Origin of the sequence: Flagellimonas lutimaris, assembly GCF_003581615.1 — a bacterium.
Taxonomy (GTDB): domain Bacteria; phylum Bacteroidota; class Bacteroidia; order Flavobacteriales; family Flavobacteriaceae; genus Flagellimonas; species Flagellimonas lutimaris.
In genome coordinates this window covers 346,030-403,700 of the sequence record NZ_QXFH01000070.1, presented here as the reverse complement: position 1 = coordinate 403,700, position 57,671 = coordinate 346,030, and the positions used below count along the sequence as shown (strand labels likewise).

At 40.1% G+C, this 57,671-nt stretch carries 42 protein-coding genes and 3 tRNA genes (2 of these 45 only partly in view); 27 read left to right on the top strand and 18 right to left on the bottom strand.

The genetic code is table 11. The features are described from left to right. The 5 genes from D2V08_RS06210 to D2V08_RS06195 form a co-directional block, all read left to right on the top strand. Positions 1-7,133, top strand: the 3' portion of a protein-coding gene (locus tag D2V08_RS06210) for a T9SS type B sorting domain-containing protein (protein ID WP_147374073.1). Its footprint begins 7,072 nt before the window's first position; 7,133 of the gene's 14,205 nt are visible here — the last part of the coding sequence; its start codon lies beyond the left edge, outside the window; its stop codon occupies positions 7,131-7,133. Positions 7,134-7,154: 21 nt separating this feature from the next. After that, positions 7,155-8,114 carry a PorP/SprF family type IX secretion system membrane protein gene (locus D2V08_RS06205; RefSeq protein WP_119607186.1) on the top strand — a complete coding sequence of 320 codons (960 nt, stop codon included), beginning with the start codon at positions 7,155-7,157 and terminating at the stop codon, positions 8,112-8,114. Between the two features lie 138 nt (positions 8,115-8,252). Then, positions 8,253-8,609 (top strand): dihydroneopterin aldolase, encoded by a 357-nt coding sequence (gene folB / locus D2V08_RS06200; protein WP_119607185.1) that lies wholly within the window; start codon positions 8,253-8,255, stop codon positions 8,607-8,609. A 65-nt stretch (positions 8,610-8,674) separates the two neighbouring features. Beyond that, positions 8,675-8,746: transfer RNA gene (locus D2V08_RS17295), tRNA-Cys, on the top strand. A gap of 96 nt (positions 8,747-8,842) precedes the next feature. After that, positions 8,843-8,913 (top strand) — tRNA-Cys (locus D2V08_RS06195). 32 nt (positions 8,914-8,945) lie between these two features. On the opposite strand, the gene D2V08_RS06190 is transcribed toward D2V08_RS06195, so the two are convergent. Genes D2V08_RS06190 through rnr form a run of 3 tightly spaced genes read right to left on the bottom strand, consistent with a single transcriptional unit; the run spans position 8,946 to position 12,527 of the window. Then, positions 8,946-9,608 (bottom strand): LysE family translocator, encoded by a 663-nt coding sequence (locus D2V08_RS06190; protein WP_119607184.1) that lies wholly within the window; start codon positions 9,606-9,608, stop codon positions 8,946-8,948. A 5-nt stretch (positions 9,609-9,613) separates the two neighbouring features. Then, the gene (locus tag D2V08_RS06185) at positions 9,614-10,291 is read right to left on the bottom strand and encodes a head GIN domain-containing protein (protein ID WP_119607183.1); all 678 of its coding nucleotides are present in this window, start codon (positions 10,289-10,291) and stop codon (positions 9,614-9,616) included. A 52-nt stretch (positions 10,292-10,343) separates the two neighbouring features. Then, entirely contained in the window at positions 10,344-12,527 is a 2,184-nt protein-coding gene (rnr, locus tag D2V08_RS06180) for a ribonuclease R (RefSeq protein WP_119607182.1), read from the bottom strand. A gap of 593 nt (positions 12,528-13,120) precedes the next feature. Here rnr and D2V08_RS06175 point away from each other — a divergent pair. From D2V08_RS06175 to D2V08_RS06165, 3 genes are read left to right on the top strand one after another with little or no spacing between them, the layout of a single operon-like run. Next, complete coding sequence (locus tag D2V08_RS06175) at positions 13,121-13,552, top strand: RpiB/LacA/LacB family sugar-phosphate isomerase (protein ID WP_119607181.1); 432 nt, start codon at positions 13,121-13,123, stop codon at positions 13,550-13,552. 5 nt (positions 13,553-13,557) lie between these two features. Next, the gene (locus D2V08_RS06170; protein WP_119607180.1) at positions 13,558-14,475 is read left to right on the top strand and encodes a cation diffusion facilitator family transporter; all 918 of its coding nucleotides are present in this window, start codon (positions 13,558-13,560) and stop codon (positions 14,473-14,475) included. Then, entirely contained in the window at positions 14,475-14,915 is a 441-nt protein-coding gene (locus tag D2V08_RS06165; protein ID WP_119607179.1) for a GNAT family N-acetyltransferase, read from the top strand. The genes D2V08_RS06170 and D2V08_RS06165 overlap by 1 nt, the downstream gene beginning before the upstream one ends. On the opposite strand, the gene D2V08_RS06160 is transcribed toward D2V08_RS06165, so the two are convergent. The 8 genes from D2V08_RS06160 to D2V08_RS06120 form a co-directional block, all read right to left on the bottom strand. Beyond that, entirely contained in the window at positions 14,912-15,520 is a 609-nt protein-coding gene (locus D2V08_RS06160; protein ID WP_119607178.1) for a type III PLP-dependent enzyme domain-containing protein, read from the bottom strand. The two genes, D2V08_RS06165 and D2V08_RS06160, sit on opposite strands and share 4 nt — an antisense overlap. Continuing rightward, on the bottom strand, positions 15,498-16,745 hold the full coding sequence (dcm, locus tag D2V08_RS06155; protein ID WP_119607177.1) for a DNA (cytosine-5-)-methyltransferase: 1,248 nt from the start codon (positions 16,743-16,745) through the stop codon (positions 15,498-15,500). The genes D2V08_RS06160 and dcm overlap by 23 nt, the downstream gene beginning before the upstream one ends. A gap of 40 nt (positions 16,746-16,785) precedes the next feature. Further along, complete coding sequence (locus tag D2V08_RS06150) at positions 16,786-17,310, bottom strand: hypothetical protein (protein WP_147374072.1); 525 nt, start codon at positions 17,308-17,310, stop codon at positions 16,786-16,788. A gap of 542 nt (positions 17,311-17,852) precedes the next feature. Next, positions 17,853-19,478: a S41 family peptidase gene (locus D2V08_RS06140; protein WP_119607174.1), complete on the bottom strand. Its 1,626-nt coding sequence runs from the start codon at positions 19,476-19,478 to the stop codon at positions 17,853-17,855. Next, the gene (rnpA, locus tag D2V08_RS06135) at positions 19,462-19,905 is read right to left on the bottom strand and encodes a ribonuclease P protein component (protein WP_119607173.1); all 444 of its coding nucleotides are present in this window, start codon (positions 19,903-19,905) and stop codon (positions 19,462-19,464) included. The genes D2V08_RS06140 and rnpA overlap by 17 nt, the downstream gene beginning before the upstream one ends. Before the next feature lie 109 nt (positions 19,906-20,014). Continuing rightward, on the bottom strand, positions 20,015-21,859 hold the full coding sequence (locus D2V08_RS06130; RefSeq protein ID WP_119607172.1) for a M1 family metallopeptidase: 1,845 nt from the start codon (positions 21,857-21,859) through the stop codon (positions 20,015-20,017). Positions 21,860-21,862: 3 nt separating this feature from the next. Further along, positions 21,863-23,512, bottom strand: a complete 1,650-nt coding sequence (locus tag D2V08_RS06125; protein WP_119607171.1) for a S8 family peptidase — start codon at positions 23,510-23,512, stop codon at positions 21,863-21,865. 27 nt (positions 23,513-23,539) lie between these two features. Then, positions 23,540-24,406, bottom strand: coding sequence for an MBL fold metallo-hydrolase (locus D2V08_RS06120; RefSeq protein WP_119607170.1), 867 nt, complete (start codon positions 24,404-24,406; stop codon positions 23,540-23,542). A gap of 220 nt (positions 24,407-24,626) precedes the next feature. Here D2V08_RS06120 and D2V08_RS06115 point away from each other — a divergent pair, with 220 nt between their 5' ends. Beyond that, entirely contained in the window at positions 24,627-26,468 is a 1,842-nt protein-coding gene (locus D2V08_RS06115; protein ID WP_119607169.1) for a cation:proton antiporter, read from the top strand. Here the strand turns inward: D2V08_RS06115 and lepA are convergent. Next, positions 26,465-28,261 carry a translation elongation factor 4 gene (gene lepA, locus D2V08_RS06110; RefSeq protein WP_119607728.1) on the bottom strand — a complete coding sequence of 599 codons (1,797 nt, stop codon included), beginning with the start codon at positions 28,259-28,261 and terminating at the stop codon, positions 26,465-26,467. The genes D2V08_RS06115 and lepA overlap by 4 nt on opposite strands. Before the next feature lie 152 nt (positions 28,262-28,413). On the opposite strand from lepA, the gene D2V08_RS06105 reads away from it, so the two are divergent. Together D2V08_RS06105 and dusB are read left to right on the top strand one after the other, a co-directional pair. Then, on the top strand, positions 28,414-30,834 hold the full coding sequence (locus D2V08_RS06105; protein ID WP_119607168.1) for a TonB-dependent receptor: 2,421 nt from the start codon (positions 28,414-28,416) through the stop codon (positions 30,832-30,834). A 52-nt stretch (positions 30,835-30,886) separates the two neighbouring features. Beyond that, positions 30,887-31,879, top strand: a complete 993-nt coding sequence (dusB, locus tag D2V08_RS06100; protein WP_119607167.1) for a tRNA dihydrouridine synthase DusB — start codon at positions 30,887-30,889, stop codon at positions 31,877-31,879. On the opposite strand, the gene D2V08_RS06095 is transcribed toward dusB, so the two are convergent. Then, on the bottom strand, positions 31,876-33,081 hold the full coding sequence (locus D2V08_RS06095; RefSeq protein ID WP_119607166.1) for an ABC transporter permease: 1,206 nt from the start codon (positions 33,079-33,081) through the stop codon (positions 31,876-31,878). The two genes, dusB and D2V08_RS06095, sit on opposite strands and share 4 nt — an antisense overlap. A 2-nt stretch (positions 33,082-33,083) precedes the next feature. Further along, positions 33,084-33,479: a 30S ribosome-binding factor RbfA gene (gene rbfA / locus D2V08_RS06090; RefSeq protein ID WP_119607165.1), complete on the bottom strand. Its 396-nt coding sequence runs from the start codon at positions 33,477-33,479 to the stop codon at positions 33,084-33,086. 102 nt (positions 33,480-33,581) lie between these two features. Here rbfA and mce point away from each other — a divergent pair, with 102 nt between their 5' ends. Next, positions 33,582-33,989 carry a methylmalonyl-CoA epimerase gene (mce, locus tag D2V08_RS06085; RefSeq protein ID WP_119607164.1) on the top strand — a complete coding sequence of 136 codons (408 nt, stop codon included), beginning with the start codon at positions 33,582-33,584 and terminating at the stop codon, positions 33,987-33,989. A gap of 59 nt (positions 33,990-34,048) precedes the next feature. Next, a tRNA-Ile gene (locus tag D2V08_RS06080) sits at positions 34,049-34,122 on the top strand. Positions 34,123-34,440: 318 nt separating this feature from the next. Here D2V08_RS06080 and D2V08_RS06075 read toward each other — a convergent pair. Beyond that, positions 34,441-36,849, bottom strand: coding sequence for a penicillin acylase family protein (locus D2V08_RS06075; RefSeq protein ID WP_119607727.1), 2,409 nt, complete (start codon positions 36,847-36,849; stop codon positions 34,441-34,443). Positions 36,850-37,121: 272 nt separating this feature from the next. On the opposite strand from D2V08_RS06075, the gene D2V08_RS06070 reads away from it, so the two are divergent. The 10 genes from D2V08_RS06070 (at position 37,122) to D2V08_RS06025 (ending at position 50,259) form a co-directional block, all read left to right on the top strand. Beyond that, complete coding sequence (locus D2V08_RS06070; protein WP_119607163.1) at positions 37,122-39,458, top strand: hypothetical protein; 2,337 nt, start codon at positions 37,122-37,124, stop codon at positions 39,456-39,458. Between the two features lie 226 nt (positions 39,459-39,684). Continuing rightward, positions 39,685-40,776, top strand: coding sequence for a sensor histidine kinase (locus tag D2V08_RS06065; protein ID WP_119607162.1), 1,092 nt, complete (start codon positions 39,685-39,687; stop codon positions 40,774-40,776). A gap of 5 nt (positions 40,777-40,781) precedes the next feature. Then, positions 40,782-42,107, top strand: coding sequence for a sigma-54-dependent transcriptional regulator (locus D2V08_RS06060; RefSeq protein ID WP_119607161.1), 1,326 nt, complete (start codon positions 40,782-40,784; stop codon positions 42,105-42,107). Between the two features lie 205 nt (positions 42,108-42,312). Next, positions 42,313-42,729 (top strand): GreA/GreB family elongation factor, encoded by a 417-nt coding sequence (locus tag D2V08_RS06055; protein WP_119607160.1) that lies wholly within the window; start codon positions 42,313-42,315, stop codon positions 42,727-42,729. Positions 42,730-42,771: 42 nt separating this feature from the next. Beyond that, positions 42,772-43,131 (top strand): hypothetical protein, encoded by a 360-nt coding sequence (locus tag D2V08_RS06050; protein ID WP_119607159.1) that lies wholly within the window; start codon positions 42,772-42,774, stop codon positions 43,129-43,131. A gap of 153 nt (positions 43,132-43,284) precedes the next feature. Beyond that, positions 43,285-43,890 (top strand): hypothetical protein, encoded by a 606-nt coding sequence (locus D2V08_RS06045; RefSeq protein ID WP_119607158.1) that lies wholly within the window; start codon positions 43,285-43,287, stop codon positions 43,888-43,890. A gap of 280 nt (positions 43,891-44,170) precedes the next feature. Further along, complete coding sequence (locus D2V08_RS06040; protein ID WP_119607157.1) at positions 44,171-46,663, top strand: response regulator; 2,493 nt, start codon at positions 44,171-44,173, stop codon at positions 46,661-46,663. A gap of 134 nt (positions 46,664-46,797) precedes the next feature. Continuing rightward, on the top strand, positions 46,798-47,283 hold the full coding sequence (locus D2V08_RS06035; protein ID WP_119607156.1) for a hypothetical protein: 486 nt from the start codon (positions 46,798-46,800) through the stop codon (positions 47,281-47,283). Positions 47,284-47,337: 54 nt separating this feature from the next. Next, positions 47,338-48,675 carry an OmpA family protein gene (locus D2V08_RS06030; RefSeq protein ID WP_119607155.1) on the top strand — a complete coding sequence of 446 codons (1,338 nt, stop codon included), beginning with the start codon at positions 47,338-47,340 and terminating at the stop codon, positions 48,673-48,675. 18 nt (positions 48,676-48,693) lie between these two features. After that, positions 48,694-50,259, top strand: a complete 1,566-nt coding sequence (locus D2V08_RS06025; protein ID WP_119607154.1) for a hypothetical protein — start codon at positions 48,694-48,696, stop codon at positions 50,257-50,259. A gap of 17 nt (positions 50,260-50,276) precedes the next feature. On the opposite strand, the gene D2V08_RS06020 is transcribed toward D2V08_RS06025, so the two are convergent. Genes D2V08_RS06020 through D2V08_RS06010 form a run of 3 tightly spaced genes read right to left on the bottom strand, consistent with a single transcriptional unit; the run spans position 50,277 to position 53,444 of the window. Beyond that, positions 50,277-50,720: a 3-oxoacyl-ACP synthase gene (locus D2V08_RS06020; protein ID WP_119607153.1), complete on the bottom strand. Its 444-nt coding sequence runs from the start codon at positions 50,718-50,720 to the stop codon at positions 50,277-50,279. A gap of 7 nt (positions 50,721-50,727) precedes the next feature. Next, positions 50,728-52,080, bottom strand: a complete 1,353-nt coding sequence (locus D2V08_RS06015) for a sensor histidine kinase (RefSeq protein ID WP_119607152.1) — start codon at positions 52,078-52,080, stop codon at positions 50,728-50,730. Continuing rightward, on the bottom strand, positions 52,080-53,444 hold the full coding sequence (locus D2V08_RS06010; RefSeq protein ID WP_119607151.1) for a sigma-54-dependent transcriptional regulator: 1,365 nt from the start codon (positions 53,442-53,444) through the stop codon (positions 52,080-52,082). Before D2V08_RS06010 ends, D2V08_RS06015 begins: the two co-directional genes overlap by 1 nt. 173 nt (positions 53,445-53,617) lie before the next feature. Between D2V08_RS06010 and D2V08_RS06005 the strand changes: the two genes are divergently transcribed. The 4 genes from D2V08_RS06005 to D2V08_RS05990 all read left to right on the top strand — a co-directional run. Continuing rightward, positions 53,618-54,982, top strand: a complete 1,365-nt coding sequence (locus D2V08_RS06005; protein ID WP_245980517.1) for a TolC family protein — start codon at positions 53,618-53,620, stop codon at positions 54,980-54,982. A gap of 8 nt (positions 54,983-54,990) precedes the next feature. Further along, positions 54,991-56,241, top strand: coding sequence for an efflux RND transporter periplasmic adaptor subunit (locus D2V08_RS06000; protein WP_119607150.1), 1,251 nt, complete (start codon positions 54,991-54,993; stop codon positions 56,239-56,241). A 68-nt stretch (positions 56,242-56,309) separates the two neighbouring features. Further along, positions 56,310-57,005, top strand: coding sequence for an ABC transporter ATP-binding protein (locus tag D2V08_RS05995; RefSeq protein WP_119607149.1), 696 nt, complete (start codon positions 56,310-56,312; stop codon positions 57,003-57,005). Between the two features lie 30 nt (positions 57,006-57,035). Then, positions 57,036-57,671: the 5' portion of an ABC transporter permease gene (locus tag D2V08_RS05990; RefSeq protein WP_119607148.1), read on the top strand. The gene runs 1,743 nt beyond the window's last position; 636 of the gene's 2,379 nt are visible here — the first part of the coding sequence; it begins with the start codon at positions 57,036-57,038; its stop codon lies off the right edge, out of view.

Here is a 57,671-nt window from a genome sequence, read left to right as displayed (position 1 = left end):
ACATGGAAACGGTAACTGTAAATCCTGCAGTCCCATTGACCATGACCGCAACACCTACGGACCCAGATTGTCATGATGGCACTGGAAATATTTTAGTGGATATTACATCAGGTGTAGCTCCATATACAATTCAAATTATTGATCTGGACAATGGAGGTGCCTCCGACCAGACCGATACCAATGTATTGACCTCAAACAGAACATATTACAACCTAATGCCCGGGAATTATACAATAAATGTAACGGATGCATCAGGATGTACCATTACCGATACACAAACCATAAACAACCCAGATGAACTAACGGGAGTAGTAAGTGGTATCACTCCTCCAACCTGTACTGGATTGGCAAGTGATTTCGGATTTGGTTTCTCAGGTTACCCAACAACTTTGGGCACTATAGAGTTTAGTGCCGATGGAGGTACTACTTGGATTGGTGACAATTCCAACCCAGGTGTTTCCGATCAGCTTACCGGTTATAACTCTGGTGATACTGTTTATCCTTCCATGAGAACGGTAGATGGTTCAGGAAATACTATCTGTCAAACAGACCTACCCCCTTTTATTATCCCTTATCCTTTGGATGATTTGGATATTACTATTTCTGCATTGATAGTGAACTGTAACGAGCTTCAAGTAACCGTACAAGGATCAGAAGGTGCTCCGGGATATGAATATGCCTATTCCGATGATCCCGCCAATTTTGATCCTGCAACAGCCACTTGGAACCCAGGTGGAAGTTTTGACAATCTTGGCAACCCAGTTACTGCAGGTCATGGTATGTACCAATGGACTGGTTTAGTTCCTGGTAGAACCTATGTTTTCTATGTACGGGACAGCGGTGGATGTGTTAGACAGAGTAATGTCAATGTTAATGATTTGATTACCGTTCCTTTGGAAATCACATCTACGGCCACACCTAGTTGTGCTGGTTTAAACAATGGAAGCATTACCTATACTGTAACCGATAACCAGGCTCCTTTTGAAACTCAGTTTAGATGGAATTTCTATGATATGAGTTCCGGTTCTCCTGTTTTGGTAAACAGTAGTGGAATCGTTCCCTATTCTTCCCCTCAAGATATCACATTAACTGGCCTAGCTGCAGGAAACTATTATATTGAAGTAATCGAAGTTGATGGTTCCAACAATGATAGTTGTGTGGGAGCTACAGAAAACCTGTTGCTGGAAGAACTCGATCCTTTATCTGGAACACCTGTGGTATTACAAGACATTAGTTGTAACGCTCCTGGACTTATCCAGATTCAAAACCCATTGGGTGGTGGTGGAATATACACGTATACGGTTACAGGTCCAGCTGGCTTTACTACGATTACTTCAACTTCCGATAACCCTATCGAGATTCCAGCAAATTCACCTGCTGGTAACTACGATATAACCATGGAAGATCAATACGGTTGTGGTGTGAACTTAGGAACAGTTCCTTTGACCTTAACACCAAATCCGACAATTGACAGTATTCTTATTGATAGTTGTTCCATACCTATTACGGTAACTATTAATGCAACAACAACGGCTGCTCAGGTATTCTATTCTTTGGATGGTGGAGCAACTTATTTGGATAACGGCGGTGTATTTACCAATGTATCGCCAGGAACCTATAATGTAGCAATTATTGATAGTAATGGCTGTACCGATACCGATGTTATCGATGTTCATCCGCCATTGGAGTTCACTGCTATTCAAACTGTTGCTTTGGATTGTGAGCCTGGTGCCGCGGCCAATGCCGAAATTGAAATTGAGGTTATTGCCGGTTCAGGTAACTACGAATATTTAATAGATGGACCAGGTGCTAACGATCAAGTTAGGGCAGTACTTCCTTCCAATCCATTTACTTGGACAGGAGCTGCAGCTGCCGGAAGCTATGATGTAATAGTATTTGATATGGGAACAGCACCACCAAACTGCTCTCAGACCATTACTATTGATGTTCCGGATGCACCGCTACCGAGCTTTACAGAAACCCATACAGACGTAACATGCTTTGGAGCAGATGATGGTACCATTACCCTCACAGAAGTGGATACAGGAGTAAACCCAATAATCTATACACTTACCCCTATGCCTGCTGGAGCTGTGTTAAATGGAAATACGTTCGAAAACCTTCCAGCGGGAACATATAGCGTGCGTGGTGTTGGTTCCAATAGTTGTTTTGATGACATTTTCAACATTGTTATTTCAGAACCTGCTGCTATATCCGTTCCAGCTCCTTCAGTAGTTGAATATGGGTGTACTACAGGCAACAATACAAACAATGCGACCATTACAGTGGATACAGCCTCCATAACTGGAGGTAGCGGAAACTACGTTATCTATGAGTTTATCAACGATGCTGGTTCTGTAGTAGTTCAATCTGGAAGCAATCCTGTGTACACAGAAACCGACATTAACGGAGGTAACTACACGATCAATGTATATGACGACAACGGTTGTTTGGGAACAACCACAGCTACCATTGCACCTTTCGATAGCTTGGACAATGCCACTATTGCCATAGATGCTGTTGCTACTTGTGTAACTGGTGAGGATATTACCATTACCGCAATTGGTTCTATCACGAATTCAACAACAAATCCTGCAAACTATCAGTTTAGAGAATTGTCTTCTGGTGTTTTCCAGGCTTCAGGTAGTTTTACTGGACTAAGTGTTGGCACACACAATTTCGAAGTAAGAAATACAGTAACAGGGTGTATCATTACCGTTTCTCACGAAGTGGCTGATCCAGAAGTATTGGATTTCAATGTAGTAAACACTACAGATATTACCTGTTACGGAGATACCAATGGTGCTGTAGAATTGAATCTTGTTGATGGTTCCAGCGTAACCTATGCAAGCGCTACAAGCTATACCTTGTACTATGATATAAACAACACGCCTACCAACTTGGGTGATGATGTAACGACCACAGGTTCTGATACAGATGGAAGTTTTACCATCTCAGGACTTGCCGCGGGAACTTATTACATCGAAGTAACCGATACCAACCCTCCAGGTGCGGCTTGTGTGTACAGTGAATCGTTCAATATTGCAGGTCCTGCTGCGGCCATTGCTGGAGCAACCGTAGTTACGGATATTACCTGTGTGGGTAACGATGGTGCTATTCAAATTACCAATGTTACCGGTGGTTGGGGCGGATACTCCTATTATGTAGGAACCACTTCTCCAACAGGACCTGGTGATTATGTAGCAAGTCCAAACTTTACCGGACTTGCCGTTGGTACTTACGAAGCTTGGGTAATCGACTCCAGTGGTTGTGAACAATTAGTGGATACCGTAACCCTTGCTGATCCGATTCCAATTACAGCAGCGTTGCAAGTCAATGTTGAAAACTGTGCCGACCTACAAGGTGAAATCCAAGTAATAGGAACAACTGGTGGTCAGGGAAGTAATTATACTTACCAATTGATTAGAAATGGATCTAACGTAGGTTCTCCACAAACCAGTGATGTTTTCTCTGGATTGGGTGCCGGTTCTTACGAAGTATTGATTGCAGATCAGTGGTCTTGTACTACAACAGTTGGTCCGGTAGTCCTTACAGATGCCATGACTGCAAATACTACTGTAGTAAAACCAATTGACTGTACCGTAGACCCAGGAGGTCAGATTACGGTTAACGTTTCAGGTGGTTCTTCCAACTTGACCTTTGATGTAGTTTATCCTGATTTAACAACAACCGACAGTAATACTACTGGTGTATTTACTGGACTTACCCAACCAGGTGTTTACACCTTTACGGTAACTGACAATGATACAACTACACCTTGTACCATTGTGGTTACACAAGAGTTAGATGATAAGGTTGATCCTATTATCGACGATGTTATTGTTGATGATGTGAACTGTTTCGGAGGTTCCGATGGTAGTTTGACCGTAGTATTGGACCCAGCAACTGTTGTTGACCCGGTATATACATATGAACTATATCAAATGTCTGACTTGGTAAATCCATACCGATTTGCACAGTCAAGTCCTGTGTTTGACAATCTACCTGCTGGAGATTACCAAGCAAGAGTGATTTCATCACGAGCTTGTGAAGATACGTTTGATGCTACTGTAGGAGAACCAACAGTATTAAATGCTTCTGCAACCGCAACCGCTTTTGCTTGTAGTCCTAGCAATTCTGTTAACGAAGCAACGGTAACGGTAACGGCAACTGGTGGAACAGCACCATATTTCTATAGTTTTGAAGGAAACAGCTTTACTTCTAACGCAACTTTTGATGTAGTGGATGATGCAACTGTTCAAACCATTAACTATATAGTAAGGGATGCCAATGGATGTGAATATCCAGATAGTATTACGGTTCAACCTTTGAACACTTTCACATTAGCTGTCAATCCCGATGTTGCCATCTCCTGTGTCAATCCAGAAACAGTAACCTTAACTGTTACGGAAAGCATTGGTGGTGATACCTATACTTTTGAATTGTTGCCAGTTGGAAATCCTTATGGATCAATGACTGCTTCAACCAGTACAACAGCTACTTTTGAGTTGACAGAGCCTGGCAGCTATACGTTCAGGGCAACTAATGATACTACTGGATGTTATGTAGAAACTATGCACACCATAGCTCCATACGATACCATCGATGTTGTGGCCACAGCTACCGCACCGGCCATGTGTTTTGGTGATGCAGGAACTCTGGAAATAAATGTAACCGGATATACAGGAGCATACGATTATGAGGTGTTCAATGCCAATGGTACAACCACGGGAATAACCGGAAGTGGAAATACAACCACCAATCCAATGTCTATAACAGATCCATTATTGGTCGGTGGAAACTACTTCGTACGCGTTTCAGAAACAGGTTATCCAGAATGTATTGAAGACTCCAATACCATTACCATAGTTTCTCCAAGTTCAGCCTTGGATTATACACCACAAGAAGTAGCCAATGTAACCTGTACCAATGATCAAGGTGAAATATTGATAGCTCCAACAGGAGGTTATGCACCATATGATATTGTGTTGACCAACACGACCACATTGCAAGTTTACACTGTGAATGATGTGCCTAGCCATGTATTCACAGGTTTATCTGCTGGAGTTTATACGGTAAGTGTTACCGATGATGGTGGCTGTATTGAAGATAGAGGATTGACCTTAATTGAGCCTGTCCCAATTGTAGCAGATATAGACGCTGCCCCAATTGACCTACTGTGCTTCGGAGCAGAAAGCGCATCTGTATGGGCTCATAATGTATCGGGTGGAGAAGGTTCTTATGTATATCAATTAAATTATTATGATTCATCAGGTACCAACATCGTATTCACAACGGGTGAGCAAAGCGGTGATACTTTCACTGGATTGGGTGCCGGAATCTACAGCATTACTGTATCCGATGGTTGGAACTGTGGTGTGGAAACCCCTCAGGTAACCATCACCGAACCAACCGAAGTAATGGCCTCATTAATTGAAGTGAGTGAAATGACCTGTAACGATGATGCACAGATTATGTTGAGCGCTGCAGGTGGAACAGCACCATATTTCTATAGTACGGATGGAATCAATTTCAGCGCCATGAGTGGTGGAGATACCCATACGTTCGATGTAGGACCGGGTGTTTACCAATATTATGTTCGCGATGCCAATGGTTGTGATGCTATGATATCAAACCAAGTAACTATTGATGAAGTTCCAGAATTGATGCTTGAAATTGACGAATCAGCAGCCTTGATAAACTGTACGGGAGAAGCATCTGCAACCATTATTGCGCAAGCAACAGGTGGCCTAGGGAACTATAGCTATGAATTGTTCAGCGATGCTACATTGACCAATTTAGTTGATGGTCCACAAGCCAGTGGAACGTTTAACGGACTAATGGCCGGTGATTATTATGTACGAGTAACCAGTGAGGACTGTGTTGAGGTCTCACCTGTGATTACCATTATAGATCCAGAACCATTGGTGATAGAAACAGAAGAGTTTACAAATATTACATGTTCAGGAATGAACGATGGTACTATTACTGTTGAAGTGTCGGGTGGAACTGGTGAGATTCTTTATGCGATTTCTCCAAATCTAGATCAGTTTGATACGACGAACACATTTACTGATCTAGAACCCGGCATATATGACGTAATCGCCCAAGATGTAAATGGATGTTTCATCACCTTCCAATTCGAGCTTACACAACCGGAACCTGTTGTGGCAGAAGCTATCAACATTATGGATGAAGTGTGTTTTGAAAGCGGTGATGGTTCCTTTGAAGTTCAAATATCTGGAGGTACCGCACCTTATGAAACCAGTTTAAATTCCAGTGCCGATGCAAACTTTGTTCAAGACCAGTTCTTGTTCCAAGATCTAACTGCAGGAACACATGTTGTTTTTGTAAGGGATGCCCAAGGTTGTGAAACCAACGTAATTGTCGAAATAGAGCCCGGTGTTAACCTTGCTGCTACAGTAACACCTATGTACGAGTGTACTGGAAATATTCCAGACAATTATTTGGATATTGTATTGGAGGACGAATCTATTGTGGCCGATCTTATGTACGCCTTGGATTCTACAGATCCATCAGATATGCAATTGACTGCGGACTTCACCAATATGACTCCCGGTGATCACTATCTGACCATTGCACATGCTAACGGGTGTATGACAACCTACGAATTTACCATTGAAGCATACGAACCATTAACATTGACATTGGAGAATAACAATATCAACCAAATTACAGCAATCGCTGAAGGTGGTGTGGAAGATTATACCTTCTACTTCAACGATATTGACAATGGAACCGACAACACATTCTACATCAACAGAACAGATACGTATACGGTAACAGTGGTTGATCAGAATGGTTGTGAGGCTACTGCAGAGATATTCATGGAGTTCATAGATGTTGAGTTCCCGAACTTCTTTACCCCAGATGGAGATGGATTGAACGATCTGTGGATTCCGGATAATATTGAGGGCTTCCCGGACGTACTAATTAAGATTTATGATCGTTATGGTAGAGTAGTGGAAGAGATGAGCCGAAATGTTAAAGGCTGGGATGGGAAATATGATGGAAAACCATTGCCAACCGGAGACTACTGGTATGTTGTTCAACTTCAAGGAGAATTGGACGACAGAGAGTTTGTTGGACACTTTACACTGTATCGACAATAACACTTAACCTACTTTGACCCCATGTTAAAAAAAGTATACTCAACTATCCTATTGTTTTCCTTGGCACTATGTGCCAGGGGACAGGAGTTGACCGTACCCCAGTTATCCCAATACATAGCGGATAATCCATTTTTAATGTCCCCTACTTACGCAGGTATAGGAGACCATATAAAAGTACGTTTAAACGGCTTAACACAATGGGTGGGGATTGAAGATGCTCCAGATACCCAAACCTTGGCGGCAGATGCCAGAATAGGGAATAGATCTGGTGTTGGTATGCTTTTGTATAACGATAGCAATGGTTTTACTAGACAAAGAGGAGCCAGGGTTTCCTTTGCCCACCATTTAACATTGGATAGATATGATGACGTTTTTCTCTCTTTTGGCCTGTCTTATAACTTTAACCAATTTAGGATAGATGTAGAGCAGTTCGAAGCCAACAATGGCCAATTGCCAACAGATGATAAGGCTACCACAAATCATAATTTTGATCTTGGTGTGCTTTACAGATATGATAAATTTTATTTTAGCTTAAATGCTGGTAACGTGCTAAATAAGGATCTTTCAAATTTCAACACCGATATCATCCGTATTGAGCCCAATAAGCTACGAAACTATTACGTATACACAGGTTACAGCTTTTCGAAGAGTAAAAACAGTAAATTAGAAATAGAACCCTCAGTATTCTTTCAATGGTTTGAAAGTGACGGTCGTTCCGTTACCGATTTGAACACCAAATTCCGCTTTCGAGATTTTGAAGACTATTATTATGTGGGTCTTACCTATCGCTTTTTAAATGATCAATTGGGAGAACCCTTATACATTGCCCCCATTGCTGGATTTAAAAAGAGTAATTTCTATTTTGGCTATTCATATCAGGTAATTACAAACGAAATTTTAGGTTATAGTACTGGTACTCATGTTCTTACTGTTGGTATGGACTTGTTCCAAGGTATAAGTAATTGTAGATGTATGTACTAATACCAATTATTTATAGACAAGCCTAATAAGTAATCAAACAACCACAACTCTTTTCGATTTAGAGCAATAGTGAATAAAACCCACTTAGTGGGATTTAAACCTTTTTATCCTATTTTTGCCAATTCTTAATTCAAAGTTTTGGGAAAGATTAGGTTAAAGAACGTTAGAATACATTCCAACCATGGGTGCTTAAAGGAAGAAATGCTCATTGGGAGCGATTATAGAGTCGATCTCGAGGTTACTACCGATCTTTCTAAACCTGCTATTTCCGATCAGCTTAACGAAACGGTTGATTATGTGCATCTCAATAATATCATTAAAGAAGAAATGACGGTCCGCTCCAATCTTTTGGAACATGTGGCCAAAAGAATTATTGATCGCATATTTGATGAAATTCCTGAAGTAACCGAAGTAGAGGTGGAAGTTTCTAAAATAAACCCACCTATTGGTGGTGATGTGGAAAGTGTTTCGGTGAAACTCGGAATTACTCGATAAACCGATAGCTCCAACCTACTGATACCGTTTAACTTTTTTATAATTTTGTCTACAACAATTTGAACGGCATTGTGGTCGAATTGGATAGACAAAGTCCCGCAAGGATTTTTATGGTGGTTCGAGTCCACCCGATGCCTCTAAGATATACTTATCACAAAAGTAACACTCAATTCCATTTAGATTATTTTTCAATCTAAATATTCATAAAATATTTTTAGCTTTGCGATCCAGTTGGCATCGTGGCCGAGTGGCTAGGCAGAGCTCTGCAAAAGCTTGTACAGCGGTTCGAATCCGCTCGATGCCTCAAAACCCAGTACTTAGTGCTGGGTTTTTTGTTTATAGCTTCTCTATTTTTTCAATTTTTTCTTTGATATCAAATTTATCTTTGGGCAAAAAACCTTTGATAATCAATACAATTCCACAAATAATCAAAACTATCCCCAATCCCTTTTTTATCAGTACAATACGTTCCTGGGTTAAATAGCGCTTTAATTGTTTGGCTAAAATTATCTTTAGTAGATCAGTTCCAAAATAAATTAGTAAAACGGTACTAAAAAAAACCAGCATCCTATTTGGGTTATTCTCCAAACTGGGACCTACCACAATAATCAGCCCTAACCAAAAAGCAAGTACACCAATATTGATAAAGTTCAAAAGAAAGCCTTTTACCAATAAACCAAGATATGTTCCTTTAGAAGCTTTTACATTGGCTTTCTTTTTGGGTTTTTTCACAAATAGAACAATTCCATAAACCAAAAGAATCATCCCACCGAACACAAAAAGGCCTGGCTCGTTGCTTAAATTCTCCAATAGCTGAAAACTACTGAAGTACGCTATCAATAAGAAAACAATATCGGCAATAATAACGCCTACATCCAAGCTTACACCCGCCCTAAAGCCTTTGGTGGCACTTGTTTCCAACAAAACAAAGAAAACAGGACCAATCATAAAGCTCAACAAAAACCCTAAAGGGATCGCTGCTTGGATATCATCAATCATTTTAATTACATTCTTTTTATTTTTCCACCAAAAAGGGTGTGCTCATCCATTTTTTTTGGATCCCCATACACCAGCACTTCGCCTCCTGCCTTTACATTGGCCTTTACATAATCTGCTGCATAAATTTCAGCATTTCCACCTGCATTTACACTAATCGTGGTGAATTTTGTTTTAAATGTCCTTCCATTGTAGGTGCCTCCAGTATTGATAATTACATCTTGGGTATTTGAAAATCCACCAGTAAATATTTCTCCTCCAGAAACTGCCTTAATCAACAGTTGGTCCACTTCGCAATTAATTTCCAGTTCTCCACCTTCTTGAGCTTTAAGTTCCAAAACATCTTGCACATAGGTATCATCAGAAGATATTCTTGCATCTTCGTTCACGTCAATGACTACAAGCTCTTCAGAATGATATAAATCTACATATGTTCTATATCCGCTAAATATTTTAACGATTTCCATCCGGATTTTCAATATGCCATTATTATTAACAATAGCAACATTATCGGTATTGGCACCTGTAATCACCGCTTTGTTTTGATTGGACTTGATTAAATTAATCGATATACCATCAAATCCTTTTACTTCTGTAAACTTCTGTAGGTCTTGGGTAATGGTTGCATCCTGTGCTTCAATATATTGAAGGGATAGGAACAAAATAACAATCGTAATTATTCTCATGTTATAAAAATTTGGTTCTCAATAGGATAACAAATTTTATTCCAAAATAGTATTATTTCTTTTTACCTATCAACGAAAAGTCCAAATGTCGTTTGACTAAATCCGTACTCTTCACCATCACATTAACCTCGTCACCCAACTGATACATTCGCTTGGTTCTTTCCCCGATTATAGCGTATTGGCGTTCATCAAAAATGTAATAATCATCTTTAATGTCTCGGATACGAATCATTCCCTCACATTTGTTTTCCACAATCTCCACGTAAATTCCCCATTCGGTAACCCCAGATATTACACCCAAAAACTCTTGGTCCTTATGGTCTTCCATAAACTTGATCTGCATGTACTTGATAGAATCACGTTCTGCATTGGCAGCTAACAGTTCCATATCGGAAGAATGTTTGCATTTTTCCTCGAACGGCTCAGATTTTGGTGTTTTCTCCTTATCCAAATAATGCTGCAACAAACGATGCACCATCACATCGGGATAACGTCGTATTGGCGAGGTAAAATGGGTATAATATTCAAATCCAAGTCCGTAATGTCCAATATTCTCCGTGGTATAAATGGCCTTGCTCATACTTCGAATAGCCAAAGTATCCACAAGGTTTTGTTCTTTTTTACCTTTTACATCTTCCAATAACTTATTCAGAGATTGATTAATGGTCTTACTATCCTTTAGGTTGATACTATGTCCAAATCTGGAAATAACCCCATTCAAGGCCATTAATTTTTCCTCATTGGGCTTGTCGTGAACCCTATACACAAAAGTCTTCTTTTGTTTACCAATATACCCTGCTACTTTTCTATTGGCCAACAACATAAATTCTTCAATCAACTTATTGGCGTCCTTGGCTTCTTTAAAATATACACCTACAGGTTCGTTGTCTTCAGACAAATGGAACTTTACTTCGATTTTATCAAAAGAGATAGCTCCAGCATCCATGCGGGCCTGCCGCATAATCTTGGCCAAACGATCAAAAGTTAGCACAGCTTCCACAACTTCGTCCGAAACGGAATAAGCTTTTTCCCTAATGGATACTTCTTTAGGAATTTTGTTTTGTTCCGTTTCTATAATATGCTGTGCCTCTTCGTAGGCAAAACGTTCATTGGAATTAATAACGGTTCTTCCAAACCATTGTTTTACCAACTTGGCGTTATCATCCATTTCAAAAATGGCCGAAAACGTATATTTTTCCTCATCAGGTCTTAGCGAACATGCCTTATTGGACAGTACTTCCGGCAACATGGGAACTACACGGTCTACCAAATACACCGAAGTAGCTCTATCATAAGCCTCATCTTCTAAAATTGTATTGGGCTGCACGTAATGCGAGACATCTGCAATATGGATACCTATCTCATAGTTTCCGTTTTCCAACTTTTGAAAGGAGAGGGCGTCATCAAAATCTTTGGCATCCTTAGGATCAATTGTAAAAGTAAGCACATCGCGCATATCCTTACGCTTGGCTATTTCAGATTCTTTTATACTGGTATCCAAGGTTTTGGCAAACTGTTCCACTTCATACGGAAACTCATGTGGGAGACCATATTCAGCTAAAATGGCATGGATTTCGGTATTATGTTCCCCAGGCCTTCCCAGTACTTCCACAATTTCTCCATATGGTGAATCGGTATCATCCGGCCAATCGCCAAGATTTACCAATACCTTGTCCCCATCGTTAGCTTTTTTTAATTTTTCAGGTGGAATAAAAATATCGGTGTACATCCTGGAATCGGTTGGGCGAACAAAAGCAAAGCTTTTCTGCTTGTCAACAATCCCTACATAAGATGTTTTTTTACGTTCGAGTACCTTGGAAACCTCACCTTCCATTTTCTTGCTCTTACGTCTTGGTTTTATAAAAACCTCAACTGTATCGCCATGGAAAGCTCTGTTCAAATTATTGTTTTGTACAAATATGTCGTCTTCAAGTTCATCCACCACAATATAGGCGTTCCCACTTGTGGTAAGGTCGACTCTTCCTGTAAAATAAGTATGTAGTGATGGTTTCTTTTGATACCTACCCCTCTCTGGCTCTACAATACGTTCGCTGGCTTTTAACTGACCTAAACGTTTGATTAACAAATTTCTATCTTGAGTATCGGAAATACCTAACTTTGAAGCTATTTGCTTGTAATTAAAGGCTTTGGACGGTTCTTTTTCAAGTACGGTAAAAATGCCCTTCGTTATCTCACTCTTTCGCTGACTACCAGCTCTCTTCTTTTTCTTCGACATTAACGTCCTTATTTTTTTGAAAAATACAAATTATAATCCTTGACCAACAAGGAAAGGAAGAGTAATCATAAACAAAAGGACTTTTATCAACAATTATCAATATTATATTTTTTCTTCTTTTTTAAATTTAATTAAAATGATGATTATGATAGATCGTTTAAATGTGGAATAAAATTTTCAAGAAAAAGTTGCTTTGAACGATCAAAACATTTTGTTCACAATTTGTCAGACAACAAGAAATTTAAGAATCAGCCTGTTATAATTTTTATACACGATTTTTAATAACCGATGTCAACATCAAATTATTGAAAAGTTAATGTATTTTTAATGTTAATTACCCACAAGATAAAGTTTATATCCGTTGATTAAATTTTAATGGAATATAGTTCCAACATTAACTAATTATTTATACTGATCGATTTTATTGAAAATCAAAATTTGGTTACCAATAGTTTTATCTAAATAGTTAACAAAACGGCAATATTGTTAATTGGTTGTTTTTTAACCGAATGCAAAAACCTCCTCGATTTTATAAACAATGAAACATTAAAAGATATTGTACCTTTGTTTAGCATCCATTTTAATACAAAACCATGAAAATTGCGATAGGAAACGACCACGCCGGAACCGATTATAAATTGGCCATTATTGGGCTGCTAAAATCTAAGGGAATTGAAGTAGTAAACTATGGCACCGATGGTACCGATAGTGTTGATTATCCTGATTTTACCCATCCAGTGGCTACTGATGTGGCAGAAGGAAATGTTGATTTGGGTATAGTGTTGTGCGGTAGTGGCAATGGTGCCACAATGACAATTAACAAACACCAAAATGTTAGGGGCGCACTTTGTTGGAACAAAGAAATTACCCAATTGGCAAGGGAGCACAATGATGCCAATATTTTAAGTTTGCCAGCTCGTTTTATTTCGCTTCCGCAAGCACTGGATATGGTAGAAACTTTTTTGAATACAGAATTCGACGGAGGCAGACACGAACGAAGAATCGAAAAAATTCCTTGTAGATAAACTCTATGGCTCACCACCATCATCATGGGCATTCACATGCACACCCCGACCTAAAAGGAAGAAATCTTCTTATATCAATTTTCCTGAACATTGGCATTACGTTGGCTCAAATTATTGGAGGTTTACTTTCCGGAAGTTTGGCACTATTGTCGGATGCACTTCATAATTTTAGCGATGTTATTTCTCTTGTAATTAGTTATGGTGCAAGAAGGTTGGGTAAAAAGAAAGCATCCAGTCATAAAACCTTTGGTTATAAACGTGCCGAAATTTTAGCCGCATTTATAAATGCGGCAACTCTTATGGTAGTGGCTATAATTTTGATGAAAGAAGCTGTTGAAAGGTTGATGGATCCTAAAGAAATTGAATCCAACCTTGTAATTTGGCTAGCTTTAATTGCGGTTGCTGGTAATGGTTTCAGTGTGTTGTTGTTGAAAAAGGATGCCGACCACAACATGAACATGAAGTCCGCTTATTTGCATTTGCTCACCGATATGATGGCTTCAGTAGCAGTATTGATTGGCGGTATTTTGATGAAGTATTTTCAGATTTATTGGGTGGATGCCATATTGACCTTGATAATAAGTATTTATTTAATATATATGGGGTACGACCTTTTGAAGGAATCTACAAAAGTATTGATGCTTTTTACTCCTAAATCAGTTGTTATACAAGATATTGTGGAATCCGTATGTACCATAGACCAGATTAAAAACGTACACCATGTGCATATTTGGCAACTTAATGAAGAAGAAGTGCACATGGAGGCCCATATCGATTTTAAAAAGGATATCCGACTTTCCGAGTTTGATGAAATTTTGGAAAAAATTGAGGAACACGTTTACCATAAGCATGGAATCAATCATGTGAATATCCAACCTGAGTTTGACAAGTGTGATTCCAAAAGCGTAATAGTCCAAGATTGATGCAAGTATCTATAAAAACCTTTGATCAACTCACTACCGAAGAACTCTACCAAATTTTGCGCCTCCGTAGCGAGGTTTTTGTGGTGGAACAAGACTGCGTATATCAAGATGTGGACAATAAGGATCAAAAAGCACTTCATGTTATAGGAGTAAAGGATGGTGAAATAGTCGCTTACACCCGCATTTTTAAACCTGGCGATTATTTTGATAATGTAAGTATTGGTCGGGTGGTTGTTGCACAAGACCAACGTAAATATGGGTTGGGCAAACAGATTATGCAAGCTTCTTTAACCGCGATTCAGGAACGATTCCCCAATAAACCCATCGAAATTTCCGCACAATCCTACTTATTAAAATTTTACAAGGAACTTGGTTTTAATGCCTTTGGTGAAGAATATTTAGAAGATGGCATTCCGCATAGGAGAATGTTAAAGAACTAAACCAACCTTTTCGCTATACCAATGCGCTCCAAATATTCCAACTTAAGAATAAGGTTTATGGGCTTTTCTGCTTTGTTTTTCGTGGAAAAGAAGAGATATCCTTCGTATTTTGAATCAAGCTCTTTCATCACCAACTTTTCGTGCAGTTCATTATGGACACAGGCCAATTGGTTTAAAAACTTTTGGTTCAAGCCCGTTTCATGTAAACGTAAAATTAATTTTTCCCGATTCACAAAAGTGATATTGCAAGAGGTAAAAACATCATCCACATCCGAATAAATACTAGTGACCAAAGCGTAAAATTGTGTCTTTTTGGTAGCATCGAACAACCATCCCTGTTTTTGAGCGTTATTCTTATGATAAAAAAGTTCAAAGGCAAAGGTGGGCAAGCTTTCATTGATATATTCGAGCTGTGCTTTCTCATCCATAAAAAACTGCTTTTTTGAACGGTTGTCCTTTAGGATAAGATATATGCCCTGCAATTGTTTTTTAAGATGGGTAACACGCTCAAAACGGTAATGCTTCAAGTGTTTTTTATAATAATGATCCAGTAAGGGGGTTAATTGTTTTTCTTTGGATAGATCAGCTTTGAACTTGCTTTTCAAATTCGGTTATTTTCCGGAACAGGGAAGCACCTACTTTTTCCACAATACCTACCACAAGTGCGTTGCCCATAAAAAAGGCACGCTTGGCATCCGAGATGCCCTCCAATTGGGTATGATTATCCGGAAACATGTTCAACCGTTCCAATTCAACAGGTAAAAGTCTTCGCAGTCCCTTGGAGGTCTGGACCACGTGTTTAAACCGGGATGGGGATTTACCGCCCTCGCCGGTTATTATTGTTCTGGAAGGTTGATCAAGAGCATCGGGAAACACCATGCTTCCTTCGCTGTAATTGTATTTAAAACCTGCTTTGGTCTTGCGTATTTCTTTTTTGGAACCCTTTAAATATTCCCATTTGGGCAAATCCGATTCATCTATATAATATTCGGATGGAATAGAGTCTTTTTCTAAAATATCGGAAAGTAGTGTTCTTTTTCCATCATGATAAGGAGCAGTTTTTAACGTGGATACTTTCCCATCAATACAGACACCCGTGTTCAAAAAAGGGGAAAGACCTTGTTCTTTATTGAATTCATTGGATAGTGTTACCAAATCCTTCTCTAAATCAAAAAAAACCAGGTTTTGAGCTGATTGGACAACAGGAAAGACTTCACTAAAAGTTCCTTCCTTCAAAATCCAGTCTGTGGGAGCAGTTTTTCGGAGTTTATGGTAAATATGGGTATCCTTTAAATATGCTAGAAAAAAAACGCGCCTTCGGCGCTGTGGCATACCATACTCGGCCGCATTTATCACGCGCCATTCCACGGCATAACCTAAATCTGATAAACTACGGAGCATAACAGCAAAATCTCTTCCGCGCTGATTGGATGGGGATTTTAAAAGACGATCCACATTTTCCAAAAAAAGGTATTTAGGCCTGTTCTTTGTTTCGGTAAGAATCCGATGAATGGACCACCAGAGGACGCCTTTTTTGCCTATGAGGCCTTTGGAATTCTTTAAAGATGTGGCAACGGAATAATCTTGGCACGGAAAACCGCCAACAAGCATGTCGTGATCTGGTATTTCTTTGGTTTTTACGGTTTCAATATTGGAATTAGAGTGGTTTTCAGACCCAAAACGAGCCTCATAAACCAAGGATGCGTGCTGCATTTTGGTAGAAGGCTCCCATTGGTTGCTCCATACTACTTTGTAGCGCCCTGTATTTTCCAGCCCTAGGCGAAAACCACCAACTCCCGCAAAAAGTTCACAGACCTTTAGTTGTTGCATGCCCAAAAATAGGATTTATTCCTTCTTTTTAATTCTAAATTCACACATTGAAGACGGTTTGATAAAAAGAGAATATAAAAACGGCCGAAAAAATGAAGACGACCACCATAAATTTTATATTAAGAAAGCGGTTGAATTCCATAGACTCCAGGTTTTCGGTAATTCGGGAAATTGAAGGGTCGTTGGGGAGATACATAATTTCCAATTGTTCGGTTTCTTGTGGTGATTGATCTTTTTCAATAACTTTTTTATCATCCCCTTCGACTCTGTTTTTACCATAAGCTTCAAATGTATAATTGAACTGTACCACAGGATTATTTTTGATAAACGTTCCTGTGTTCCTGCATCCCGAAATCGTTGCTGTTGCCCCAATACCGTAATACAATAGATTCCAGTTTTGCCCCATTGTTTTACCGGTGACCAAAACACCGATTTTTTGTGAAAGCAGATAAAGAAAAGCAGTAATACCAATAAATAGTAGTCCTATTTGCCAGGTGTTCGATGATTTAAAAACATGCTCGTATCTGTCCGGCTCCGAAAAAATCCTTCCAAAAATTTCGCCCATGATAATATAGCAACCCGTAACATATAGGATGGTTTTTAAGCTACATATAATTACAAACATAAAAGAGAAGCGACACATCTTTTGCGAAAGAAATACTGGGTCCTTGGGTTTTCTTGCAATGTTTAGCCCCATTGGGATAGTTTTGTCTGGCTGGAATCTATTTAACTGAGGCTTGCTGTCCCAAACCCTTATTTTTCTGTGGATATGATGTCCAGAAAAGTTTTCGAATAAAACCAACAGTTCTACTAATGGTTTTTTCCTTTTTTTATGGTGGTCACGCAAATAATGGAAGCATCCTTTATAGTGATGGAGCCACTATTTCGGTTTTTTAAAATACAAAAGGACCTGGAAAAACAATTGTACATTAAATTGTAAAGCCAAAACAAAAGAATAAACCCGACTAAAATCAAGGTAAGTATCATGTAGGTCATGAACAATATTTTCCTTAAGGTAGCTCCAAAATACTGTCCCTGTTTGAAAAACTTGACGGTTACACGACATGAATTGATAGATGCCCTAAATGGGTTGTTGTAATGCTTTCGTTATTTTAAAATACTTGAGTACTTATTGTTATCGGCAAGCAATTCTTTTGCGGTGAGAATGGCATCATCGTGGTTTAGGTAGTATTTATAAAGACCTTCCCGGTAAAAATATCTGGTTATGATTTCGTCTTCCAGATTCTTTTGGATTTCCTTTTGGAAATTATCTAAGGCAGTTATTTTTCCCCTATTCACAGCAAGAAGCAGGTCTTTGTACTTTTCCTGTACTTCGGCCCCCAATAAGGTATCATCACCATTGACAGACTCCTCTAGTAGTTTTTCTGTTTTGGTTTGGTAGGAGAAGTTTTGCTCTTTGGCGTACGATTTAAACAATGCATAATCAGCATCGGAAAAATTAAAGTTTTCTACTGAATCAAAACTGTGATCGTAGAAATACTCCGTTGCAAAATCAAAAACAATATTATTGGCTTCCAAAGCGTCAATAAGGGAGTTGGTTTTTAAAGATTCTATGGTAACATCCGGCATTACGCCACCCCCGTCCCAAACTTTTCGGCCATTTTTTGTGGTGAACTCATTAAAATTGGTGTTGCGAACGGCATTTCCTTCAGCATCTCTGTTCCAATAGTCCAATGACTGTATGCATCGTCCAGAAGGAGTATAATATCTAGAAATAGTGACCTTTAATTGTGTTCCATAAGTAAGTTTAAGGGGTCGTTGTACCAATCCTTTGCCAAAACTTCGGGCTCCAACAATTACGGCCCGATCCAAATCTTGTAGGCCACCGGAAACTATTTCACTTGCCGACGCACTTTTTCCATCAACTAAAACAACTAATGGAATCTCTTCGTCCTCGGGTTTGTTTTTGGTTCTGTATTCTTGATTGAACTTTTTTACCTTGGATCTTGTCGTTACGATTAATTCTCCCTTGGGCACAAATAGGTTGGTAACATTTATGGCTTCGGACAACAATCCCCCGGGGTTTCCTCTTAAGTCCAAAACCAACCTTTCTGCGCCTTGACCTTTAAGGTCCTGCATGGCTAATTTTGTCTGCTTGGAAGCCTTCCTATTGAAACGGGACAACACAATATATCCTGTTTTGTCGTCAATCATATCGTAAAACGGAACAGCATCCACCTCGACACCCTGGCGAGTAATTGTGGCAGTTTTGGTTTCTCCTTGTCTTAAAAAGGTAACCTCTACTGTGGAGTTGTTGGCTCCTTTGAGGAGCTCTCCAGCATTATCGTCGAAGTCGGCAACCAAGGTTTCGCCAATTTTAATAATCTCATCTCCAGCCTTTAGCCCTGCTTTATCCGCGGCATAACCTTGGTAGGGCTCAACAACCACCAACTTATTTTCATAAGAACGAACCAGGGCTCCAATACCTGAATATTCTCCAGAATTGTTGATTTTGAAAGATTCAACGTCCTGTTCGTTCAAGAACTGGGTATAGGGGTCTAATTCGCCCAACATGTTTTTTATGGCCGAATCCATCAACTCTGCAGGATTGGTCTCGTCCACATAGTTCATGTTGAGTTCCTTAAAAAGGGTAGTAAAGATTTCTATTTGTTTGGCAATCTCAAAAAAGTCGCTTTTAAAACTACTGGCCCCGATCAAAACGGCAAGCGCCAAAATGGGAATTAAAACCTGCTTTTTAATCAATCTTTTCATGGAATTCTTTTTTTACAAAGGCCTCTAACAGTTTTTTCATGGCCGCATCAACTTCATTAAAACTTGGGGCCTTCTTGCCAAGGTATAAAAATATGAACGCAAAGTTTCCCTCAATGTTGTTAAAAATGAAGGGCTTATTTAGTCTGTAGGCTTCCCTCAAAAGTCGCTTTATCCGGTTACGGTCCACAGCGGTTTTAAATCTTTTCTTGGGAGCGACCACGGCAACTTTTATGGGGAACTCTTCTTTGGAATTGGTGCTGAGGTAGATAAGTTTAATGGGAAACTCTCGTAAATTTTTGCCTTCGGTAAAAAGCGCTTCGAACACCTTTTTGTTGGTAAGCTTTTCTTTTTTGGGAAAGGCAATGTCCCCTTGAGGAGACTTTAGGGGTTCATCTGTCTTATTTGAATTGGTGTTTTCTTCCAGCATTTTCGCGACAGTTCCTTTTAATGGGTAAATTACTTAAATAAATCTTATATAGAATAAGAAAGGGTGGCACAATTGGCCACCCTTAAAATTTTTATAAAGAAAGAGGCGCCTATTCCTCTGCCTGATATACGTTGTTTTCCCCATCTACATCGGCCATTAATTGTGATGGGTCGATCATAATGGCCTGAACGTTATCCAAAGGCATGTCCAATGTAAACTCATACGTTGGGTAAGCCCATGGCCAATCTTTCAAAACAGTACGTTCTAGGTTGGGGTAAGGGTTATCTTTTTCTCCATACATCATGCGCAGTGGCACATAATAGGTTTCTTGTGTTCCATCTTTACCTACTACCAAAATATCCAAAGGCATTGGCATTTCGCCAATTCTTTCCATGCTTACTTTAGTTTTGTCCCCATCCGCTTCAACACTTTTAATACCGTAATCAATCGTGTTGGTTGTTTGTGTCCAATCGGTCAAATACCAGTTAAGTTCCATTCCAGATACTTTCTCTGCTGTTCTTTTGATGTCGTTCGGTACTGGGTGCTTAAACTTGAAGTCCTCAAAATATTTTTGAATGGTTTCCATCAATTTATCCTGTCCGATTACATAACCAAGTTGCGAAAGAAATATTGATCCTTTGCTGTAAGCTGCAACCCCATAAGCAAAGTTTGTGGTGTATCTGTCAGCATGAGTGGATTGTGGCATCTCCAAACCAGAGTTTACCAAGGCATAGTAGCCTCGGTACGACCCTTCGAAGGGGTTTTGCTTGTTCTGCTCCATAATTTGGTTCATGCACAAACTGCTGATAAAGGAAGTAAACCCTTCATCCATCCATTCGTGCTCCGATTCATTGGTGGCCAAAACATGCTGAAACCAAGAGTGAGCCATTTCATGTACCATTACACCTACCAAGCTTCCGAATTCACGATTTCCAGTAACCAGCGTACTCATAGCATACTCCATTCCACCATCTCCTCCTTGAACAACGGAATATTGCTCGTAAGGATATTTGCCAACATTGTTGCTAAAAAACGTCATTGCCTCTGCCGTTTTTGGCTGAAGGTTTTTCCAGTTTTCATTGAATTCTGGATTGTCTTTGTAGAAAAAATGAAGCGTAGGCCCATTTTCCATCACATAAGTATCATGAATATATTCTGGGTCGGCAGCCCACATAAAATCGTGTACATTAGGGGCTTTAAAATGCCAGGTAAGGGTTTTTCCCTTGGTTTTTACTTTGGTCCCGGGAGTTTCATAACCATGACCAATTTCTTGTGGATTTTGAAGATAGCCAGTGCCTCCTACGGTGTAATCCTTGTCCAATGTAATTTTGACATCAAAATCTCCCCATACGCCATGAAATTCACGAGCGATGTATGGGTTGGGGTGCCATCCTTCAAAATCATATTCTGAAAGTTTAGGATACCATTGGCTCATGGAAAGCGCCACATTTTCTTTGCTGTTTCTTCCAGAACGTCTTATTTGTAAAGGGACTTGACCTTCAAAGGTCATTTCTAATGTGGTTTTTCCACCGGCCGGAATAGGTTTGTCCAAATCTACCACAAGAATGGTTCCCTCTTCTTTAAAAGAAACTGGTCGTCCATCCTGAGTAAGGGATTTAGCATGCAAGTACCCCATTTCACTTTCTGAAAGTGAGGCAATCCTACTTTCTCCGTTTTCCACCATCCTTTTATCGGGATCTTTGATGTTTTGGAGTCTAATATCCATTTCACTACCGGGCTGAAAAGCATTGTAAAACAAATGATAGAAAACACGATTCAAATCATCTGGAGAGTTGTTGGTGTAGACTAATTTTTGGGTACCGGTGTACTGATATGTTTTCACATCCATTTGCACATCCATGGTATAATCCACGTGCTGTTGCCAGCTACTTGAGTTTTGTGCACTTAAAAAAAGAGTGGCCCCGAAAAAGGCTAATAAAAAGGAACGCTTCATATGTTATTTTGAATTTTTTTCTAAGGTCATTTTACCGTTTGAAATGTTGTTTGCCAAAATTAAGGCATTATATGCATTGACCATTTTACCAGACTTAGAAATTTTGTCGAAAGTGGTGGCCTTGGTCTGATCACCGGCCACAATTACAGATGCTTTTGTTCTTAATCCAGATTGCATGATGATGTTTTTTACCTGTGATGCGGATAAATCTGGATGAAAAGATCGAATCAATGCGGCTACACCGGCTACCGCAGGAGCAGCCATCGAAGTTCCTCCTTGAAATTCATAATCATTGTCCGGCATGGTAGAGTAAATTTCGGCACCGGGAGCGAATACGTCAACCCGTTGATTTCCATAATTGGAAAAAGAGGCCACCATTTCAGAGCCATAGTTGCTGGAAAGTGCACCAACGGTAATCATATTGTCTACAAACTCTCGATCTTCATCCATGTCATCGTTTGGATAATTTCTGTTTTCAGGGTCTTCCAAGTCTTCACCATCGTTGCCTGCAGCGTGAACAATAAGAACATCTTTGGAGGCAGCATATTTTATAGCGTCATAAACCCATTCTGCTTTAGGCGAAAAGGACTTTCCAAAACTACAGTTGATGATAGATGCGCCATTATCTACTGCATAGCGAATGCCAAGCGCAATATCTTTATCGTACTCGTCTCCATTGGGAACCGCCCTAATACTCATTATTTCAACATTATTGGCAACACCATCAACTCCAACACCATTGTTCCTAGTTGCCGCGATAATTCCAGCTACGTGGGTTCCGTGGCTTTCGGTATCCACTTGGTTTTTGGGATTTCCGTTTCCATAAGGAACATCGGTAATATCATAAGGGTCGTCACCTACAGGAGCTCGACCGTTAAAATCTTTGTTGAGGTTATAATTGGCTTGTTCGGAAAAATACTTGATTCCTTCCTCCAATTCTTCCAAAACCTCTGGAATACTGTCACCATAAGTGAACATCTGTGTCAATACAGCGACACTTTGTTCCATTTGGGCAGTTTTTGGTTCAATGGAAAGCAAATCTTTTTTAGTGTAGTCTTCTTTGCCCAATTCGGTTTTAACCAATTGGTCCGCCCCTTTTACTACCTGAAATATTTGTTCGTACTGTTGCTTGTTCTGAACCGCTTCAGGATATTCCTTGTCCAGTAAAAGCCTAGCTTCAGCCCTCTCAGAAGCATCTCCGATATTCAAGCGAAGCATGCGAACATATTCCAATTGCTCATTGTAGGAATCTCCTAAAAAGTTGTAGCCATGAACATCATCCAAATAACCATTGCCATCATCATCTTTTCCATTATTTGGGACTTCATCAGTATTGGTCCAAAGTACACCCTGTAAGTCTTCGTGTTCTAAATCCATACCCGAATCCAAAACGGCCACCACAACCGTTTTCCCCCTTTTGTTTTTTATGATTTCGTTGTAGGCCTTGTCAACGCTCATACCAGGAATAGTGTCTGTAACAAGATCAAGATGTCCCCAATGTTTTTTCTCGGCATCGGTAAGCTCGGCGATTTTTAAAGGAACGGCATCAATGTTCTCAACCGGTGTTGAAACCAACGCAGTGGAACCACAACCCATTAAAAACAGGGCAGCGGAAATGGATAGGAATGATAGTTTGTTATATGTGCGATTCATAAATTGTATTTGTAAAGGTGAGGGGTTTTATTGTGATTTAAATAGTTCGTTATATGTAAACAATTCGTTCAATCGAACTCCTTTCTCGGTTTGTTTCAGAGAGCAGATTTGATTGTGGGCATCGTGCTCGAACAGCAGCAACCAATCGTTTTCCACAGCTTTATTTAAGAACGACTGTTTTTCTTTTAAGGTCAATAATGGGCGAGTATCATACCCCATAACATAAGGAAGGGGAATATGACCTACGGTCGCAATAAGGTCGGCCACAAAAACCAAGGTTTTTCCCTTGTATTTTAAATGGGGAAGCATTTGTTTATCGGTATGTCCATCCACAAAGTGGATGCCAAAACCGAGTTCGGATTTTTCCAGAAAGGAACCTTCCTTTCGGTTCACAAAATGCAACTGACCACTTTCTTCCATAGGCAAAAGATTCTCCTTTAAGAAAGAAGCTTTTTCTCGTGCATTGGGCTTTGTTGCCCATTCCCAATGGTCCTTGTTCGTCCAGAACTTGGCATTCTTGAAGGCGGGCTCATAACCAGTTCGGTCCTTGTTCCACTGAATGCTGCCCCCACAATGATCAAAATGCAAATGGGTCAAAAAAACATCCGTAATATCATCACGGTGGAACCCGGCATTTTTCAAAGATCTGTCCAAGGTGTGGTCGCCCCAGAGATAGTAGTAGCTAAAAAATTTTTCGGATTGTTTGTTGCCCAGGCCATTATCGATTAAAATAAGCCTATCGCCATCTTCGATTAAAAGGCAGCGCGCGGCCAGATCAATCATATTGTTGCCATCCGCAGGGTTGGTTCTATTCCAAATGGACTTGGGCACCACGCCGAACATGGCGCCACCATCTAACTTAAAATTACCGGTTTCTATAGGATAAATTGTCATTCTGAAAGTAAAATGGCATGCAAAATAAGAAAAGCACCATCCAAATGGAGAAAAAAAGAGGATATATTGGCCGTATTTTAACAAAATCGGGTTAAGTACTTGTTTGTGGCACAAAGTTTCCTCATAATATGTGATATGGAGGACCAACAAAAACATTTGGAGCTTCTGTGAAGAACGATTATCTAAAAGAAAAACATTAAATTTCCACAAAACTTAGACCATGCTCGAACTTGCTGGAATTATAATTCTTGGCATTATTGCACAATGGGTGGCTTGGCGGTTTAAATTGCCGGCTATTTTACCCTTGATATTGATTGGTTTGCTGGTGGGCCCAATCGCAACACTGTATACAGAAGATGGATCAAAAATTATTGAACCCATCTGGAATGGAGAAAAAGGCTTGTTCCCCGGGGAAGGGCTTTATTATTTTGTGTCACTGGCCATTAGCGTCATCCTTTTTGAAGGAGGGCTTACCCTTAAAAGGGCCGAAATATCGAATGTAGGACCGGTAATATCTAAGCTGATAACCATAGGTACGATTGTTACATTTTTTGGAGCAGGTGTGTCAGCCCATTATATTTTTGGGCTTTCTTGGCAAATTTCTTTCCTGTTTTCTGCCTTGATAATTGTTACGGGTCCAACTGTTATTACTCCTATTTTGAGAAATATCCCCCTAAAAAAGGACGTTTCGGCGGTTTTAAAATGGGAAGGAATCCTGATTGACCCAATCGGGGCCTTGGTTGCTGTATTGGTATTCGAATTTATCAGCGTTGGGGAGGGACAAGCATTTACACAAACTGCTCTTGTCGAGTTTGGTAAAATTATTCTGTTTGGAACCACTTTTGGTTTCACCTTTGCTCATGCGTTGGCATTTGCCATTAAAAAGGATTTTATTCCGCATTATTTATTGAACGTAGTTTCCTTGTCCACCGTGCTTTTGGTTTATGTGGAGTCTGACCTTTTTGCCCATGAATCTGGCTTATTGGCCGTTGTGGTAATGGGCATGGTGTTGGGAAATATGAAGCTACCCAACATAAAGGAGCTGCTTTATTTTAAGGAGTCGCTCAGTGTATTGCTGATTTCCATATTATTTATCCTCTTGGCTGCTAATATCAATATTAGCGATATGGAGCTAATTTATAATTGGAGAACGCTCGCTCTTTTTGCGGTGATTGTTTTTATAATCAGGCCATTGGGGGTATTCCTGAGCTCTCAGGGATCCAATTTAAAATTCAAGGAAAAGCTTTTTATTGGCTGGGTAGGTCCACGTGGTATAGTTGCCGCAGGTATTGCCTCACTTTTTGGTTCTAAGTTGATGTTACGCGGAGAACCGGGCGCAGAATATATTACCCCCCTGGTTTTTATGATTGTTTTGGGTACGGTGTTATTAAATGCCACCACGGCACGTTTGTTTGCTAAGCTTGTGGGCGTGTTCTTGACAAAGTCAGAAGGTATTTTGATAATCGGCGCATCCAAACTGTCCAGACTTATTGGAAATTATTTAAGAAAGAACAACAGGCATGTAGTACTGATAGACAATAACCAAAACAATGTGGAAAAAGCGAAAAAACTGGGCCTTGAAGCCATTACAGCCAATATTTTTTCGGATACACTTACCGACAACATTGAGTTGAACGATATGGGTTATTTAATGGCCCTGACAGGAAACTCCGACATTAATAAGTTTGCCATTAATAAGTTTCAGAAGCAATTCGGAGAAAACGGAGCGTTTAGATTAGTAAACACCGAAGAGGTAAATGACCCAGAGAATAACCCCAAAGAAGGGCTCTTTTCCCACACAGACGATTTTATCCAGCTTATGGACACGGTACGCAAGCATCCTACCATTCACGAGATAGATTTAGAGGATAAAGAGCATTACGATAGACTCATTGACATTACTTATAAAGAACATGATATTGTACCGTTGTTTACCAAGTCCCCAAATGGAAGCATAGATATTATTCCCGCCAACAGTAAGGACTTTACCCCCAAGGGCGATGGGTTTAAATTGGTTTATCTAGGTAAAATATTGGAAACGGATAAAGAAAATAAGGACTAATCGTTCAGCTTCAAAACGGCCATAAAAGCCTGTTGTGGAATTTCCACGTTCCCCACTTGGCGCATCCGTTTTTTACCCTTTTTCTGCTTTTCCAATAACTTACGCTTACGGGAAATATCACCACCGTAACATTTGGCGGTAACATCTTTTCGCAATGCTTTAATGGTCTCTCTAGAAATAATCTTGGAACCAATGGCGGCTTGAATTGGAATATCGAACTGCTGTCTTGGAATCAGCTCTTTCAATTTCTCGCACATCTTTTTCCCAATGTGATAGGCATTGTCAAAGTGTACCAAGGCAGAAAGGGCATCAACGGGTTGTGCGTTCAACAAAATATCAACACGCACCAGTTTTGATGGCCGCATCCCAATAGGAGAATAATCAAAAGAGGCATACCCTTTGGAAACGGTTTTCAAACGATCGTAAAAATCAAAAACGATTTCCGCCAAAGGCATATCAAAAATGAGCTCAACACGCTCGGTGGTCAAATACGTCTGGTTAACTATTTGTCCTCTCTTTTCAATACAAAGAGACATTACGTTGCCGACAAAATCAGCCTTTGTAATGATAGTTGCTTTGATATATGGTTCTTCAACCCTATCAATAGTAGATGGATCCGGCAAATCGGTAGGATTGTTGACTATAATAGGGTCTATATCACCTTTGGTGGTATAAGCGTGGTAGCTCACGTTGGGTACCGTGGTAATCACGGTCATATCAAACTCACGCTCCAAGCGCTCTTGGATAATCTCCATATGAAGCATTCCCAAGAATCCACATCGAAAACCAAAACCTAGGGCGGCACTACTTTCAGGTGTAAATACCAAGGAAGCATCATTCAACTGTAACTTTTCCATGGAAGAGCGTAAATCCTCAAAGTCTTCAGTATCTACAGGGTAAATACCTGCAAAAACCATAGGTTTTACATCTTCAAAACCTCCAATGGGATTTTTGGTTGGGTCTGCGGAATCGGTAATGGTATCACCAACTTTTACTTCACGGGCATCTTTAATTCCAGTGATCAAATAGCCCACATCGCCTGTAGAAATTTTATTTTTGGGATGTTGGGTCAATTTTAAAGTACCAATTTCATCCGCGAAATAAGACTTCCCTGTGGCAACAAATTTTATTTTTTGTCCTTTTTTGATTTCACCGTTTACTACCCTAAAATAGGTTTCAACACCTCTAAACGGATTATAAACCGAATCAAAAACAAGGGCTTGGAGTGACTCGTCTGGATTGCCTTTTGGGGCGGGAACACGTTCAATAATTGCGGTAAGAATCTCTTCGATTCCGACACCTGTTTTAGCACTTGCTTGGATTACCTCTTCGGGCTTACAACCCAAGAGGTCAACAATATCGTCAGTAACTTCTTCTGGGTTCGCACTCGGCAAATCAACTTTGTTGAGCACCGGAATAATTTCCAAATCGTTTTCCAGGGCCAAATATAGATTGGATATGGTCTGGGCCTGAATGCTCTGTGCGGCATCAACCACCAAAAGAGCACCTTCACAGGCTGCAATGGAACGGGATACCTCATATGAAAAATCTACGTGTCCAGGAGTATCAATCAAGTTGAGCACATATTTTTCACCATTATGAACGTAGTCCATTTGGATGGCATGACTCTTAATGGTGATTCCTCGTTCGCGCTCCAAGTCCATGTTGTCCAACAACTGGTCCTGTTTTTCGCGTTCGGTAACCGAGCCTGTAAAATCCAACAATCGGTCTGCCAAGGTGCTTTTACCGTGGTCTATATGCGCAATGATGCAAAAATTCCTGATCTTCTCCATATCAACAATAACATACCCTAAAAAAGGGACATAATCAACTGCAAATATAATTGTTTTAAATGCCCGCAAATGGTTTTTTCTAAATAAGAAAAACAAGCACCTATTCCGCTCAAAAATAATTTCTTAGATTTGAGGTTCAACCCAAACCTCGAATGAAGAACCTCACCTCTATTTTTTTATTGGTGCTTTTTACAATATGTGGCGCGTATGCCCAAACCTTTACGATTACCGGAAAGGTTGTGGACGAACAGAATAAGATTATTCCCTTTGCCAATATTTTGCTTCTTCAGGCAACTGACTCCACTTTTGTCCAAGGAACCTCGGCAAACGAGGAAGGCTTTTTTGAGCTTTCTGAAGTAGAACCCAATCTATATTTGTTACAGGCAAGTTATGTTGGCAGAGGCTCAGAACCCAGAGCTTTGGATATCGCTACAGATGTCTCTTTGGGCGCATTGATTATCCCTTTGGAAAACAACGAATTGGACGAGGTTGTGGTTACGGCCCAGCGGCCCAAGCTTCAACGACTACCGGACAGACTGGTCTTTTCGGTGGAAAACACCGTGGTTTCCCAGGGAACCTCATGGGATATCCTGAAAAGTACGCCTGGGGTTATTGTAAATCAGGACGCTCTAATGATTCGCGGTCAAAATGCTACGGTCTATCTTAATGATAGAAAGGTGCAGTTATCTGGTCAAGAAGTTCAGGATTTGTTGCAGGGACTTTCGGGCACCAACATAAAATCCGTAGAAGTGATTGCCAATCCACCGGCTAGCTATGATGCCGAAGGAGGCCCCATTTTAAATATCATTACCAGTAAAAATATTGTTCCAGGATATAAAGGAAGCGTAAACGGGTCATTCACCCAAGCTGTTTTTCCAAAATTCAGTTTAGGAACCAGTCATTATTACAAAACGGACAAGCTTAATTTGTTTGCGAACTATACCATCAACCCCAAAAAAGAGATCAACAAAACCAAAAAGGGCATCAATTTCATGGATGATGCCAATACTGTTTTCTCGGTTTGGGACACGGATTACAATCAAACGGATAGGTCACAATCTCAAAATGCAAGCTTTATATTGGATTATGATTTTGATGACCAAAACAGCTTGAACCTGACATCAAACCTACTTTTCAATCTAGACCAAGGGCAGGAGACCCTTTTGGACAACGAAATGAGGAATGCACAGGCACAGTTGGATTCTACGTTTACCTCGCAAAACAATGCCAATATGGATAATACCAATCTGGCTTTTGACCTGACTTATGTGCATAAATTAAAAAAAGAGGGAGCCCAAATTCGCGCCAATGGCCACTACACCTATTTTAATGGGGAAATGTTCCAGCGCCTATCATCCAATTATTTTGATGCAGATGGTACGTTTTTGAGGGATTTTGGATTTGATACCGATTCGGACCAAGAAATTAAAATTTTTACAGGACAATTGGATTATTCAACTCCAATTGGAAACGCTTCTTTTGAATCTGGAGCAAAGATGTCATCGATTACCTCCGAAAACAATATGGCCTTTTTCAATTTTAACGGATCCAGCAATACCGTGGATGCGTCCCAGTCGGACAGGTATATTTATGATGAGGATGTGTACGCCGCATATATGAGTTTTGTAAAAAATTGGGAAAAATGGTCCATGAAGTTGGGTGTTCGCGGAGAGTTGACAAAGGCAGAAGGACGTTCGTTGACGTTGGACGAGGTTAATACCCAAGACTTTTTTGAGCCGTTCCCATCGGTCTATTTGCTTTATTCGCCATCGGACAAGCATAGCTTTTCTTTTGACTATGGAAGAAACATTAATCGACCTAAGTACAATGACCTGAATCCTTTTCGGTTTTTTTACAACGAAAACGATTATGAAGAGGGAAATCCCGGGTTAAAACCCAATTTCAGCAACAGCTTTAACTTCAACTATACACTCAACAGCGAATATTTTTTCGATGTCTACTACAGAGACAATGGCAGTAACATTGCCTATTTGGTGTTTCAGGACAACAATAACCAAACCTTGGTTGAGCTAAAACAGAATGTGCTAGATAGTAAATCCTATGGGTTGGACTTTACCATGAGCAAATCCATTTTGCCTCCTTGGTATATGTATGCTTACACATCGATTTTTCACGAGGAAGAGACTTTTTTGGCTGAAGAAAGCGGAAATGTGCCCTATACCAATGAGGTTAACGGTGTCTATGCCTATGTGGGCAATTATTTAACCTTGTCTAGCGATGGAACCTTCACAGGAGAGGTTGCCGCCACCTATGTCTCTAAATTCTTGTTTGGCTCTTATGTGTCCGACGAACAGTTTAATTTGACGATTGGTTTGCGAAAGACTTTGTTCGACAACAAGATAACTTTATCGCTTGCTGCGGAGGATATTTTGGAGCAGTATGTGCCTACTTATCGTTCTCAGTATCTCAACCAGGACAACTTTTACCGCAGACGCCCTGAAACGCAGTTTCTCCGCTTTGGTTTTACCTATAATTTTGGAAATTTCCGATTAGAGGATAACCAGCGTGGAATTGATAAAAAAGAGCGCGAAAGACTAGAATCGCAAGACTAGCTTTTAGGTTACGGCCTATTTTGTACTTTTGCAGTCCAAAAAACTATAGGATTTGCCAAAAATTGGAAACATAGAACTCCCTGATTTTCCGCTTCTTCTAGCCCCTATGGAAGATGTCAGCGACCCGCCTTTCCGCAAACTGTGCAAAGAGCAGGGCGCCGATGTTGTGTACACCGAGTTTATTTCTTCCGAAGGATTGATCAGGGATGCCGCGAAAAGTGTCATTAAATTGGACATTTACGAAAAAGAACGTCCCGTGGGCATTCAGATTTTTGGTGCCGAATTGGACTCTATGCTTCAGGCGGTGGATATCGTTGAAAAATCCAACCCCGATATTATCGACATTAATTTTGGCTGTCCAGTAAAAAAAGTGGTGAGTAAAAATGCTGGCGCAGGTATTTTACGAGACATTCCTTTAATGGTAAAATTGACCAAAGAAATTGTAAAACGAACGAAGTTGCCAGTTACCGTAAAAACCCGTTTGGGGTGGGATACCAGTTCCATCAAAATTATTGAGGTGGCAGAGCGATTACAGGATGTTGGGATCGAAGCCATTTCCATTCACGGACGTACCCGTGTGCAGATGTACAAAGGGGAGGCCGATTGGAAACCCATTGCTGAGGTTAAAAATAACCAGCGGATGCATATTCCTGTGTTCGGAAATGGAGATGTGGACACACCCGAAGCTGCTGTAAAAATGCGTGACGAATACGGTCTTGATGGTGCCATGATCGGGAGGGCAAGCATTGGTTACCCTTGGTTTTTTAAGGAAGTAAAACACTACTTTAAAACAGGAGAGCATTTGGCGCCACCAACCATGCAAGAACGCGTGGAGGCCGCTCGTAGGCATTTGCAAATGGCCATTGATTGGAAAGGCGAGAAACTGGGTGTTTTTGAAACCCGAAGACATTATACCAATTACTTTAAAGGCATTCCGCACTTTAAGGAATACCGGATGAAAATGGTGACCAGCGATGCTGCTGCAGATGTTTTTGCCACTTTTGATGAGGTACAGGAAAAATTCGGGGATTTTCAGTTTGCTTAAGCGGAAACCAATTTTTGGGTGATTCGACTGCTCGCAATTTTTGAAGAGATAAAGCCCAGAACCACAATCGTTCCTATTACAATCAACAAGTTGATGATATCAAATTCCACGGGATAAGCTAGCGTGGGAGTAATTTTTAACCACCCAAACGCCAACTGGGAACCAATCAACAGGGAACCAATCAATACACCGATCAATCCACCAAAAGAGGTGACCAGTAATCCTTGAATAAAATAGATACTACGCAGTTCCTTAATGGTCGTACCTAAACTATACAGCGTTTTGGAATTCTGTTGCTTGTCCAAAATCATCATAATAATAGCCCCAACAACATTAAAAAGAGCGATAATCAACACGAGCGTGAAAATCAAATAGGTTGCCAAATTTTCGGTATTCAGCATCCGGTAGAGCGAAGTATTTTGTTCCCTGCGCGTCAAAATTAAGGCTTTGTCGCCCAAAACCTCCGAAATGGAGTTGCTAACCGCATCGGGAGAGGCGCCATCGGTCAATTTAAAGTTGATGCCGGACACTTCTGTACTATCTTTCTGCAACAGTTCTTGCACCAAAGGAAGTTGGGCAAAGACGTATTTTTTGTCCAAACTTTCTTCCACCGCATAAACGCCGCTTACCACTAAAGCAAGGTCATCATAAGGTTTGGAATTAAACCCTTGTTGCGAAAAAGAGCCCTCGCCGGGTTTAGGCACCAAAACTTCCATAGCGGTCCTGTTGTTCATGGGTACGCCCAACAGATTATATATGCCAATGCCAATGACTCCGTTGTAGACATCGGAGCCCCAGTTTCCAAAAATTAGGGTGCTGTCCACCCCTGTAACGGCACGGTAATTTTCATCAACTCCCTTTATATAGGCGATGGTGCTTTTTTCTTTGTAGGTAAGGTAGGCCCGTTCTTCCAGTTCCTTGGAATAGTTGGCCAGTCCTTCAATTTGGTTTAGCTGAGATTCTTCATCTGGAGAGAGGGTAAAATGTTTTCCAATAGAGGGCGTAGCCTTCAAATCGGGGTCAAACGTATTGGAAAAAGAAAGGCTGAACGTCTTTAGACCGGCAAAAGCGGAGAGCACGATAAATAGAGCCGCAGAACCTATCACAATCACCAAAAAAGTGATAAAATTGATGATATTTACCGCATTTTGGCTGCTTTTGGACCGTAAGTAACGTTTTGCGATATAAAGCGGAAAGTTCAAAATCAGGATTTCTTACGTTTGTCGAGCAAGTCCCTGTTCTCGATAGGGTTTTCTTCTCTTTTCAATGATTTTTCAATCCCTTCGATGTATTCCAAGGAATCATCCAGATAAAAATTAAGCTCAGGCACTCGTCTTAATTGGTGTTTGGTACGCTGGGCCAATTCATACCGGATGGCCACTTGGTTCTCTTTGATGCCTTCCAACAGTTCTTTGGCACCTTTGTTCGGAAAAATGCTCACATACACCTTGGCCAAGGATAAATCTACGGTCACGGAAACCTTGGACACGGAGATCAAAGTTCCCTTAAGGCCACCATCGGTAGCGGCGCGTTGTAAGATATCGGCCAGGTCTTTTTGAATGATTCCTGCTATTTTTTTCTGTCTTTGTGTTTCCTCCATACTGCAAAAATAAGCGAATAAATGACTAACCTCACGCTATTAACCATTTACAGTCCGTAATTTTGGGAAAAGGTGAACATTTTAACGCTTATTGTAACTCCTATGGATAAAATTGAACATATCGGTATTGCGGTAAAAGATTTGGAAACATCCAATACATTGTTTGAAAAGCTTTTGGGCGTGCCGCACTATAAAGTCGAGGAAGTGGCCTCGGAGGGGGTAAAGACCTCATTCTTTAAATCGGGGCCCAATAAAATTGAACTACTGGAGGCGACAAAGCCCGATAGCCCTATTGCCAAATATTTGGAAAAGAAGGGAGAGGGCATTCATCACATCGCTTTTGCAGTGGAAGATATAGCTTCGGAAATGGAACGATTAAAAGGCGAAGGCTTTGTGGTTTTGAACGAAACGCCCAAAAAAGGAGCGGACAACAAGCTGGTGGCTTTTTTGCATCCAAAGGGCACCAATGGGGTACTGGTGGAGCTTTGCCAAGAAATAAAAGAAGGGTAGAAGTAGCAAAACCTTGCGCTGAAGAAAAATAAACACTAATATTGCATCCGCAAAATGCGGGTCCTATAGCTCAGCTGGTTAGAGCACCTGACTCATAATCAGGGGGTCCCTGGTTCGAGCCCAGGTGGGACCACACAAAACCCTTTCAAGTCGCTGATTTGGAGGGTTTTTTACTTTTTTAGGGTATGTTGGCATTTTACGGTATGGTTTGTCCTTGTTGAAATAGAAGGAATCCAAAATGGACAATATTTTCGATCCATAAAAATATAACGCTTGATGGCATCATAACAGTAAGATATGTTTTTGGAGTATCATTTTTACTTTAAAATCACGTATTTTATTATCTCAATGTTACAAATGGTAATACACTTAAATAGCTAAGAGCAAGAACTATACAGTGTTTGTTGGAGAAAAACGCAACCGTATGCATTTGAGGGTGATTCCATCTCATTTATTCTAAGGGGACAAGCAGTTCCTTTTTCACGGTTGTCGAATCAATTTTATCCTTGGAATAATATACTGGAAAGTATTGGTCATTGGCCCAACTTTTGAACAAATTTTTGTAGAAAGGGCTTTCAGGGTTGCCGGATTGCCCCGGTGCATTGGTACCAATGGATAAATCCCAGTCATTCACATCCACAATGATTCTGAATGTGGCACCGGATGTTTGGTTGTTATGGCTTCCGGTTACCCCAGGCGTATACTGGTTGCCTCCCCTTGCCAATTTCTTCGTATTCAATTTGGACTGTAATTCTATATTTACCACACTGCCCAACGGATGAATGTATTGTACATGTTTGTAATCGGCACCCCCATATTTCCAAGAATCCATTTGATCACCAAATTTTTCAGCAAGACCTTTTACAGCTGTAGCAAAGGTTCCTGTTAAAAAGTGGTTCCTTTTGTTTATGGCGTTTGAACCAAACTTGGATTCTGGTTCGATCAGCCATTGCATCAATTTGCTCATTTGGATACTGGGTATAACTTGCTCGGCCTCTGAATCGGGGAAAAAATCAAAATAGCTTTTCAGCAATTCCCTTTCCCAAGCAACATAAATGGCGGCTTCTGTAGAATATTTATCCAAAACAAAATCCCAATCGGATAACAATTGCTGTGCTTTTTTAGGCATATTTTCCGTAAAGGATTGCTCTCCCAAAATAGGAACAAGGCTACGTGCGGGTATGGACAAATAATCCGTCTGAAGTGCCTTCATATCGGCCATGGTCAGTTTTTTGCCCGAGCCCAATACTTCTTTCAATCGATCTCCGCGAAAGGAATCACTCCACAAATAACCAATAACATCCCATTCTGTATAGCTGTCTGGCGTCACGTTTTGATTGGCCGTGGAGATAAACCCATTGGCAGGATTTTGATCATGTGGCTTTTGTTTGATGGGCAAATAACCATCCCACTCATACCTTCCATCTCCGGGAACGGGCACCAAACCACTAAAATTTCTACGGATGGGGGCAATACCTACTGCTTGCCATCCAATGTTGCCCTCTTTGTCTGCCCATATCATATTCTCACCCGGAATATTGCTATAATCACAAGCATCGCGGAACTCTTCCCAATTTTTGGCCTGGTTCATACGCAGAGATGCCAAGTAGGGGGAGCTTCCTGGTTCCAACCAAGCACATCTTACAGCATAGCCCACATGATTGATGGAATCGATATAAGTTACAGGGCCATGTCTGGTATATTTCAAATCCACTTTAGCATCGTCACTGTTTTTTACCGGGATTGTTTCGGTAATGACTTCCATGTCTTCCCAGTTGTCTTGGTATTTGTATTGGTTGAGGTTTTCAGGGTTTAGCTCATAGACCATCAAATCCTCCCCATCAGTTCGGAAAACAGTCAATCCCCAAGCACCATATTGGTTATGGCCAATGGAAATTCCGGGAATCTCCGGTTCACCGCCACCGATTACGTCCCAACCTGGGGCGGATAGGTGGGCCCAATAGCGAAGGGAAGGCACGGCCAATGTTCTGTGGGGGTCGTTGGCCATATAGGCATGTCCGTTTGCTGTCAAGGATGGACTTGTTACCCAATTGTTGCTGCCAATCCACATTTTATCGGCCTCAGATGTACTTGAATAATCTGACGAAGTATTCAAAGCCAGTCCTGTTTCCACACGATAAGCCGGTAGAATATCCTCGGGTTCAAATTTTATTGGTTTTCGGTATGCTTCATACAATTCCAAGATATCGTTGGATAAAAGCAAAGGGTCTATTGCTGGGTCTAATGTTATGTTTGGCTCCTTGGGATGAAACCAATAATATTCCTTCGTTTTTTCTGACCCCAATTTGGCTACTGTTCGACCGATTTCCAATTCGGTGGTGATATTGCCCAATAGACCCTGATGTCGGGAAATAACCACTTCGGGGGTCCATTTTTGCGGCAAGATGCCCAAGGCCTTAAAGGTAACCGGTAACAATTGTGGGTTTTGAAGGACTTCCTCAATATAGGCATTAACCCCATCGGTGTATGCTGTTATGATTTCTTCCCCATTGGGGTGGTAGTGCTGCATCTCGGTCTCCATATTGCCCCTAAATTTAAATAGGCGGGTTCCGATATCGCGTTTCAGCTCTCTTTCCCCCAAAATTTCCGAAACCGTTCCGGTAGCTTGCCTTCGCCATATTTCAAATTGAAACAGCCGATCTTTGGCAGCATAATAGCCTTGTGCAAAAAACAGGTCATGTTGGTTGTTTGCATAGATGTGGTTGATTCCCACCTCGTCCCGAAGTACTTCTACATTTTCTGTTAGTCCCGCTATATGGATTGTATTGGGACTTTCCTGTTTTTTACAGGCGGATAAAAATAAAAAAAGGAAAAATAGAAAGCTTGGAAGTGTTTTCATGGCCATTGGTTTGATGAATGTGTCCTCTAATTTACGCAGATATTGTTTATGTCCATTGTAGCATTCTCAAAATCAATCATATTGGATGGTGTGGCTTTTTTCCATCCGAGTTTTTTGGCTTTTGCAACTTCAATTTTGCTCAAAAGCCCCCAGAGATTTTGACATCATCAAAGAATTATTGGGTTTTTGTCGTTTTAGAGATTACGTTTTGAAGGAAGTTTCTTATGGATAGGCATAATTTTTGAGCTTAGCATGTTCTAACTTTATTCGTAGTGTTCCATTATAAAAACATAATTACATTCCCTTTCTTTTTGACACTATTCTTTGCTGCTTTTGGACAAGAGGCGAGAACAATAGGTGTAGAAGGGGAACCTTTGCTTGAAAATATACATCTTCACCTGAATAAAACGGCATTTTTCAAAGGGGAGCGCCTATGGTTCAAGGCCTACGTTCAGGATCAGCGTATGCCATCTTCGACCACCACCAATCTACATGTTGGTGTTTTTTCAAAAGACGGAAAGGCTCTGGTAAAAAAAATGTTTTTCGTCAACAATGGCATCAGCTATGGAGATTTCAAAATTGATTCAACTTTTGTTGAGGACTCATATACTCTGATGGCATGGACCAACTATATGAAAAACTTTGAAGTTGCCACTCCTTTTCTACAAAAAATTATAATGATTGGAAATGCAAAGCAAACTGCCACAAAACCTAAAGGAGGAATAACCGCCTTGATTCATCCTGAGGGGCAGCAAATTGTAGCAGACACTTATAATAGCATTGGACTGATGGTTTATAACCAGACAGGTAATCCCATACAAACTGTTGGTATTCAGTTGATGACCGAAGATGGCGCTCAAATTCAGTCAAATATTCAAACAAACGAGTTGGGGCAAGGCAGGTTTGGTTTTTTTGCTGACCCCACCCAATCATATTTCCTAAAAATCAAAGATGGGAAGGGTCTTTGGACTACCAAAAAACTGGAAATTAACATTCAGCAGGGAATAGGAATCAGTGTGGACAATACGGGAAAAGAAGTTGTTGTACTTAGCCCTAAATGGTCAAATTCCACTTTAAATACAGAAGAAACAACTGGATTCTCGATTGCAATTTTTAACAATATTAATCGGTCTTTCATATATCTTGATGATTTGAATAGAGACAATGATGTAATTTCGGTAAACCGAAATCAAATCCCCAACGGAATCAACACGGCGGTGATTCTAGATGAAGAAATGCACCCCATCTCACAACGTATGTTTTTTAACAAACAAACAGAAGTTAAAAAAGTGCATTCAGTATATGTTAGCTATTGCCTGACCAAAAATCAGGATTCCTTACAGATAGACCTGATACTCCCCGAAGGAAGCGAAAAGGCCAATGTAAGTATGTCAGTGCTTCCTGTCGAATCAAGCGCACACTTCCCCAACAATTCTATAAGCTCATCCTTCTTGGTACAGCCCTATCTGGACCAACAGTTTATTGATGGCAACTATTTTTTTGAGGGAAACAAACGTTTAAGGGACTACCAAATGGATACCAGGTTGCTTATGGAAAAAACTGAAAAGTTCAACGGATACCTTGGGATAGGTGAGAGTCAAAACAACATATATGAGTTCGAAAAAAATATTGCCATAGACGGAAAGATTTTGGATGCAGACACCAAAAATGAAAAACAGGTTTCCATTATGTCCCAATCGTTTGGTGCTGTCAAACTTTTTGATCTTGCTTCTGATAAGCGTTTCTATGGGAGCCTGCCACTATTCGAGGGGGATTCCGTTTTGATCAGTGTTCTGGACCGCAAGGGAAAACTCAGAAAGCCAAAAGCCGAACTCTACTTTAACAATTATGATGGAGATACTTTTGATTATACAAAATGGTTAAGGAATACGAACCAAGTTGAACCAGAAGCCATGCTTTTAAAAACAGATGAAGACCTGAACCTAACAGATAGGACCATATCTCTTGACGAAGTTGTAGTTTCGGAAAGGGCAAAGCAGAACACTAAATTTCAAATAACTGCCAACATAGAAAGACGAATCATAGATAAAGAGACTATAAAACGATACACTTTTGAAAGCTATATCCGAAGGTTGGGTTTTAGGATATATCCAGATTATGATAATGGCGGTATCAATGTTTATGTTTCAGACCCTCCCGGCATAAAGTTTGTGCCTGTTTTAATTGAGGGCATGTTGGCCAGCCCAGGTGAGCTTATTTCCAGGCCGCTTTCTTCGATAAAATCAATGGTTTACAGCAAGAATAGACTAGAGCCTTTCATTTCGTTATCATTACGGTATGATTATGATGAATTGTATGGCAGAGAGGGACAGTTTACAAGTATTTTTATACCAAAAGGATTCAGCCGTACACAAACCTATTTTACACCAAATTATCCTGATTACACTTCATTTTTATATAAAAAATATGGTGCTATTTGGTGGGAAAGTCAACTTGAGGTCAACTCAGAAGCACCATATTCAATCACCGTACCTCTAAACGAACAGAAAGAGGTAAAGGTTGTTGTTGAGGGGATGACGGCTAATGGCCTTTTGTACCATACTGAACAAACGTGTAGTCCTTTTGAAAACAATTATTCCGCTAACTAGGAAAATTTAGAAAAAGCCTGATACAAGTCTTTAAAAGCATTCTTTTCGCGCGATCCACTATAAACCAGTATTTAAAACCCTAATACTTTAATGTTTTATAATGCGGCTGTTTTTTTGATAAGCTCAGGCTTCTGGCGATCCTGGTATAATAGACCAGTTTTTTTGCATTTTGAAAGATAATTGCCAAACACCAAGAATTCACTAATTTGCTACAAAGGAGAACAACATGCTCACCGCCGAACAAAAGCTCAAGGAACGCATCAAGGAACTTACCTGTTTGTACGAGGTTACTTCATTGATTGTCAACTGCGATTACGATGATATGGAAACTGCACTGCTTGGTATTGTGCAATGCTTGGAGCGCGCTTGGCAGTTCGACGAGGAAACTTATGTGGTTCTTTCCACCCCAGATTACTTCATCAAGACAGAGGAGAAAGGGGAAGGCTACGTGTTTTTGGAATCAGTCATTACCGTGTTCAACAAACCAAAGGGTGAGATAAAAGTTGGGTATCCGTCTCCCAAGTACCAACTCAAGGACTTTTTGGAGGAAGAGCAACAACTGCTGGACAATGTGTGCCTTAAAGTGGGCAATCTCTTGGAACGTAAGGAAATCAAAGAAAAGGAAGAACACATCCGCCGACAAGTGGAACAATCCGACAGGCTTCGGATATTAGGAGAAATTACCGCAGGTATTGCTCACGAGCTCAATACACCTTTAGCTAACATCCTGGGGTTTACCGAGCTTTTACAGGAACATATCAGTGATGATCCACAAGCTCTCAAGGATTTGGACAAAATCATCACGAACACCATATTTTCAAGGGAAGTGGTCAAAAAACTGATGTTTTTTGCCTGCGAAATGCCCGAAACAAGGGAAGTCATCAACGTAGTGGAAGTGATAGAGGAAGCTATCAATATGTTGCGGACTACCTTGCGCCAGAATGACGTCTCTTGTGACTTTGAACATTCTGAAGATACCATTGAACTTCGTATAGATAAAATCCAATTGACCCAAGTGGTCTTCAACCTAATTGTAAACGCCATCTATTTTGCACCGCCAAAAAGCACTATTTCCGTTTCTCTTGGTGTCGAAAAGCAAAATATCATCCTAAAAATTGCCGACCAAGGTCCTGGAATCCCTGAAGAATCTAAAGCACATATTTTTGACCCCTTTTTTACCACCAAACCCGTGGGTGAAGGGTCTGGATTGGGACTTAGCGTGGTGCACGGCATTGTGCAGAGCCACCAAGGCAGCATTGCAGTTACCCCGAATACCCCAGCAGGCACTATCTTTACATTGAAATTCCCTAAAAAGTAAACGCTTTGTTGAAAAAGGAAAACATATTGCTCGTCGATGACGATATCGATATTTTGGAACTGCTGCAACGGCACTTAAAATCGATGGATTACCACACCTACAAGGCTGTTTCGGTGAAGGAGGCGCTATATATTTTAAAGGATACCGAGATAGACTTATTGGTGACGGACATTAATATGCCTGAGATCGATGGGTTGGAATTGGTGAAATATGTGGCGGAACATTTTCCCAACATGCCTAAGTTGGTAGTAACGGGATTTCCATCGGTAGAAGATGCGTCGAGTGTTATTAAACACGGTGCAACGGATTATTTGACCAAACCTTTTACCAAAGCTGAACTGGAACTGGCTGTGAAAAAAGCACTGGCCAGCAAAGAAGCCAAGGAAACCTTTAAAACACCGCCCGTAAAACCTGTGGCCACCAACGGGTATTCCGATATGATCGGAAATTCAGAAGCCTTCCAAAAAGTCACCGAGATCATTGATCGGGTAAAAGATAATCGAGCTACGGTTTTGGTACGCGGGGAAAGTGGAACAGGAAAGGAGCTAGTGGCAAGGTCTATTCATTACTCGGGTAAGTTCTCTCGAGCTCCCTTTATCGCGGTGAACTGTGGTGCCATTCCCGAGAATCTGTTGGAAGCCGAACTTTTTGGCTACACCAAAGGTGCTTTTACCGGCGCCAACGAGAATCGTGATGGCTTTTTTCAGGCGGCGCACAAGGGCACTATTTTTTTGGACGAAATAGGAAATGCCCCTTTACCCGTTCAAAACAGATTGCTACGCGTGCTCCAAGAAAAGGAAGTCACCAAAATAGGTTCTCAAAAACCTGAAAAATTGGACGTTCGTGTCATTGCTGCCACCAATAGTGATTTGGAAGAACTGATACAAAAAAAAACATTTAGGGAAGATCTTTTCTATCGCCTTTCGGTTGTTACTGTTGATGTACCACCGCTTAGGGAACGCTCCTCCGACATTCCTTTGTTAGTGCGCAAGTTTATGCATAAATACGGAATTGAGTACAAAGACCGTTTTGTCCGCATTGCCGATGGTGCCCTTGAAGTTTTACAAAGATATTCTTGGCCAGGCAATATACGCGAGCTGGAAAATGTGGTGCAGCGTGCTGTGATCATGTGTGATGGTACAATCACTTTGGAACATCTTCCGGACCAACTAAAATATAAAATCGACTTCCCACAAAAGGGCTTTAAAACACTTCAGGAAAAAGAAAAGGAATATATTCAAGAAGTGCTACTTTCCACCCATGGCAACAAGACCAAAGCTGCTGAGATTTTGGGAATCAACCGTAAAACACTGCGCGAAAAATTGAAGTAATTACTGGGGCGTTTCGCCCCGACCGGGTAAAAATTACCCGGACCCATTCTCTTTTATTTGATACAAAAATATATTTAATAAACTGATTATCAAATTTTTACAATTTTGATTTGATAATTTTTTCTCAAGTGGCACAGGCTTTGCCTTTATATGGAGAAAATACTGGGATGCTGATTTTTAGTGTCCCGTCCGTTAAGAATTGGAAATGAAATACGGAAGCCTGATCATGGAAAAAAAGGATTACCTAACGCTGAAAAGAATACTAAACTTCCATAGGTTCTATGAGGATTATGCCCATAAAGATGCCTTGGAACAGTTGGGCGATAGGATTGACAATGCTTTAGTGGAAGATGAATCCGACATGCCCGACGATGTGGTTCGGTTGAACTCTAAGGTTACGGTGGAATTTATGAAGGGATCACGACAAAGTTTTCAATTGGTTGCATCAACCCGCAATGATCTTAAACAGAACATGATATCTGTGGTAAGTACCCTAGGGGCCAGCTTGGTCGGACTTGCGGTGGACGATCAAATTCAACTCGGGTTCCCATCAGATGTTCAATCCTTTAAGATAGTCGGTGTGGAACAGTCGCACCAGTTATCATCCAGTTTTGATTTATAGAAAAACACATGAAAATTAATTTTAAACCTTAAATATATAATTATGAGAAAAATAATTTTAGCACTTCTGTTCGTGGTGGCAACCACAAATATCAATGCACAAAACGCAAACCCTCAAGATGTAAAAGTCGGCGATGTTTTGGAAATTGGTCGTCCCGACGCACCCAAGTTCAAACACATTGATTTTCCAAGAGCCAACTTCATCATTAAAAAAGGCGGCATAGCCAATTATAAAAGAGTGGTAGGCAACAAAGTTGTGGTAACTGACATTAAAGAGAAAAAAGACGGTACCGTAGTGGTAAAAATCAAAAAGACCGACGGTAAAAGATTCTTTAACAGTCACCCAGTTGTTAAGGCAGATTTAAAAGAAGCACTTGAGTCTGGCGAGTTAAGTGTACTATAATTGATTAATGAGTTCCGCTCAGCTTAAAGCATTTAGGTTTGCTCAATTAGAATGGTTAGCTAATGGCTGGGCGGATTTGTTTCCTAGAATTTTTTTATTTCATATACTAACAACTGCCCCCTTTCATTTAAAAACCCAAAAAGGATGCTAAATATGAGAACAATAAAGCAACGTATTCATGCAGGTTTTATACTTGCGGCAGCATTTTTATTGGTTCTTGCATCCAATCGGCTGAACAACCGAAATTTTTCTACAGTAGAGCATGGCGTGGATTCGGTTTTTGAGGACCGCTTGGTGGTCCAAGAATACATTTACACGCTGAACAATCTGTTTCACAAAAAAGAATTGTATTTGGCCAACAACACATTGAATAATAAAGCAATTCCACAATATCCTGAGATAAAAAACATTCTGGCGGATTTTGAGAGGACCGACTTGACTCGGGAGGAGTCACTATTCTTAACAAATTTGAAGGAAAACTATAAGGAACTTAAAACCTTGGAGACCAACCATGCCAAAAATGATAGCTCAAAAAAAGAAATTGTTTCCGTGCTGAACAGTATTAGCAGAAACCTTGACGAACTTGCGGAGGTACAGCTTTCGGAAGGCAGGCAGTTGACGCAGCGTTCCAAAAGGTCTTTAGGCATGAATCAGATGTTATCTCGAATAGAAATTGTGTTCTTGATTATTATTGGAATACTTTTTCTTGTTATCGTTTTTAAACGTGAAAAACGGGACATGGAACTTGTAGATGAATAGGGTTCTATGCCAGTGCCGAGTTGTTCTTTTTTAAAAACTTTCCCTGGTTTCGTATAACAACTATTTAGTATTGTTTGCATGGCTTGTGTTAAGCAATATCCAATTACTTTTCTCATTTATTTTTTATGTTCATTAAACTTTCCGACTCTAGCCTTTGCTTGATTGGGGAAACTTCACTATTTTCTATTCTTGTAATAGACTTAAAATCAACATGAAATCGTCATTATTAAGTTGATAAACATATATTTGGTATTGACCAGACATAAGTAAAGCAATTATTTTGACTAGTAACCTCAAAAGAAAAGTTCTTGTTCTGTTTTTTGTGCTAATCTGTGGTTTTACCTTATTTGGACAGGTATCTCAAGAAACCACGGTTTCATATGAAGCCTATAGAAACGCAACAAAAGCAATAGTCACCTCCTTTTTATTTATCGGTTCTTTTCTGGTCATGGGAGTTTATATGTTTCTTTTGTTTATTCAGAACAGGAAGAGAGATTACCTGCTATATGGAATTTATTTGTTGGTATTTACCTTTTATTTCTTGTTACGTATAGATGAAGTGGTCCGTTTTGACATTTTGGATTCTTCCTATGAACTCCACAATCACTTATTGATTCCTTTGCTCTTGATAATGACCGCTATCTACGTGAGGTTTATTAATGTGTTCGCTGAGATTCGAAAATATTCAGTGCCTTTTGCCAAAAGATTGGATGTCTTTTCAACAGTCTTTGTTATTGTTGGCCTTGGGCTTATTGTATACACCCTGTTCACACACGATTTTGAAGGTGTCAGGAATATCAAAAGTTACCTGACACTGCCGATGCACGCTTATACATTAGCAGCACTAATAAAAGCCTTTTTTATAATTAAATCCAGAATCAGGCACTATATCCTGTGGAGCAATATATTCCTATTTACATTTTCCATAATTGGGGTATACAGTGCGAGTAGCTTAACATATGATGAAACATTGACCACACATGTGCTGTACGGATTCTACACCTTTAATTCCTCTCAATTGGGAGTTTTTTTGGAAATGATTTGCTTCGCATTGGGATTGGGCTACAAGTTTAACCTAATCGAAAAGGAAAAGGATGATGTAAAAGGGAAATATATCCGCCAACTCAAAAAAAATGAGGAGGTCAGCCGCCAATTAAATGAAGAATTGACCCATTTGGTAGAAGAACGGACCTCTGATTTAAAAATAAAAAATGAATTGCTCGAGAAGGAAAGGGAGATAAAAGCTAATTTTTTTGCAAACGTTTCCCATGAATTTAGAACTCCCATTACCTTAATACTTGGTCCTGTACAGCGGTTACTTAAAAGGAAGGATTTATCTGTTGAGGACAGAAATGCCTTTAACATGATAAAGTTAAATTCCAACCGACTTTTGAGCTTGGTAGATCAATTACTGGGCATTTCCAAGATTGAATCAAGTAACAATCAACCAGAAAAGAGCAAAATAGATCTTCATGTTTTTTATTCGAAAACCATTGGGGCTTTTCAACTTGCCATGGAGGAAAAAAAGATTGAACTACATACTCAGATTCCGAAAAAAAGGACTGAAATAATCTTTGATGAAGACGCTTTAAGTAAAATTGTATCCAATTTATTATCCAATGCCTTAAAATACACACCTGAGCGAAAAAAGGTGGATTTTTTCTCGGTATTGAAACATAACATTTTAGAGATAACCATTACAAATACAGGCGTTGGGATTCCAGAGGGCCAAAAAGAAAAAATATTTGATAGGTTTTACCAGATAAACCAAAATCAAGGAACAGGAATAGGCATTGGTCTAGCACTTGTCAACGAATTGGTCAACTTTTACAAAGGTAGCATTACATTGGAGAGTAAAGTTGGGGAATGGACCACATTTAAGGTAAAACTCCCTGTCGAAACAGGGGATGATAAAGAAAATTTAAAAGAAGAAAAAGGCTTTTTAAACAACCTTACAGCTATTGCACCTCCCATAAAAGAGCAGACACCAATTGCCCAAGAAGCTCCCAAAACCCATTCGAACTTATTGCTGGTAATAGATGATAATAAGGATATGATTACTTTTTTGACCAGTTTGTTGTCAGAATATTTTGAAGTAATATCCGCCGAAAACGGTATGGAGGGAATTAGGACCGCAAAGGAAAGAGTTCCCGATTTAATTATCAGCGATGTTATGATGCCTATTAAGGATGGCATCCAATTAAGTAAAGAGTTAAAAGAGGATATGAGAACCAGCCATATTCCAATAATCTTGCTAACTGCCAGGGCAGACCATAAAAACCAATTAAAGGGAATACGGAGCGGGGCAGAGGAGTATTTGGTAAAGCCCTTTAACAATGAATTGTTACTGGCTAAAATTGAGTCTCTTTTGTCAAACAGAAATTTATTGCAAAAGTATTATCTCAAAAACGACATAAACCAATTTTTAGAAAACACGTTTAACACAACCGAAAAAGGTTTTTTAAGACAATTAAAGGAAGTGGTGGAAGAAGAATTGGAAAACGGAGATTTTACTGCTGAACAGTTTGCGGAGCATTTAGGAATGAGCAGAATGCAATTTCACCGAAAAATAAAAGCGGTAAGTGGTATGTCCTCTATGGAATATTTAAATAGAGCTCGTTTGAGCAGGGCCAAGAAAATGTTGAAAAATTCTACCCTCCGTATTTCTGAGATTGCATTTTCTACAGGCTTCAACGACGCCAATTACTTTAGTAAAGTTTTTAAGAAACACTATAAATTAAGCCCTACGCAATTTAGAAAGCAAAAGGATTGAATAAGCTGTCAATTCTTGATTTGTGGGCCATCCAAAAGAATTTGTTACAATACTACAGATAATTGTTACATAAATCCCCGGCTTCACTTTGGGCATATGATACTTTTATCTAACAATCTCAAAAACTTAGGTAAATGTATCTTACAAAACTTTTTTGGCTGACACTTTTTGTTCTTTTTTCCCCCTCTGAAGAGGACTTTCAAGAACACAAAAACAAGGACACACCAAATGTTACAGAAACATCTGCAGTTGCCGTCTTAATTAACCATGAAGAACAATATATAGAAAGGATTTGGCCCTACGAAGAGTTCATGGAACGATATAACTCAAAGGAAAAAAGCTTTTCTGGGAGCAAGCCCTATTTTGCATTAGTATCAAGTAAGGCGGGGTATAGCCTCAAGGATTTAAAGTTTGAAGAAGGCTTTGAACTAACCTTATATGAGGGAAAAGAATACTTACCTGACGATGTGGAAATTCCAGGGGGTATGTTTATTCCTGGAGGAATGTTCATCCCCGGAGGTATGTTTAATGAAGTTAAGTCGCTCAGAGCAGGAAGATCAGAAGCTAAAGTGGAGCCTCAAAAACACGGGAAAGGAACAGTAAGCCTCATTTTCTTTTAAAATTTACCGCACTTAGAAACAACAATTGTTAATTGTAAAAAAGATATAATTAAAATGAAAACCTCAACAATCAAAAAATTAATAGGAGCCGTTCTGTTCTTATTTTTTGCCAACACAGCGGAAGCACAGTTCTTTAAAAAGCTTAAGAAAAAAGTAGAAAAAGCCGCGGAAGAAACGGTTATTAAAAAAACGGAAGAGAAGACCAGAAAGGAAACTGAAAAAGCAATGGACAGCATTTTTGAACCTAATGGCGAGCGGTCTGGCAGGAATTCAAAAAAAGGAAATGATAAAGTCGGAAACGATCAAAATAATGGTCCTAGTGCTGAGGGAGAAAATCAGAACACTTTTGAGGCCTATTCAAAATTTGATTTTGTTCCAGGAGACGAGATTATTGCGGTCGAGGACTTTAGCTTAGACGCTATTGGCGATTTACCAGCAAGGTGGAATACATCGAATTCTGCAGAAGTGGTTTCGTTGAACACAGAGGAAGGCAAATGGTTGAAAATTGGAATCGGAGACGGAGCATTTGTTCCGGATTTTATGAATGAACTACCAGAGAATTTTTCTTTGGAATTTGACATTATTATTGATTACGATACCAAGATGGGAGGATTTAAACCTGTAATATCCTTTACCATGTCGGATATTCCAAACCCCGGTTACGACATGAACGATGATACTCCAGGAAAAAACGGCGCATCCTTTTTGGTCTATGGTGGTGTTGGGGATAAAGGTCATATGGAATTTTATAAATATACCCCAGACAATAATTTGAACGTCCGCACTCCTAAAGACTTTTCAAGTATTCAGTATGGTTCTTGGAACCGAAGTAAGCCCATGCACATTTCCATTTGGAAACAAGGAAAGAGGGTTCGCGTTTATTTGGACGAAGAAAAAGTATTTGACCTTCCTAGGGCCTTTCAGGCTTCAGGGCTGGCCAAAAACTTTAGGGTTTTTTCGAATATCCGAAAAAATGAAACATTTTATTATTTAAGTAATTTCCGCTTCGCAGAAGGCAAGGAAGATATAAGAAGCAAGCTTTTGAATCAAGGAAACCTAGTTACTTATGGAATTACATTTGACAAGGCCAGCGCCAAATTAAAACCAGAATCCAATGGGGTCCTAAAAAAAGTTGCCCAGGTCTTGAACGAAATGCCCAACTTGAACCTAAGGATAATTGGCCATACGGATTCTGATGGAGACGCAGATTACAATTTAGAGCTTTCTACAAATAGAGCGGAATCAGTTCGGACAGCCTTGATCCAATTATTTAATGTAGACCCGGAACAACTTGCGGTGGAAGGCAAGGGAGAAACAGAGTTGCTTACAATGGGCAATAGTCCTCTGGACCACGCAAAGAATCGCAGGGTTGAGTTTCAAAGTATACGTTAATTCACAATAACTTCTTTAATGAAAAGATTACAAGTTATTCTTCTTGGATTACTGTTGCTCGGTAGTTTAGAAGGCCTTGCCAAATCTGCAGAATCTGATTTAGAAATGGAGGAAGGCTTCCGTAATTCCTCTGAAGATATACCTATCCAACCCTTAAAGGACGATGCGGAACGCATACCACATTTAAGTGACATTGCTTCTTTGAACGGAACTTGGGTGCGTATCGATGGCAATAATAAAAAGGCCAACGGCATGGTCATCCAAATAAAAGATAGCCAAGGAATTATCATTAATGCGGTCAACACCCGATTAAAAGCAGGCGATATTAAATGGAAGAACATTGTCTCTACGGGAACGAATACATTTAAACATCAAGAGCTTGGGAGTAATTATAAGTATTACGATGGAACCATGGAGCTGTCTGCCAAGGATAAACTAACCGTAATGGTTGGGGCATCTGGCAGGGGAAACGCACAGATATGGCAACGCAACTCTAAAAATCTGAAAAACAGAAGTTTAAAAGACTCCGAACTTTCAGAAAACAAAAACTCAATAGTAAACGGGAACCAAAAACCCATAGCTGCCATAGGGCCCAATGGAGAGGAACTCTTTATTTATACCAACAACACATACAAAGCTAATGAAAAGGTGCCCGAGGAACTTACCAGACGCCTCTTCACTTATTTGCAAGATGGGCATATTATAACCGATATAGAGTTTGTGCCTCAAGGGAGTGGATGGGCAATAGCTACGAATAGGCAGGTTATGGCAAGAAATATAGGAGGTCAATTCCTAACTAAGGCTTCCGAGACTTATGGTGCAAACGGATATATCGTGGACCTGGAGTTTAAGCCCATGAACTGGAATAGGGAACGAGCCTTTGTGTTTATGGATCAGAATGGTATAATTACAGATAATACGTCTAAAAAGAAAATAAACTTCGACCGAAATGAGGTAATACGGGTTGAGTCATCGAATCGGAAAAAAATAGAAGCCACCAAAATTAAATACACGGTAAGCTGTGATTGGCTTGTTGTATATGAAGCCCATGATATGGGGGTAGACGGAAATGCTCTGGAATTGTATGGCCGGGCAAACCTATCCGTCTGGTTCAAAGACCCGGGTGAGACACCTATTACGGTCAGACTGGAAAAGAATGTTGATTTTTCAGGAGCCAATGGTACCTTTAAGGGAGAAATTTTTAGTATCGAGGAAAACTCTTTGGTTAAATTAAGAACAGGAGAAGGTACAGCATTGCCGGAGGGAAAGGTAGAAATTACGATAGACCTCAATGATTTTGGAGGTATAAGCTTAGAGGAGTTTGAAAATAATACTTGGTTAAATCTTGTTTTCTTTTTTGTTGAAAAAGACTTGGGAAATACTTTTATGGATCTGTTTCCAAGAACGGAGCGAAAAGTATACCTAAGCGAGGCAGACATAGAGCCAGTTAAGTCCCTATCCACTTTATTCGAGAATGAAGCAGGGGGAGGGCAAAGTACAATTCGAAACAATATGGTTCGTATGCGCTATAAAAGTGATGAAATAGGAGTAAGCTTTAGTCTGGTTAGGGAGATTATTGAATAACCTTAATACAAGTAAGGTCATGAAACTTCTAATATGGGTTGTTCATCACCATTAAAAACAAAGTTTTCACCCCTTTCCTTTCCTAACAGGAATCTGGCAATAGGAGCATTGGCCGAAATACAGTAAACAACACTATCATTATATTTAAAAGCTCCTGCAGAGATAGCAATAAAATAATCGGCCATACTCGTTTTTACCAGGGAACCCAATCTTATTTTGTCTGACGGTTTTTCAATATTAATTTTTTTGAGAATGCTTCGGGTAGCTTCGAGTTCCTGTAATTGTTGACCCAGCTTTTCCTGTTCCAATTGCACCATGGCCCTGCCTGTTTCGTGTTTATCTCCGGCCGAACTTTTGGTTTCGGAACCCAAAGATTCTTGGAGCTCATCGCTCTGTTTTTTGAGGCGATCCGTTCTTTCGTTTACATGCTTCCAGCAAAATTCTAAAAGAGCTTTTTTCATAATTTGATTACGCAAAGGTAAGTCGGAAAACAGTTTCTGTTTCAGGAACGGAACGCACTTGTATGCCACCTCCATGAAGCTGCATTACTCTTTTGGAAAGGCTTAGTCCAATACCCGTACCTTCACTTTTTGTAGTGAAAAAGGGCACAAAAATTTCGTCCATCACCTCGGGGGGAATGCCCGGTCCGTTGTCTTGGATTTCAATGTATTTTGAGCCATTTTCATCAACACCAGCAATCACCTGTACCTTCCCGCCTTCAATTGACTCAACAGATTGTAGGCCATTTTTCGCCAAGTTGATCAACACTTGTGAAATTTGTTTTTCATCAATATAGAATTCCAGATCTTCGGGGTTGCAACGTGTGGTGAACTCACTATCGCCCTCAATGAGCCTTGCAGACATCAACACGTCAATTTTTTCCAGTAAATCTTTACCTTTCACAAGAGTTTTGTTCGGTTCGGGTACATGCAGCAAGCTTCGGTAGGACTGTACAAAATCCATAAGGTCGCCACCTTGATCTTTAATAACTTCTAATCCTTTTAATGTATTTTTTATCTGGATCTCCTCCAACTCTTCCATCGGAGTGATTTTGTCCCCTTTGCGGTAATATTTGATAATGGAATCCGATATGGAGGCAATCGGGGTTATAGTATTCATAATTTCATGGGTGAGCACGCGGATAAGGCGCACCCAAGATTCCGTTTCTTTTTCATCCAGTTCCTTGTGAATATCCTGGACTACCACCAATTGTAAAAACTGACCATCCAATGTCAACGGTGTGGACTTTAAAGCCAACTGTATCTGCTCACGTTCGTTGGACAGCTGAAATAACTTGCGCTGAAAAGGTTTAAAATTTTTGAAGATTTCATACAAATTTTCATCAACCTGCTTTAGTTGTTTGATGTGGTTTAGCGGCGTGTAATCCAATAAATGCTCAAGCGTAGGATTGGCAAACAAAATGTGTCCTTTTTCATTATAGGTCATGATACCGATACTGGCCTGCTTCAAAATTTCTTGGTAATACTGTTCCCTCACCTGAAGCTGCATATGTACTTCTTGGATAAGCCCGTTAACGCGGTTTAGGCTTTTATTTAGTTCTTTAAAGGATTCAATGGTGACCCCCTCTGGAAAACGTAGGGTAAAATCCTCATTTTTGATTGCATCAAAAAAATACGAGATTTTTCTGTTGGTGCGATTTATAAAAGTAATCAAGGAAAAGACCTGGGTGACCATTAACACGGCACAGAGCCCCATAGTAAAATACCATTTATGCGATAATGAAAAAGCCATTAAAATGGCTGTTACGGAGAGAAAGATTACCCGAAGAATAAGCTGAATGTAAAAGTTTCTACTTGCCATCAGTGGTTCTTTTTCTTCAACTTATTGTAAAGTGTTTGGCGCGATATGCCCAATTGTTCGGCTGCTGCACTATAGTTTCCCTCATTCTGTTCCAAAGCCCTAAAAATCATCTGCTGTTCCATTTCATTGAGGGTCATGGGTTCGTTGTCGATAGATTGCATGGGTTTGGCGTGCAATAGAAAATCGGAGGGTTTTAAAACATTGCCATCAGCAAGAATAACGGCACGCTCCATGGTGTGCTGAAGCTCTCTTATATTGCCTGGCCAAGGGTATTCCATTAACCTTTCTTGTGACAATTGATTGATGCGCAATCCGCTCTTATCGTATTTATGGGCAAACTTTTTTAAGAAAAAATCGGCCAGCACCAAAATATCGTCATCGCGGTCCCGCAATGGAGGTACTTCTATATGTATGGTGTTAATTCGGTACAGCAAATCTTCACGGAACAAGCCATCCGAGACCATTTGCTCCAAGTTGCAATTGGTGGCACAAATGAGGCGAATATCTACATTGACGTGCTGATTGGAACCCACTCTCACAACGAATTTATTTTGGATGGAGGACAATAGTTTGGCCTGCATTTGTAAGGAAAGGTTGCCTATTTCATCCAAAAATAGACTGCCTTGGTGTGCGGCCTCAAACTTACCGGCCCTATCTTCTTTCGCGTCGGTAAAAGAGCCTTTGGTGTGCCCAAAGAGTTCACTTTCGAACAAGTTTTCCGCAATGGAACCCATGTCCACTCCAATAAAAACCTCATCCTTTCTGGAAGACAAACGATGTAGTTCTCTTGCAATCAATTCTTTTCCTGTACCGTTTTCACCTGTGATGAGAACGTTAACATCGGTTTTGGCCACTTTGGCTACCAGGTTTAGTACAGAGGTCAATGCCTTGGACTGACCAATGATATAATTTCGTCCTTCGTTTATGACCTGTTTAAGGTTGTTCTCTTTTTTCTTTAGGTTATGTATTTCCTGTTTGGACCTTCTCAGCTCATAGGCCGATTTTACTGTGGTCATCAAGCGTTCGTTGTTCCAGGGTTTCAGTACAAAATCGGAGGCTCCTTGTTTGAGGGCCCTAACGGCAAGGTCTACGGCGCCGTAGGCCGTCATCATAATTACCGATGTGTTGGGCGACTTCTTTTTGATTTCGTTGAGCCAATACAAACCCTCGTTGCCCGTATTTACTCCGGCTGAAAAATTCATGTCCAAGAGCACGATATCAATGTCTTCCAAATTCGGAAAAGAGGAAATCTGGTTGGGATTAAAAATGGTTTGGACGCTTTTGTATTCAAACTGCAATAGAATTTCCAAAGCACTTAACACGCTCTTATTATCGTCAACAACTAAAATTTTGGCATCAACCATAAGGCTCTGGATTCATTTTCTTGGTTAAAACTAGTAATTGCATCGATATGTTTTAACCTAGTGTAAAATATTTTGACATTTTTTGTATAAAATTTTTACATCTAATTAGTTCTTGCTGTTGATTTAATATCGTAATTAATTGATATTCAGTTTAAAATGAATTTGGCACAAGAATGGACAGTAGTTTGGCACAGGATAAAATTATGAGTCTAAAAACATACATAACAACCTTATTATTATTTACTGCATTCATTGGGGTCTCCCAAGAGGTTTGGACCTTAGAAGAATGTGTGGACTATGCCATTGAGCATAACCTTCAAGTGAAGAATACTGCTTATAACAACGAATCCAGTAGGGAATCTTATAGACAGTCTGTCAGGGACTTGTTGCCATCGGTAAATGGGTCCACCGATTACAGTATTAGATACGGTAGATCTGCAGATCCACAGACCAACGATTTTGTGAATACCCAGTTCTTCAGTAATAATTATTCCCTTAACGCCAACTTGGACTTGTTTCGTGGTTTTCAAAAGCTGAATTCCATTAGAGCCTCCAAGTTCATTTACAAGGCTACCCAAGAAGATATTCTACAAGAGAAATTTCTACTGGCTTTTAGGGTAATGAGTGCCTATTACGATATTAAATTTTTCGAAGGTTTGGTGGCCAATTCCTTGGAGCAACTGGAAATTTCACAAGGAAACTATGATTTGGTCCAAAAACAAGTGGAACTTGGGTTAATGGCCGGTGCCGACCTTTATGAAGCAGAGTCCAATCTTTTGGGAGATAAACTTTTGTTGACACAGAATAGAAACCAACTTACAAATGCCAAACTAGTCCTGATTCAAGAAATGAATTTGACCGAAGTATCGGATATAAACCTAAAAGAAAGCTTGGAGGAAACTATGGTAAATGAAGATGTTGCTTTGGATTCCCTGTACCAATCCGCCAGAGGATTTGTGCCCTTAGTAAAATCACAAGAATATAGAGTAACAGCAGCCAAAAAACAATTGCAGGCCACAAGAGGGGGATTGTTTCCTTCTTTATCTCTTTTTGCAGGTTACGGAACCAGCTATTTTGAGACCAATGTGGATGAAAATGGCAATGTTATACCTTTTAGAACACAGTTTAGTGATAACACGTCCAAGTTTGTTGGGGCACAATTGAATATTCCTATAAGTAATGGATGGTCCAACCATTCCAGAGTTAAGCAGCAGAAGATAGCGTATATGCAAGCCAAGAATAATTTGGAGATTCAGGAGCAGGAACTTTTTCAGTTGTTGCAACAACTTGTTCAAGATAATAGAGCCCTTATTGCAGAATTTGAACAAAGTGCAAAACAAGTAGAATCACAACAAATCGCTTTTACCATAGCGCAAAAGAGATACGAAAAAGGATTGATCAATGCCTTGGAGCTTTTTCAGGCAAAGAACCTTTATGGTGTTGCGCAGAACCAAAACCTACAAGTAGGTCTAAGGTTAAAAGTCAACCAGAGCACCATTGACTTTTATAACGGGCTATCAATTTTTAATATCAACTAAAAAATACGATGGATATACAATTAGAAAAAAAGAAAGGACTTAAGCTCAAGCACTACGGTTATATAGCCATAGGAATATTGCTCTTATTTGTTGGCTACAAATTTATTTTTGCCACTTCCATGTCCACTTTTAGAACGGAAAAGGAGCGTTTGTCCATTTCTTCCGTTACTGACGGCAAGTTTGATGATTATATTACCATAAATGGTAATGTAGCCCCAATTGCAACTATTTATATGGATGCGTATGAAGGTGGAAGAGTATCCGAAAAGTTGATAGAAGAAGGTTCCATGGTTAAAAAAGGGGACATCATTCTAAAACTAGAGAATATGGCCCTGTACGAACAGATTTTGGCCAGCGAAAGCAACCTGGCACTAAAGCAGAACGACCTTCGCTCTACCAAACTAACTTTTGATTCCAGACAGGTTGAAGGAAGAAAATCCTTGGCCACAGCACAATACGATGTTCAAAGGCTAAAACGTGCCTATGAGCAGAACCAAGAGTTGTATGAAGAAGAATTGATTTCAAAGGAAACGTATTTAAAGTCTAAGGAAGATTACGAATTGGCGCAAAAGCAATACGAAATCGTAAAGCTACAGACCGAGCAGGATGATGAATTGAGGGAAACCTCCTTAAAAGGATTGGACACCGACTTGGCGCGTATGCAAAAAACGTTATCCATGGTCTACGAACGTTTGGACCATTTAAATGTTCGCGCGCCCGCTGATGGGCAACTAGGGTTTTTGGATGCCGAAATCGGTCAGAATATTTCACAGGGGCAACGTATTGGACAGATTAACGTACTCACCGACTTTAAAATTGAAGCCGATATTGACGAGCACTATATCGATCGTGTAAAAAGAGATCTTTCTGCCACTTTGGAGCGTAATGGCAACGAGTTCAAATTGCGCTTGCGCAAAGTATACCCAGAAGTTCGGAACGGTAGGTTCCGCGTAGACTTGGTTTTTGTGGACGAAAAACCAGAAACCATTCGCGCCGGACAGAGTTACAACATACGATTGCAATTGGGCGAATCCAACAATGCCCTTTTGTTGCCCAAAGGAGGCTTTTTCCAAAGTACAGGTGGCCAATGGGTTTTTGTGATTAGTCCTGATGGAAACGAAGCCATTAAGCGTAATGTACGATTGGGAAAACAAAATTCAAGATATTATGAAGTCCTCGAAGGACTTCAACCAGGGGAACAGGTCATTACCAGCAACTATGATAGTTTTGGTGATGCAGAACGGATTGTACTGAAATAATTCGTAGAAATGTAACATCAATCAATAAAGTGTAGTCTTTAACAAAACATAAAACAACCATCAAAAAAATGATACAGATAACAGATCTTAAAAAAAGTTTCCGAACGGAAGAGGTAGAAACCTTGGCCTTGAACGGTGTAAACCTAAAAGTGGAAGAGGGTGAATTTGTGGCAATCATGGGCCCGTCCGGATGTGGAAAATCTACTTTGCTGAACATCATCGGCATGCTGGACAACCCTACGGAGGGCAGCTACAATTTTGCCGGGCACGAAGTGGGCGGATTAAAAGAAAGCCAGCGAACCCAACTTAGGAAAGGTAACCTGGGCTTTGTGTTCCAGAGCTTTAACCTTATTGATGAGCTTACCGTTTTTGAAAACGTGGAACTTCCCTTGATCTACCTTAAAATGAACAAGGCTGAAAGAAAGGAAAAAGTTATGAAAGTATTGGAGCGCATGAAGATTGCACATAGGGAAAAGCACTTCCCACAGCAACTTTCCGGAGGACAACAACAAAGGGTTGCCATTGCCCGTGCGGTAGTCACCAATCCAAAACTGATCTTGGCGGATGAGCCAACAGGTAACTTGGATTCCAAAAACGGTATCGAGGTAATGAACCTGTTGACCGAGCTAAACCAAGAAGGAACTACCATTGTTATGGTAACTCACTCCGACCGCGATTCGCATTATGCACACAGGGTCATCAACCTATTCGACGGTCAAATTGTGACAGAAAGCCAAAACAAGCCCATGAAAGCAATGGTGTAGGAGTTTAATCATCAATCATAAAAGAACATTATGTTTAGGAACTATATCAAAATCGCCTTCAGAAGTCTTTGGAAAAACAAGGGCTACAGTGCTCTTAATATTTTTGGATTGGCCATAGGTATTACCTGTGCCAGTCTAATATTACTTTGGGTAGAAGACGAAGTGAATTATGATAGCGTTTTCCCTAAACAAGATTTGGTATATATTGTTCCTACAAATCAAACTTTCGAGGGTGAAGTCTATACATTTTATTCGACGCCTGGGCCTTTGGCAAAGGATTTGAAAGATGAGATACCGGAAGTTACCAAATCCTCTACTACCTGGGGGGGAGAAATTTTACTTTCTGATGGCGAAAATGGAATCAATCGGTATGGGAGATATGTATCTCCTGATTTTTTAGACATCTTCAGCCTCAACTTTTTGGAGGGAGAATTAAAAGGCGCGCTAGCGAGGCCAGATGGAATCATCTTGACGCAAGAAACAGCCGCAGCACTTTTCGGTTCGGACAAAAAAGTGCTTAGCCGTGTAATAAAAGTCAACGACGAATATAGTTTTACTGTTACCGGAGTTGTAGAAGATTTGCCCAATAATGTCACGTTCGGGTTCAACTGGCTCCTACCTTTTGAACGATTTCAGCTAGGGGAAGAAGATATGTCCTGGACGGAA

What these genes read in the sequence shown, in the direction of transcription:
- D2V08_RS06205 (WP_119607186.1), top strand. Translation starts at nt 7,155, where the DNA reads ATGTTAAAAAAAGTATACTCAACTATCCTATTGTTTTCCTTGGCACTA.
- D2V08_RS06190 (WP_119607184.1), bottom strand. Translation starts at nt 9,608, where the DNA reads ATGATTGATGATATCCAAGCAGCGATCCCTTTAGGGTTTTTGTTGAGC.
- D2V08_RS06185 (WP_119607183.1), bottom strand. Translation starts at nt 10,291, where the DNA reads ATGAGAATAATTACGATTGTTATTTTGTTCCTATCCCTTCAATATATT.
- rnr (WP_119607182.1), bottom strand. Translation starts at nt 12,527, where the DNA reads ATGTCGAAGAAAAAGAAGAGAGCTGGTAGTCAGCGAAAGAGTGAGATA.
- D2V08_RS06175 (WP_119607181.1), top strand. Translation starts at nt 13,121, where the DNA reads ATGAAAATTGCGATAGGAAACGACCACGCCGGAACCGATTATAAATTG.
- D2V08_RS06170 (WP_119607180.1), top strand. Translation starts at nt 13,558, where the DNA reads ATGGCTCACCACCATCATCATGGGCATTCACATGCACACCCCGACCTA.
- D2V08_RS06165 (WP_119607179.1), top strand. Translation starts at nt 14,475, where the DNA reads ATGCAAGTATCTATAAAAACCTTTGATCAACTCACTACCGAAGAACTC.
- dcm (WP_119607177.1), bottom strand. Translation starts at nt 16,745, where the DNA reads ATGCAACAACTAAAGGTCTGTGAACTTTTTGCGGGAGTTGGTGGTTTT.
- D2V08_RS06150 (WP_147374072.1), bottom strand. Translation starts at nt 17,310, where the DNA reads ATGGGCGAAATTTTTGGAAGGATTTTTTCGGAGCCGGACAGATACGAG.
- D2V08_RS06140 (WP_119607174.1), bottom strand. Translation starts at nt 19,478, where the DNA reads ATGAAAAGATTGATTAAAAAGCAGGTTTTAATTCCCATTTTGGCGCTT.
- rnpA (WP_119607173.1), bottom strand. Translation starts at nt 19,905, where the DNA reads ATGCTGGAAGAAAACACCAATTCAAATAAGACAGATGAACCCCTAAAG.
- D2V08_RS06130 (WP_119607172.1), bottom strand. Translation starts at nt 21,859, where the DNA reads ATGAAGCGTTCCTTTTTATTAGCCTTTTTCGGGGCCACTCTTTTTTTA.
- D2V08_RS06125 (WP_119607171.1), bottom strand. Translation starts at nt 23,512, where the DNA reads ATGAATCGCACATATAACAAACTATCATTCCTATCCATTTCCGCTGCC.
- D2V08_RS06120 (WP_119607170.1), bottom strand. Translation starts at nt 24,406, where the DNA reads ATGACAATTTATCCTATAGAAACCGGTAATTTTAAGTTAGATGGTGGC.
- D2V08_RS06115 (WP_119607169.1), top strand. Translation starts at nt 24,627, where the DNA reads ATGCTCGAACTTGCTGGAATTATAATTCTTGGCATTATTGCACAATGG.
- lepA (WP_119607728.1), bottom strand. Translation starts at nt 28,261, where the DNA reads ATGGAGAAGATCAGGAATTTTTGCATCATTGCGCATATAGACCACGGT.
- D2V08_RS06105 (WP_119607168.1), top strand. Translation starts at nt 28,414, where the DNA reads ATGAAGAACCTCACCTCTATTTTTTTATTGGTGCTTTTTACAATATGT.
- rbfA (WP_119607165.1), bottom strand. Translation starts at nt 33,479, where the DNA reads ATGGAGGAAACACAAAGACAGAAAAAAATAGCAGGAATCATTCAAAAA.
- mce (WP_119607164.1), top strand. Translation starts at nt 33,582, where the DNA reads ATGGATAAAATTGAACATATCGGTATTGCGGTAAAAGATTTGGAAACA.
- D2V08_RS06075 (WP_119607727.1), bottom strand. Translation starts at nt 36,849, where the DNA reads ATGAAAACACTTCCAAGCTTTCTATTTTTCCTTTTTTTATTTTTATCC.
- D2V08_RS06065 (WP_119607162.1), top strand. Translation starts at nt 39,685, where the DNA reads ATGCTCACCGCCGAACAAAAGCTCAAGGAACGCATCAAGGAACTTACC.
- D2V08_RS06055 (WP_119607160.1), top strand. Translation starts at nt 42,313, where the DNA reads ATGAAATACGGAAGCCTGATCATGGAAAAAAAGGATTACCTAACGCTG.
- D2V08_RS06050 (WP_119607159.1), top strand. Translation starts at nt 42,772, where the DNA reads ATGAGAAAAATAATTTTAGCACTTCTGTTCGTGGTGGCAACCACAAAT.
- D2V08_RS06045 (WP_119607158.1), top strand. Translation starts at nt 43,285, where the DNA reads ATGAGAACAATAAAGCAACGTATTCATGCAGGTTTTATACTTGCGGCA.
- D2V08_RS06035 (WP_119607156.1), top strand. Translation starts at nt 46,798, where the DNA reads ATGTATCTTACAAAACTTTTTTGGCTGACACTTTTTGTTCTTTTTTCC.
- D2V08_RS06030 (WP_119607155.1), top strand. Translation starts at nt 47,338, where the DNA reads ATGAAAACCTCAACAATCAAAAAATTAATAGGAGCCGTTCTGTTCTTA.
- D2V08_RS06025 (WP_119607154.1), top strand. Translation starts at nt 48,694, where the DNA reads ATGAAAAGATTACAAGTTATTCTTCTTGGATTACTGTTGCTCGGTAGT.
- D2V08_RS06020 (WP_119607153.1), bottom strand. Translation starts at nt 50,720, where the DNA reads ATGAAAAAAGCTCTTTTAGAATTTTGCTGGAAGCATGTAAACGAAAGA.
- D2V08_RS06015 (WP_119607152.1), bottom strand. Translation starts at nt 52,080, where the DNA reads ATGGCAAGTAGAAACTTTTACATTCAGCTTATTCTTCGGGTAATCTTT.
- D2V08_RS06010 (WP_119607151.1), bottom strand. Translation starts at nt 53,444, where the DNA reads ATGGTTGATGCCAAAATTTTAGTTGTTGACGATAATAAGAGCGTGTTA.
- D2V08_RS06005 (WP_245980517.1), top strand. Translation starts at nt 53,618, where the DNA reads ATGGACAGTAGTTTGGCACAGGATAAAATTATGAGTCTAAAAACATAC.
- D2V08_RS06000 (WP_119607150.1), top strand. Translation starts at nt 54,991, where the DNA reads ATGGATATACAATTAGAAAAAAAGAAAGGACTTAAGCTCAAGCACTAC.
- D2V08_RS05995 (WP_119607149.1), top strand. Translation starts at nt 56,310, where the DNA reads ATGATACAGATAACAGATCTTAAAAAAAGTTTCCGAACGGAAGAGGTA.